At 65.2% G+C, this 44,067-nt stretch carries 31 protein-coding genes and 1 pseudogene (1 of these 32 running past the window's edge); 14 read left to right on the top strand and 18 right to left on the bottom strand.

Features of this window, described 5'->3' with window-relative positions:
* A protein-coding gene (locus PG883_RS01395) for an LrgB family protein (RefSeq protein ID WP_151027702.1) crosses the window boundary here: on the top strand, positions 1–250 show its final stretch. It extends 437 nt beyond the left edge of the window; 250 of the gene's 687 nt are visible here — the last part of the coding sequence; its start codon lies off the left edge, out of view; the stop codon is at positions 248–250.
* A 226-nt stretch (positions 251–476) separates the two neighbouring features.
* Positions 477–1,358 (top strand): cytidine deaminase, encoded by an 882-nt coding sequence (gene cdd, locus PG883_RS01400; protein ID WP_010674459.1) that lies wholly within the window; start codon positions 477–479, stop codon positions 1,356–1,358.
* A gap of 799 nt (positions 1,359–2,157) precedes the next feature.
* Here the strand turns inward: cdd and PG883_RS01405 are convergent.
* From PG883_RS01405 to PG883_RS01415, 3 genes are all read right to left on the bottom strand, one after another.
* A complete protein-coding gene (locus PG883_RS01405; protein ID WP_270806875.1) occupies positions 2,158–3,822 on the bottom strand; it encodes an AMP-binding protein in 1,665 nt (554 codons plus the stop codon).
* Positions 3,823–3,921: 99 nt separating this feature from the next.
* The gene (locus PG883_RS01410) at positions 3,922–4,200 is read right to left on the bottom strand and encodes a YfcL family protein (protein ID WP_010674457.1); all 279 of its coding nucleotides are present in this window, start codon (positions 4,198–4,200) and stop codon (positions 3,922–3,924) included.
* 107 nt (positions 4,201–4,307) lie between these two features.
* The gene (locus PG883_RS01415; RefSeq protein ID WP_042881832.1) at positions 4,308–5,423 is read right to left on the bottom strand and encodes an ATP-NAD kinase family protein; all 1,116 of its coding nucleotides are present in this window, start codon (positions 5,421–5,423) and stop codon (positions 4,308–4,310) included.
* A gap of 117 nt (positions 5,424–5,540) precedes the next feature.
* On the opposite strand from PG883_RS01415, the gene PG883_RS01420 reads away from it, so the two are divergent.
* Complete coding sequence (locus PG883_RS01420) at positions 5,541–6,263, top strand: TerC family protein (protein ID WP_010674455.1); 723 nt, start codon at positions 5,541–5,543, stop codon at positions 6,261–6,263.
* Positions 6,264–6,349: 86 nt separating this feature from the next.
* Here the strand turns inward: PG883_RS01420 and aroG are convergent, their stop codons facing one another.
* The 5 genes from aroG to PG883_RS01445 all read right to left on the bottom strand — a co-directional run bounded on the left by aroG (position 6,350) and on the right by PG883_RS01445 (position 12,149).
* A complete protein-coding gene (gene aroG, locus PG883_RS01425) occupies positions 6,350–7,405 on the bottom strand; it encodes a 3-deoxy-7-phosphoheptulonate synthase AroG (protein WP_041212942.1) in 1,056 nt (351 codons plus the stop codon).
* 197 nt (positions 7,406–7,602) lie between these two features.
* Entirely contained in the window at positions 7,603–8,883 is a 1,281-nt protein-coding gene (gene aroA, locus PG883_RS01430; RefSeq protein ID WP_042863731.1) for a 3-phosphoshikimate 1-carboxyvinyltransferase, read from the bottom strand.
* A 170-nt stretch (positions 8,884–9,053) separates the two neighbouring features.
* The gene (gene serC, locus PG883_RS01435; RefSeq protein ID WP_270806876.1) at positions 9,054–10,142 is read right to left on the bottom strand and encodes a 3-phosphoserine/phosphohydroxythreonine transaminase; all 1,089 of its coding nucleotides are present in this window, start codon (positions 10,140–10,142) and stop codon (positions 9,054–9,056) included.
* Between the two features lie 224 nt (positions 10,143–10,366).
* Positions 10,367–11,296 carry an electron transfer flavoprotein subunit alpha/FixB family protein gene (locus PG883_RS01440; RefSeq protein WP_270806877.1) on the bottom strand — a complete coding sequence of 310 codons (930 nt, stop codon included), beginning with the start codon at positions 11,294–11,296 and terminating at the stop codon, positions 10,367–10,369.
* A gap of 103 nt (positions 11,297–11,399) precedes the next feature.
* Positions 11,400–12,149, bottom strand: a complete 750-nt coding sequence (locus PG883_RS01445) for an electron transfer flavoprotein subunit beta/FixA family protein (RefSeq protein WP_180344810.1) — start codon at positions 12,147–12,149, stop codon at positions 11,400–11,402.
* Between the two features lie 126 nt (positions 12,150–12,275).
* Here PG883_RS01445 and PG883_RS01450 point away from each other — a divergent pair, with 126 nt between their 5' ends.
* The 3 genes from PG883_RS01450 (at position 12,276) to PG883_RS01460 (ending at position 15,888) form a co-directional block, all read left to right on the top strand.
* Positions 12,276–13,919, top strand: a complete 1,644-nt coding sequence (locus PG883_RS01450) for an electron transfer flavoprotein-ubiquinone oxidoreductase (protein WP_270806878.1) — start codon at positions 12,276–12,278, stop codon at positions 13,917–13,919.
* Positions 13,920–14,334: 415 nt separating this feature from the next.
* Positions 14,335–15,282: a magnesium/cobalt transporter CorA gene (gene corA, locus PG883_RS01455; protein ID WP_005301617.1), complete on the top strand. Its 948-nt coding sequence runs from the start codon at positions 14,335–14,337 to the stop codon at positions 15,280–15,282.
* A gap of 144 nt (positions 15,283–15,426) precedes the next feature.
* Positions 15,427–15,888 (top strand): DUF2919 domain-containing protein, encoded by a 462-nt coding sequence (locus PG883_RS01460; protein WP_045524977.1) that lies wholly within the window; start codon positions 15,427–15,429, stop codon positions 15,886–15,888.
* Between the two features lie 9 nt (positions 15,889–15,897).
* On the opposite strand, the gene PG883_RS01465 is transcribed toward PG883_RS01460, so the two are convergent.
* Positions 15,898–16,647, bottom strand: coding sequence for a hypothetical protein (locus PG883_RS01465; RefSeq protein ID WP_041212937.1), 750 nt, complete (start codon positions 16,645–16,647; stop codon positions 15,898–15,900).
* 215 nt (positions 16,648–16,862) lie between these two features.
* Between PG883_RS01465 and PG883_RS01470 the strand changes: the two genes are divergently transcribed.
* From PG883_RS01470 to PG883_RS01490, 5 genes are all read left to right on the top strand, one after another.
* Positions 16,863–18,098 carry an MFS transporter gene (locus tag PG883_RS01470; RefSeq protein ID WP_270806879.1) on the top strand — a complete coding sequence of 412 codons (1,236 nt, stop codon included), beginning with the start codon at positions 16,863–16,865 and terminating at the stop codon, positions 18,096–18,098.
* Between the two features lie 60 nt (positions 18,099–18,158).
* Positions 18,159–20,132 carry a siderophore amonabactin TonB-dependent receptor gene (locus tag PG883_RS01475; protein ID WP_270806880.1) on the top strand — a complete coding sequence of 658 codons (1,974 nt, stop codon included), beginning with the start codon at positions 18,159–18,161 and terminating at the stop codon, positions 20,130–20,132.
* A 78-nt stretch (positions 20,133–20,210) separates the two neighbouring features.
* Entirely contained in the window at positions 20,211–21,227 is a 1,017-nt protein-coding gene (locus PG883_RS01480) for an amonabactin ABC transporter permease subunit 2 (RefSeq protein WP_010674444.1), read from the top strand.
* A 12-nt stretch (positions 21,228–21,239) separates the two neighbouring features.
* Complete coding sequence (locus tag PG883_RS01485) at positions 21,240–22,289, top strand: amonabactin ABC transporter permease subunit 1 (RefSeq protein WP_043155877.1); 1,050 nt, start codon at positions 21,240–21,242, stop codon at positions 22,287–22,289.
* Between the two features lie 43 nt (positions 22,290–22,332).
* Positions 22,333–23,151 (top strand): amonabactin ABC transporter ATP-binding protein, encoded by an 819-nt coding sequence (locus PG883_RS01490; protein ID WP_010674442.1) that lies wholly within the window; start codon positions 22,333–22,335, stop codon positions 23,149–23,151.
* 90 nt (positions 23,152–23,241) lie between these two features.
* Here the strand turns inward: PG883_RS01490 and PG883_RS01495 are convergent, their stop codons facing one another.
* Positions 23,242–23,973, bottom strand: a complete 732-nt coding sequence (locus PG883_RS01495) for a 4'-phosphopantetheinyl transferase family protein (RefSeq protein WP_029314400.1) — start codon at positions 23,971–23,973, stop codon at positions 23,242–23,244.
* Positions 23,974–24,158: 185 nt separating this feature from the next.
* Between PG883_RS01495 and PG883_RS01500 the strand changes: the two genes are divergently transcribed.
* Positions 24,159–25,097, top strand: a complete 939-nt coding sequence (locus PG883_RS01500; protein WP_010674440.1) for an ABC transporter substrate-binding protein — start codon at positions 24,159–24,161, stop codon at positions 25,095–25,097.
* A gap of 205 nt (positions 25,098–25,302) precedes the next feature.
* Here the strand turns inward: PG883_RS01500 and amoH are convergent, their stop codons facing one another.
* The 7 genes and pseudogenes from amoH to PG883_RS01535 form a co-directional block, all read right to left on the bottom strand.
* Complete coding sequence (gene amoH, locus PG883_RS01505; protein ID WP_200163718.1) at positions 25,303–26,847, bottom strand: amonabactin biosynthesis glycine adenylation protein AmoH; 1,545 nt, start codon at positions 26,845–26,847, stop codon at positions 25,303–25,305.
* A complete protein-coding gene (gene amoG / locus PG883_RS01510; protein WP_257707166.1) occupies positions 26,844–33,125 on the bottom strand; it encodes an amonabactin biosynthesis non-ribosomal peptide synthetase AmoG in 6,282 nt (2,093 codons plus the stop codon). The genes amoH and amoG overlap by 4 nt, the downstream gene beginning before the upstream one ends.
* A gap of 14 nt (positions 33,126–33,139) precedes the next feature.
* Positions 33,140–33,889, bottom strand: coding sequence for an amonabactin biosynthesis protein AmoA (gene amoA, locus PG883_RS01515; protein ID WP_041212930.1), 750 nt, complete (start codon positions 33,887–33,889; stop codon positions 33,140–33,142).
* 20 nt (positions 33,890–33,909) lie between these two features.
* Positions 33,910–37,011, bottom strand: coding sequence for an amonabactin biosynthesis non-ribosomal peptide synthetase AmoF (gene amoF / locus PG883_RS01520; RefSeq protein WP_270806881.1), 3,102 nt, complete (start codon positions 37,009–37,011; stop codon positions 33,910–33,912).
* Positions 37,008–37,920 (bottom strand): annotated as a pseudogene (amoB, locus tag PG883_RS01525) (amonabactin biosynthesis bifunctional protein AmoB). Before amoB ends, amoF begins: the two are co-directional and overlap by 4 nt.
* 17 nt (positions 37,921–37,937) lie before the next feature.
* Entirely contained in the window at positions 37,938–39,602 is a 1,665-nt protein-coding gene (amoE, locus tag PG883_RS01530) for an amonabactin biosynthesis (2,3-dihydroxybenzoyl)adenylate synthase AmoE (protein ID WP_200164118.1), read from the bottom strand.
* Positions 39,603–39,678: 76 nt separating this feature from the next.
* Entirely contained in the window at positions 39,679–40,872 is a 1,194-nt protein-coding gene (locus tag PG883_RS01535) for an isochorismate synthase (protein WP_200164119.1), read from the bottom strand.
* Between the two features lie 320 nt (positions 40,873–41,192).
* Between PG883_RS01535 and PG883_RS01540 the strand changes: the two genes are divergently transcribed.
* Together PG883_RS01540 and PG883_RS01545 are read left to right on the top strand one after the other, a co-directional pair.
* A complete protein-coding gene (locus PG883_RS01540; RefSeq protein ID WP_039038906.1) occupies positions 41,193–41,744 on the top strand; it encodes a lipoprotein in 552 nt (183 codons plus the stop codon).
* A 146-nt stretch (positions 41,745–41,890) separates the two neighbouring features.
* Complete coding sequence (locus PG883_RS01545; protein ID WP_202007125.1) at positions 41,891–43,891, top strand: hypothetical protein; 2,001 nt, start codon at positions 41,891–41,893, stop codon at positions 43,889–43,891.
* Here PG883_RS01545 and PG883_RS01550 read toward each other — a convergent pair.
* Positions 43,878–44,067, bottom strand: a 190-nt coding sequence (locus PG883_RS01550) for a hypothetical protein (protein WP_270806882.1), incomplete at its 5' end; no start/stop codon positions are given. The two genes, PG883_RS01545 and PG883_RS01550, sit on opposite strands and share 14 nt — an antisense overlap.

Genomic DNA, 44,067 nt, shown 5'->3' on the forward strand with positions numbered 1-44,067 from the left:
CGCCGTGGTGGTGGTGGTGGGGATCCTGGGGGCCCTGGCGGGCTATCCCCTGCTCAAGCTGATGCGGGTCACCGACCCCGAGGCCCAGGGACTCGCCATGGGAGCCTGCGCCCACGCCATCGGCACCGCCGCCTCCGCCGAGCAGGGGGTGACCCAGGGCGCCTTCTCGTCGCTGGCCATGGTGGTGTGCGGCGTGCTGACCGCAGCCATCGCCCCCCTGCTGTTCGCCCTCTACCACTGGCTGACCTGATCCCCGTTGCCATGGCCGCCCCTGCGGCCATGGCCTCTGTGCCCTTTCACCGTTTCCATCCGATACCCTCACCTCCCTGATGCCGGGAGCTGGCGCACAGATTGCGAAAGACAAACGTTTCCTTTAACATCCTCGCCCCTTTGCCCATCAAGGCGTGAGCGCGCTCACACAATTCGCCGCGCTTGCTCCCTACAATGGCCCCCCAATTGGCCTTTGAGGACACAGTATGCATCCCCGCTTTGCCAAGCCATTCGAGACCCTTTCCGCCCCGCTCCAGGCCGCCCTGCTGCCCATGCTGGGGGACGATTTCCAGGCCCGTTTCACCCCGGACCAGGTCGCGACCCTGAAAGCCGCCACCGGGCTGGATGACAGGGCCCTGCGTCTGGCCTTGCTGCCGCTGGCGGCCGCCTGCTCGGTGGCCCCCATCTCCAGGTTCTTCGTCGGCGCCATCGCCTGCGGCCTGAGCGGCACCTGGTACTTTGGCGCCAACATGGAGTTCGCGGGCCAGGGGCTGTTCCACTCGGTCCACGCCGAGCAGTCCGCCATCTCCAACGCCTGGCTGGGTGGCGAGACCGGGATCTCCGAGATCACCGTGAACTACACCCCCTGCGGCCACTGCCGCCAGTTCATGAACGAGCTGAGCACCGCCAAGACCCTGAAGGTCTCCCTGCCGGACGATCTCAGCGAGCTGCAATCCTTCCTGCCCCACTCCTTCGGCCCCGCCGATCTCGAGATCACCGATGCCCTGATGAGCCCCCAGGCCCATGACGAGCTGGTGCTCGAGAGCGACGACCCCCTGTGGCAGGCTGCGCTCGCCGCCGCCCGCCAGAGCTATGCCCCCTACAGCCAGGGCTATGCCGCGGTGGCGCTGCAGTTCGAGGACGGGCGCATCTTCTGCGGCCGCTATGCCGAGAACGCCGCCTTCAACCCGAGCCTGCCGCCGATGCAGATGGCCTGCGCCCACGCGGTGCTGGGTGGCGAGGATCTCGCCACCGTGCGCCGCGCCGTGCTGCTGGAGAGCAAGGATGGCCAGATCAGCCAGCGGGACTCCGCCCAGTCCACCCTGAAGGCGCTGGGCTCCGTCGAGCTTGAGTACAAAGCCGTCTGACCCCGGCATCCGCCAACGGGAAGGGGAGCTGCGGCTCCCCTTCTTGCTCTCTGCGGCTCTCATCCTGCCCCTCACCCCCTCTCTCTGCGCCTCTGGCGCCGTGCATCAGATGCCCCCCTGCCCCATGTGAGGGCGGCCTCCCTCCGATGACCTTATTTGGCAGACCTCCTCTGCGGTGGCGGGAAGCCCAGGTTAAGGGGCCAATGCCTCCCACCCCGCCCCTTGCGGCCCCCGTGTGTGACCCCAAGATGCATTTGCCAAGCCACTGGGATCCCGCCTTTCCATGGTTTTTGCAAATACCTTCCCTGCTTGTTCCCTCGACGCAGGGCGGTATGGCGGCGGCGGGAAACGTCGGGGAAGGGGTCAATGCCCCGCCCCTTGCGGCCCCCGTGTGTGACCCCAAGATGCATTTGCCAAGCCACTGGGATCCCGCCTCTCCATGGATTTTGCAAATACCTTTCCCTGCCTGTTTCCTCGATGAGGGGCGGCATGGCGGCGGCGGGAAACGTCGGGGAAGGGGTCAATGCCCCTCCCTCGCCCCTGGCGGCCCCCGTGTGTGACCCCAAGATGCATTCGCCAAACCACTGGGATCCCGCCTTTCCATGGATTTTGCAAATGCCTTTCCCTGCCTGTTCCTTCGACGCGGGGCGGCATGGCGGCGGCGGGAAGCATCGGAGAAGGGGTCAATGCACCAGCCCCGCCCGTCCCCTGTCGGCTGCTTCCCCCTGAAATACAGCGGGGGAGCCACTGGCTCCCCCGACTGTCATTGATGTGGCCCATATGGCGGCACCAGCCCCTGTCAGGACTCCCACAGGATGCGCTGGCTGCCGGACCAGCGCTCGCCGATGTCCGCGTATTTTTGTTCCAGCAGGTGGCGGCGGATCTTCATGGTGGGGGTCAGCACCCCGTTCTCGATGTTCCAGGGGCTCTTGACCACCAGGATGCCCCGCAGGCGAGCGTGGGATTCCAGCTTGTCGTTGACCCGGTTGAGGGCAGCCTCCAGCTGGGCCTCCACCCCGGCCTTGTCCCCCTTCATGGCGCTCTCGGCGAGCTGCACCAGGGCGACCGGCTGCGGCATGCCGTAGCCGATGACGCAGAGCTGCTCGATGATAGGCTCCTGCCCGAGCATCCCCTCGATGGGCACCGGGGCCACGTACTTGCCCTTGGCGGTCTTGAAGACGTCCTTCATGCGGCCAGTGATGGTGAGGTAACCCTCCCTGTCCAGCTTGCCCATGTCACCGGTGTGCAGCCAGCCCTCGGCGTCGATGGCCTCTGCACTGTGCTCGGGATCCTTGTAGTAGCCCACCATCATGCCGTCGCAGCGACAGAGGATCTCCCCCTCGTCGGAGATCTTGATGGTCACCCCGGACCCGGCCTTGCCGACGGTGCCTATCTTGTCCGCCCGGAACGGGTAGTTGAGGGTGGAGTAGGCGTGGTTCTCGGTCATGCCCCAGGCCTCGGTGATATGGATGCCGATGCTGTGATACCACTCCAGCAGCGCCGGGGCCACCGGCGCAGAGCCGCAGCCCAGCACCCGCGCCTGATCCAGCCCCAGCCCCTTTTGCAGCTTGCTCTTGATGAGGCTGGAGACGAGGGGGATCTTGAGCAGCAGCGCCAGCTTTTTCTGGGGCAGCTTCTCGTGGATCTTGATGCGGAACATGGCCCAGAGCCGCGGCACCGAGATGAAGACGGTGGGACGGCAGCGCTTGACGTCCTCGATGAAGGTGTCGAGGGATTCGGGGAAGGCGATGGTGGCACCGCTGAACAGGCTGCCGCCGTAGATGTAGACCCGCTCGGTGATGTGGGCAAGGGGCAGGTAGGAGAAGCCGCGATCCTCGGCGGTGAGGGAGACCGCCTCCACCAGCTTCTCGCAGGACCAGGCGTAGCGCTCCACGCTCAGCATGGCCCCCTTGGGCTTGCCGGTGCTGCCGGAGGTGTAGACCAGGCTCAGCAGGGCATCCGGCGCCTGCACCGGGCTGTCCGGGATGGGGTCGTATTGCGCCAGCAGATCGTCCCACTGGTGGGTGGCCGGCATGGTGTCGTAAGGCAGGGCGATACGCAGCAGATCCCCGGGCACCCCCGCCTCCTGGCTCTTCCAGTCGTCCAGCTTGCCGACGAAGATCGCCCTGGTTTCGCTGTGGCGCAGCACGTATTCGATGGTGTCGACGTTGGCGGTGGGGTAGATGGGCACGCTCACGTATCCCCCCATCTGCATCGCCAGATCGGCGATGAACCACTGGGCGCAGTTCTTGGAGAGCAACGCCACCTTGTCACCGGGCACCAGGCCCAGGGCGCGCAGTGCCGACACCATGCGCCGCGCCTCGTCGGCGACCTCACCCCAGGTGAAGTCGACGTATTCGCGGTGGATGGTCTGACGCAGATAGATTCGGTCGGGACACTGCCGCTCCCAGTGATAGAGCATCTCGAGCGGCAGTCTGGTGGCAATGCGTGAGGTGGAGGCCATGGTTTAATCCCTGAAACAAAAGGCGAGCCTCATTATTAACCTTTTGATAACACTCAGGGAAGCAGATTACTTAAACTTGTGTTTGAACTGCGAATGGGATCAAGCTTCCGCCTGGGCCTGCAGACGCTTCCACATCTCCTGCACCAGCACCTCGTCCTGCTCGGAGAGCTCACCTTGCAAGATGGCCTCGTTCAGGCTGCGCAGCACATAGCTCTTGACGTCCCGCACCAGGGTCTTGCCCTCCAGCTCGGCGCGCGCCACCGCAAGGGAGATGTGCCCTCGCAGATAGCCACCCGCAAACAGCTCGTCTTCGCTGGCCGTGGCGACCATGGCGTCGATCAGTCCCAACAACTTGTGTTCAAAATCGTGAATCGTCATTTAACGCAGCCTCATTTCCGGGGTTGCCGGCAAAAAATTCGGGGAGTGGAACCGCGATCCGGTTGATCGCGGCTCTCTGGCGCCAGGCCAGCCGCATCCTTGATGTCCTATTCCGGGTTGGCCACCGGGTAGATGACCTGATCCTTGTATCCCGTGGTTATGCGCAGATAACCACTCAACGACCGGTTCAGTGCCGGATCGTCGGTGTCCACCAGCAGCGGACGGCCTTCTAGCGCCGCCAGCTTGGCTTTGGTGGCGAGCACCTGGATATGCTCGCGCCCGACGGCCCGGATCACGTCTGGACTCAATTGCTGATTTCCGCGCCCGAACAGATGTCCCTGACCGCCGATCAGGGTGATGATCAGACGGCAGCGACGGCCGCGGATCCGGGTCAGGATCTCGGCGGCGGACAGATCCTGCCCGATAAGCCGGCCATTTTCCACCAGATCCACACCGAGCAAGGTATTTTCCAGACCCAGCTCCCCCATGCAGGCGGCCACCGTGCTCCCCGACCCCATCAGGTAGAGGGTATCGGGCTCCATCTGCTCAACCACACCGGCGGCAAGATCGGCGAGCACCAGCTCCTCGGACTCCCGCCCCCCCTGCTTGACCGCCTGCACGTAGCGCAGATCCCCGGGCACCAGCAGCTGGCCGTAGTGGCGGGCGCGCACCTTGCCGGCGCGAAACGCCTCCTCGTCGATGTCCATCACCTCCGCATCCACCAGGCTCAGAAGCTCCCCTGCGATCATTCTGGCCGCCACCCGGCCGCTCGCCGCCGGCGTCACCCCGTAGACCCCGGAGTGGATTTTGCACCCCGCCGGGATGCCGAGCACATGGCAGGACTCCCCCACCGCCGCGCAGATGTCACGGGCGGTGCCATCGCCACCGGCGAAGAGCAGCAGATCCACCCCGGCATCGCGCAGGGCCAGGGCGGCAGCCCGGGTGTCCTCGGCGCTCGTCTGCGCCCCGGCAGGCCGATGGACGATGCGATGGGGCAGCCCCAGCTCGGCGGCGAGGTCGGCCCCCATCTCTTCGGCCACCGTCAGCAGCTCGAATGACGTGGTCAGCTCGCACAGGGGCAACAGGGCCTGGCGGGCCCGCTCCCGGGCCTTGGGGACGGCCCCGCGCGCCAGCGCCTCGGCGACCATGCCGTCACTGCCCTTGAGACCGACGGCCCCGCCGATGCCGGCGACGGGGTTGATGATGAGCCCTAATCGAAACATGTTTCCCTCCTGTTGGATCGCCGCCATTTTTATCTTTTCCCGCCACTGGGACAAGCCATGACCCCCTGCTAAAATGCGCGGCTTCTACCTCAATCACTGTTCAACCAAGGTTCAATCATGCTGGAATGGATTGCGGACCCCTCCGCCTGGGTCGCGCTCGCCACCCTGACCCTGCTCGAGATCGTGCTCGGCATCGACAACATCATTTTCATCTCCATCCTGGTGGGTCGCCTGCCGGAAGCCCAGCGCCAGAAAGCGCGCATCCTGGGGCTGGGGCTCGCCATGGGCACCCGCATTCTGCTGCTGCTCTCCCTGGCCTGGGTGATGCGCCTCACCGAGCCCCTCTTCACCGTGCTGGGGGAAGCCATCTCGGGACGGGATCTCATCCTGCTGGTGGGGGGTCTGTTCCTCATCGCCAAGAGCACCCACGAGATCCACCAGAGCCTGGAAGGGGCCGCCGAAGAGGCGGGTGTGGTGAGCAAGACCGCGGGCTTCCTGTCCACCCTGGTGCAGATCGCCATCCTCGACATCATCTTCAGCCTGGACTCCGTCATCACCGCCGTGGGCATGGCGGATCATGTCCCTGTCATGGTGCTGGCCATCATCATCGCCGTCGGCGTCATGATGTTTGCCGCCAAGGCCATCGGCGACTTCGTCGATACCCACCCCACCATCAAGATGCTGGCCCTCTCCTTCCTTATCCTGGTCGGGGTGGCGCTGATGGCCGAAGGGCTGGATCTGCACATTCCCAAGGGTTACATCTACTTCGCCATGGCCTTCTCGCTGGTGGTGGAGATGATCAACATCCGCCTGCGCGGCCACCAGGAGCGGGCCAAGTAAACCGCGACCTGCCGAGAGATGGCCAAACAAAAAGCGCGACCCAGGGTCGCGCTTTTTTATTGCCCCGCCAACGGGGCGCCTTGGGCTCAGAGGGCGTTGCGAGCGGCCACGGCGTCCGCCAGGTTGCGCAGCAGCACCTCGGTATCGGCCCAGCCGATGCAGGCGTCGGTGATGCTCTGGCCGAAGGTGAGCTCGCACCCGTCCACCAGATCCTGACGCCCTTCCACCAGGTGACTCTCCACCATGACGCCGAACACCGCCTTGCTGCCGGCACGCAGCTGACCGGCCACGTCCTCGGCCACCAGCATCTGGTTCTTGAACTGCTTGCTGCTGTTGGCGTGGCTGAAGTCGATCATCACTTTCTGGGGCAGACCGGCCTTGTCCAGACCACTCACCACCTCATCCACGTGACGGGCGCTGTAGTTGGGCTCGCGGCCACCGCGCAGGATGATGTGACAGTCCGGGTTGCCAGCGGTCGAGACGATGGCGGAATGGCCGTACTTGGTCACCGACAGGAAGTGGTGCGGGGCGCTGGCGGCGCCGATGGCGTCGATGGCCACCTTGATGGTGCCGTCGGTGCCGTTCTTGAAGCCCACCGGGCAGGAGAGACCGGAGGCCAGCTCGCGGTGTACCTGGGATTCGGTGGTACGGGCGCCGATGGCCCCCCAGCTCATCAGATCCGCCACGTATTGCGGGGTGATCATGTCGAGGAACTCGGAGGCGGTCGGCAGCCCCATGTCGTTGAGATCCAGCAAGAGCTTGCGACCAAGGCGCAGGCCGTCGTTGATCTGGCAGCTGTTGTCGAGGTAGGGGTCATTGATCAGCCCCTTCCAGCCCACTGTGGTACGGGGTTTTTCGAAGTAGACCCGCATCACGATCTCCAGCTGATCTTTCAGCTCGTCGCGCAGCACCTTGAGGCGTTTGCCGTATTCCAGGGCGGCGACCGGATCGTGGATGGAGCAGGGGCCGATCACCACCAGCAGGCGATCATCGTCGCCGGCCAGGATGTTGTGGATGGCCTGACGGGATTCAAACACGGTGGCCGAGGCGGTGTCGGTCGCCGGAAACTTCTCAAGCACCGCAACCGGGGGCAATAGCTCTTTGATTTCACTGATACGAACGTCGTCGGTTTGATGCTGCATGACCAAGTTTCCTGCTAGATGACTGCGATAAAGAGATCTCAATCTAGCCCTGTGCCGGGTCGGTGTAAATAGAAAATTACATTCTTCGACAAGGAATTTTATTATCGCACCTTGCAAGTTTGCATAATGCTGCTAGGAGGCATGAAAAAAGCGGGGGGCAGAGATGAAAAGGCCCGCACGAAGCGGGCCGAAAGGGCTCAGGCCTGACTGACGCTGGCCAGCTTGTCGAAGTAGTCCGGGAAGGTCTTGGAGGTGCAACCCGGATCATTGATGGTGACCGGCGTATCGGAGAGCGCCACCAGGGAGAAGCACATGGCGATGCGGTGATCGTTGTAGGTGTCGATGGCCGCGTGGGTCAGCTGTGCGGGCGGGATCACGGTGATGAAGTCGTGCCCCTCCTCCACTTCCACGCCCAGCTTGCGCAGCTCGGTCGCCATGGCGTGCAGGCGGTCGGTCTCCTTCACCCGCCAGTTGTAGATGTTGCGGATGGTGGTGGTGCCCTCGGCAAACAGCGCCGTGGTGGCGATGGTCATGGCCGCATCCGGGATGTGGTTCATGTCCATGTCGATGCCCTTGAGCGGCCCCTGCTCGGCCTCGATGAAGTCATCGCCCCAGGTGATGCGTGCCCCCATCTTCTCCAGTACGTCGGCGAAGTGGATGTCCCCCTGGATGCTGTGCTTGCCGATGCCGGTAACCCGTACCTTGCCCTTGATGGCGCCCGCCGCGAGGAAGTAGGAGGCGCTGGAGGCATCCCCTTCCACCAGGAAGTCCCCCGGGCTGACATAGGTCTGGTTGCCCTTGATGTAGAACACCTTGTAGTCGTCGTGCTCGATGACCACCCCGAACTGCTTCATGATGTGCAGGGTGATGTCGATGTAGGGCTTGGAGACCAGCTCCCCCTTGATGTGGATGCGGGTGTCGCCGGCCGCCATGGGGGCCGCCATCAAAAACGCCGTCAGGAACTGGCTGGAGACGGAGCCGTCGATGTGGACATCGCCACCCCAGAGCCCCTTGGCATCCACCACCAGGGGCGGATAGCCATCTTTCTTCAGGTACTGGATGTGGGCACCCGCTTCGCGCAGGGCATCCACCAGGTGGCCGATGGGGCGCTCTTCCATGCGCGGCTCGCCACCCAGGGTGTACTCGCCGGAGCCCAGGCACAGGGCGGCGCACAGGGGGCGCATGGCAGTACCGGCATTGCCGAGGAACAGGTTGACCGGTGCCGAGACCGCGAAGCTGCGACCCAGACCGTGCACGGTGCACTCGGTCTTGTCGGCGGAGAGCTTGTACTTGACGCCGAGCTGGGTCAGCGCCGCCAGCATGTGGCGGATGTCATCGCTGTCGAGCAGGTTGGTCAGCCGGGTGGTGCCCCGGGCCAGAGCCGCCAGCAGCAGGGCCCGGTTAGAGACACTCTTGGAGCCGGGCAGATTGACCACCCCGGCCACGCTAGAAATGGGTTCCAAACGCAACGAATTCATAGACTTCCTGTTCGATCTCAATTAAATCACCTGACCGGACGTTAACAGCCCGCGTCCCCCGCGGCAAGTTCGACAGTGGCACGACCGCGGGAGAGGGCGGCCTGGGTCAGGATGGGTCTGAAAAACAGACGCCGGGGAGTCCCCGGCGTCTGGCAATGGGGAGACACGCCTCAACCGTGGCGTTTGGCAAAGTCATCCATAAAGCTGACCAGGGCCTTGACCCCTTCCAGGGGCATGGCGTTGTAGAGGCTGGCGCGCATGCCACCGACGATGCGGTGTCCCTTTAGGGCCAGCAGACCGGCCGCTTCCGATTCCGCCAGGAACAGCTTGTCCAGAGCCTCGTTTTTCAGCTGGAAGGGCACGTTCATGCGGGAACGGCAGGCCACATCCACCTTGTTGCCATAGAAGCTCGACTGATCGAGGTAGCCGTAGAGGAAGTCGGCCTTCTCCTTGTTGCGTGCTTCCATCGCCGCCAGGCCACCCTGCTCCTTGAGCCACTCGAACACCAGACCGGCCAGGTACCAGGCGTAGGTGGGGGGCGTGTTGAACATGGAGTCGTTCTTGGCGGTGAGCTGGTAGTCGAAGATGGACGGCACATCGGCGCGGGCCTGGTTCAGCAGGTCGTCGCGCACGATGGCGATGGCCAGACCAGAGGGGCCGATGTTCTTCTGGGCACCGGCGTAGAGGATGCCGAAGCGGCTCACGTCGAGGGGACGGGAGAGGATGGTGGAGGAGAGATCCGCCACCAGGGGCACATCGCCGGTGGCCGGGATGTCGAACATCTCGATGCCATCGATGGTTTCGTTCGGGCAGTAGTGCACATAGGCGGCATCGGCGCGAAACGCCGGCGTCGGCAGCATGTGGGAGACCCCCTGCTCGTTCTTGGCCACCCCCTGGAAGGTCTGGATGTCACCGTATTTCTGGGCTTCATCCACGGCGCTCTGGGCCCAGACGCCGGTCACCAGGTAATCTGCCTTCTTGTTGGCGCCACCCAGCAGGTTCATGGGCACGGCGGAGAACTGGCCGCGGCCACCGCCGTGCATGAAGAGCACCTTGTAGTTGTCCGGCACCGCCAGCAGGTCGCGCAGGTCCGCTTCGGCCTTCTCGGCGACCGCCATATAGGGCTTGCCGCGATGGGAAAGCTCCATGACCGAGGCTCCCAGCCCCTGGAAATTACAAAATTCGCGCTGGGCGCGCTCCATGACTTCAACCGGCAACATGGCGGGGCCGGCGCAGAAGTTGTAAATCTGTTTGCTCATGACGCTTTCCGTGAATGGATGTGTGTGATCGGTGACTCGAACGTTTTTACACGACAGCCCCCCGTGGGGGCAAAGGCTTTTTGGGATCCAGCGCAACCTTTTGCCCCGGCGCCACCGGGCCCCCATCAGACAAAAGCCCTGAACGGGCCAGGGCTTGCAGAGAATATGCATGGAAACGGGGGCGAGACAGCACGGACGGCTTTCTTCGCCCCTTTGTGGCAAATTTACAGCTTGGCGGTGAGCTCCGGCAGCAGGGTGAAGAGATCCCCCACTAGACCGTAGTCCGCCACCTGGAAGATGGGGGCCTCCGCGTCCTTGTTGATGGCGACGATCACCTTGGACTCCTTCATCCCCGCCAGATGCTGGATGGCGCCCGAGATGCCCACCGCGATGTAGAGCTCGGGGGCCACCACCTTGCCGGTCTGCCCCACCTGCAGGTCGTTGGCGACAAAGCCCGCATCCACGGCGGCCCGCGATGCCCCGACGGCAGCCCCCAGCTTGTCCGCCAGGGCGTCGATGAGGGCAAAGTGCTCTTTCGAGCCGAGCGCCCGCCCGCCGGAGACCACCACCCGGGCCGCCCCGAGCTCGGGTCTGGCGGAACGCACCGCACGCCGCTCGATGAGCCGGGTACGGCAGCGCACCTCAGCCACCGGCAGCGATTCCATCGCGGCACGCTCCGCCCCGGACCCGGCCTTGGCGAACGCGGTGGGCCGCACGGTGAGCACCTTGACGGGGGCGCTGCTCGCCACCCGGGCGATGGCGTTGCCCGCATAGATGGGACGCAGGAAGGTGTCGGGCCCCTCGATGCCGGTCACCTCGGCGATCATCTCCACCCCGAGCCTGGCCGCCACTCGCGGCAGCAGATCCTTGCCTTGGCTGCTGGCCGCCATCAGGCAGTGCTGGTAGTCCCTGGCCACCTCGGCGAGCAGCCTGTCGACCCCGTCGTTGAGCCCCTCCGCCAGCATGGGATGTTCCGCCAGCAGCACCCGGTTTACCCCCGTGAGGGCGGCAGCCTGCTCCCCCGCCTCCGTCAGCCCCTGCCCCAGCAGCAAGAGGTGCACCTCGCCCCCCAGGCGCACCGCCGCCGTGACCAGCTGGGCCAGGTTGTCGGCGATCCGCCCCTGATGATGTTCCGCAATCACAAGTACGCTCATGGCAGCACCTTCATGTCATCCATTGATCCCTTGCTCCCCTGGGCCGCTGCCCCATGCATGGCGCTCACGCCTGCGGGAGGCATCCCTCTCATGCCCCTGCCCATCAGAGCACCCGGGCTTCGTGCTTGAGCTTGTCCAGCAGCTCGTCCACCGAGCCCACCCTGATGCCGGCGCTGCGCACCGGTGGCGCCATTACCCCGAGCTGCCGTGTCTGGTCGGCCGGCACTACCCCGAGGGCGGCGAACGGCTGGCTCTCCAGCGGCTTGCGCTTGGCCTTCATGATGTTGGGGAGGGAGGCGAAACGCGGCTCGTTGAGGCGCAGGTCCACGGTCACCACGGCGGGCAGCGCCATGCCGAGGGTCTCGAGGCCACCGTCTATCTCGCGGGTCACCTGCAATTCCCCCTCCACCAGCCTGATGGCGGAGGCGAAGGTGGCAAGTGGCCAGTCATTGAGGGCGGCGAGCATCTGCCCTACCTGATTGTTGTCGGAATCGATGGACTGTTTGCCGAGCAGCACCAGGTCGGGCTGCTCCTGCCCGCACACCGTTTGCAGGGCCCGGGCCACGGTGAGCGGGGTCAGGGTCTCGCCGGTAACATAGTGCAGCGCCCGATCCGCCCCCAGCGCCAGGGCATGGCGCAACTGCTCGGCCGCCGCCTCGGGACCGAAGGTCACCACCACCAGCTCGGATGCCACGCCGGCTTCCCGCAGCCTGACCCCCTCCTCCACCGCGATTTCACAAAACGGGTTGATGCCCATCTTCACATTGGCGAGCTCCACATCGGAGCCATCCCCCTTGACCCGGATCCTGACGTTGTAATCAACGACCCGTTTGACTGCGACCAGCAGCTTCATGGCGGTCATCCCTCATACCTGTTGTGTGGGTCCACCTTGTCGTCACTCACTTTTCTGCTGACAAAGTGGTTTACGTTTACGTAAACTACCAGCACTACCCTAGGCCAAGTCGAGCGCAGAGGCAAGATGGAACGCGAAGCAATGGAATTTGATGTCGTCATCGTCGGTGGCGGCCCGGCAGGCCTGAGCGCCGCCATCGCATTGAAGCAGCAGGCCCCGGCCCTCTCGGTCTGCCTGCTGGAGAAGGGGGCCGAGATCGGCGCCCACCTGATCTCCGGCGCCCTGCTCGATCCCGTCGCCCTCAGGGAGCTGCTGCCAGAGAGCTGGCAGGAGGCCCCCCTCGGCATGCCGGTGACGGATGATCAGGTCCATCTGCTGCAAAGCGACAGCCGCTCCCTGCAGCTGCCCCACTGGGCGGTGCCACCCCGCATGCACAACGACGGCAGCCACATCATCAGCCTCGGCACCCTCTGCCGCTGGCTCGGCAAGCAGGCCGAGGCCCTCGGTGTCGAGATCTACCCGGGCTTTGCGGCGAGCACCCTCATCGTGGAGGAGGGCCGGGTACGCGGGGTGGTGACCGGCGATCTGGGTCTCGACAAGGAGGGCAACCCCAAGCCGGATCACGTGCCCGGCATGGCCCTGTATGGCCGCTATACCCTGTTTGCCGAAGGGGCGCGCGGCCACCTCGGCAAACAGCTGATCGCCCGGTTCCATCTGGAAAATAACGCCCAGCCGCAGCATTACGCCATCGGCTTCAAGGAGGTGTGGCAGGTGCCTGCGGGACAATCCCATCCTGGGCGGGTGCTCCATGGCAGCGGCTGGCCCCTTGGTGAGGGAAAGGGCAACAAGAGTCAGGGGGGCTTCTATCTCTATCATCTGGCCCAGGATCAGGTGGCGGTCGGCCTTATCGTCGATCTCAACTACCAGAATCCCTGGCTCAGCCCCTTTGACGAATTCCAGCGTCTCAAGCACCACCCCCTCATCGCGGCAACGTTGCAGGGGGGCGAGCGCATCAGCTACGGCGCACGGGCCATCACCAAGGGGGGCTGGCACTCATTGCCGCGCATGCACTTTCCCGGCGGCCTGCTCATCGGCTGTGATGCGGGCACCCTGGACTTCTCCCGCATCAAGGGGATCCACACCGCCATGAAGTCCGGCATGGTGGCGGCCGCGACGGTCGCCATGGCACTGCGAGGAGGGGATGAAGGGGGACGGGATCTGGCCGAGTTTCAGGACGCGCTGCTGCAAAGCTGGCTGACCCGGGAACTGAAGAGGGCCCGCAACGTTGGGGCCGCACTGCACCGCTTCGGCCCCTGGCTCGGCGGCGCCTTCAACTGGCTGGAGCAGCGACTCTTTGCCTTGACCTCTCCTTTTACCCTGCTGGACAAGGAGCCGGATTACCGCCAGCTGCGCCTGGCCAGCCGTTGCCAGCCCATCGACTACCCCAAACCCGACGGCAAGCTCAGCTTCGACAAGCTCTCCTCCGTCTATCTGGCCAGCACCAGCCACGACGAGGATCAACCCTGTCACCTGACCCTTCAGGACGCGCGCATTCCGGTCGAGGTCAACCTGCCCACCTGGGCCGAACCCGCCCAGCGCTACTGCCCGGCGGGGGTGTTCGAGATCCTTGATGGGGATACCCGGCCCAGGCTGCAGATCAACGCCGCCAACTGCATTCACTGCAAAACCTGCGACATCAAGGATCCCAGCCAGAATATCGTCTGGACGCCGCCCCAGGGCGGCTCGGGCCCCAACTATCCCAATCTGTAACAGGCTTGCCCTCGCAAACCAGAGCAGATAACAAGGAGACGCAGCCCCGGAACACCGCACGGAGACCGTTTTCTGCGCTTGGCCGGGGGCTGTCGCAGGGCGACCAGCAACCCGTCATTCCCGCCGGTGAGCCCGGGCCCTCCTCCACTCCAGGGCGAACAAAGGAGGCGACGTCGGGATCGCCCGTTTCGAGGTCGGCGTGGCTGATCCGACCTCGCCGCTTTTTTGAGCGAACAGGCTGAACCCCCGATGAATAGGCCCTGACAAGCGGGTCCCGCCCCTGTATAGTTCGCCGCATTCAGGTTGTCCATCGGCCTCGTTATGCTATTTCATGGGATCGCTTTCCGTGCGATCTAAGGCCGCATGAACCTGTGCAACCATCCCTGATTACCCATGACTTCTTAAGGGGGGACAGATGATCACCGCCTACATTCTCAACAACAAGGTGCTGGACATAGTCACGCTCGGGCCGGATGACATCGTTCCCGACAACACCGTCTGGCTGGATGCCTACAAGCCGGACACAGCGGAGCGAGAATGGTTGACGGGCCTGTTCCTGGAAGAGGTGCCGGACAAGGAGGAGCTCGATGACATCGAGGCATCCGCCCGATTCTACTGGGACACCGACGGTCTGCACATCCACTCCCTGTTTCCCCAGCGCATCGGTCGCGACACCAAGGGTGTGCACGTCTCTTTTACCTTGCGCAACAACCTGTTGATCAGCATTCGCGAGGATGACATCGGCCTGGTGCGTCTGCTGCGCCACTACATGCGCCAGGACAGGCTGGAGGTCGAAGACGCCCTCGACATCCTGCTGGAGGTGCAAAACCTCAAGGTGGAGTATCTCTCGGATCTCATCGAGGATGGCTACAAGACCCTGGAGAACACCGCCGATCAGATCTTCGAGCCGGACCAGATCAACCCCATGCTCAAGGAGCTGATGGCCCAGGAAGAGGCCAACGGCCAGATCCGTCTCTCCCTGCACGATACCCGCCGCGCCCTGCGCTTCCTCAAACGCAGTCTGCGCCAGCGCATGACGGGGGAGCAGAACAAGTGGATCGACGAGATGCTGCACGACGTGGAATCCCTGCTGCCCCATACCCAGTTCCTGTTCGACAAGATCAACTTCCAGTTGGAGGCCTCCATGGGGGTGACCAATCTGGAGCAGAACAAGGTGATCAAGATCTTCTCGGTAGCCGCGGTGATCTTCCTTCCGCCGACCCTTATCGCCAGCATCTACGGCATGAACTTCGGCCGCATGCCGGAGCTCGCCTGGGAATACGGCTATCCCCTCTCCCTGGTGCTGATGGTGATGTCATCGCTGGGCACCGGTCTCTTCTTCAAGAGAAAAGGCTGGCTGTGACGCCGGAACCCGGCAACTAAAGACTGTGGATTGGGGGGGCTGGCCCCCCGATTAATTCCCGGCCGTTGCCGGCCTTGCAATGGCCTGCCCTGTGCCCCATATCCCCTTCATCACTCGCACTGCATGAATGGATACCGGGCCACCATGACCCTCTACCCCGAACACCGTTACGACGATCACGGCCAGTTGCGCCCCCCGCTCTGGTTCTGGCCCATCGCCCTCTTGCTGACCCGCTCGGTCTGGCTGTTTCTGATGGCGGGGGTCACCCGGGAGAGTGGCAGCGCCATCCTGACCCTCTTCTACCCGGACAAGCTCACCCTCTATGTCAGCCTGCTGACGGACGTGCCCGCCATGCTGGCGCTGCTCGCCTGCGGCGGCACCCATCGCCAGACCCACAGTGCCAGAGCCTGGCTCAGACGCCACAGCCGCGCTCTGCTGCTTTGCTCCACCGCGAGCGGCCTGGTGATGCAACTGCACAGCCTCAATCTGCAGCAGTGGTCGTTCAACTGGCCCACCGCCCTGGTGCTCATCGCCAGCCTCTGGGCGCTCTGGTATCTGCTAAGAAGCCGCCAGTTGCGGGATTACGCTCTGGATCAGCCCCACTGACAGGCTGGTTCACTGGCGCGTGACCCGGATCTGCAGAGTCTGGCGTTCGCTGCCGCTGGCTCCGCCCATGCCTGATGGATTGGCGATCGCGGCCTCCCGGCTGCCTTGGGTTGTGGAAAGCTCCCCCACCGTCAGCCACTGGCCCGGGGCGCCGCTCACCTCGGTGGCACTCTGGCCGGTGTGTATGTTGCCTCGCTCCACTCTTGCCTGTTCACTGCTGAGGGCCACCTGCACCCTGTCCCCTATCAGGGTCGCGGTGGCGTAGAGACCGTTCATCAGCGGCATCATGCCCACCACCCTTCCCCCCTGCCACTGGTAAAAGGTGACCGGCTGATAGGACCCCATCTGCAACAACACGGGCCGCCCGGAGAGGCCACGCACCTGCCAGTTGTCACTCTGGCTGCGTTCATAGTGCCGGGCATCCCCCTCCAGCAGCCACTGCCGTTTGGCATCCAGGCCCAGCCCCACTCCGGCCTGCTGACTGCTGGAGGCGCCATCCACCCGCCACTCGATGAGCAGGCTTTGGGGCGGCTGGTTCACTTGCGCCAGGGTACGCTCGGCCTCCTGCAACTGGGCGGGGGTTCCGCTCAGTACCAGCTGGTTGCCCATGGCGCTCACCCCGAGATCCGGGTAGATCTCCTTGAGCGTCTGCACCGCGGCATCCGCCTCGAATACCGGTATGACCTTCACTTCGGCCCTCAGGGGCAATGCCAGCAACAGGCAGCACCCCAGCCCCCAATACCCTGATCCAGCGCGCATCTTCTCCTCCCGGCGTTCACCGCCACCCTCTCGCTTCCTGCCATCATGGTCCATGGCGCCCCGATTGCAACGGGCCTGGTATGCAACCCCACACAGAGGCACCTGATAAAGACTCGTTAAGATACCAATCAATACAAATAAAAATGGTTATCATTTGTTGTCACAACAAAAACCCTCGGATACAATTCGGACTCATTTTTTCGAGTCAGCCTCTGATGAAGCCAGAATCCGTCGCATACACCCCTGCCGCCATCCACCTGGCGCTGCTCATCAACATGCTCTCCATGGGCTGCATGATGATGGTGATGCCCCTTGGCCCGGAACTGGTAACCCACCTGGGGATGCTGCCGGAGCAGACAGGTTACTTCAGCGGTGGCGCCACTCTGGGAGCCGCCCTGCTGGGCCTCCTGGCCGCCCCCTGGCTCGATCGGGTCAACCGCAAACCCGCCCTGCTGGTACTGCTGGTCCTGCGCTTCCTGCTCTTGATGGCTTGCGCCCTGGCCGAGGATAGCCAGACCCTGCTGCTGATCTTTATCCTGTCCGGCTGCGTGGCCGGCCCCCTTGGGGCCATCCTGATGGCGGCGGTGCTGGATCTGGTACCGCCCGCCGAGCGGGGCCGCCGTCTCGCCTACGTGGGCATGGCGTTTTCCCTGGCCGCCATTCTGATCGTGCCCGCGGCCCTCGTGCTGGCCCAGTGGTCTGGCTGGCAGAGCCCCTTCCTCTTGTTTGGTGCTGGCGGCCTGCTGCTGGCCCTGCTGTGTGCCATCTGGCTGCCGTCCCTGCCGGTCAACCGGGCCCCGGCAGGCCAGGGGATGCGCCAGTTGCTGGGGTCACCGCTCTGCCAGGGAGCCCTCTTCATCCTCTGCCTGCAGATGTTCGGCCACTTCCTGCTCATTCCGCACTTTGCCAACTACTTCCAGTTCAACCTGGGTTTCCCGCGCGAGCAGATCGCCAGCCTCTATCTGTGCGGCGGCCTTGCCAGCATGGCCACCATGCGCCTGTGCGGCGGCTGGATCGATCAGGGCCGCGCCCAGGGCGCCATCCTGCTCACCAGCCTGGCCCTGGCCCTGATCACCCTGGTGGGCTTTGCCTTGCCGGCAGGCCTGCCTCTCTATCTGCTGTTCACCCTCTTCATGGCCCTGAGCTCCGCCCGTGCCAGCACCACCCTCGCGGTCACGGCGGCCATTCCAGCCCCCCATCAGCGCGCCGCCTTCATGTCTTTCCAGGGCTCGGTCACCAATGTGGCGGCGGGCCTCGGCAGCCTGTTCTCCGCCAGATATCTGGTCTCCGACGAGGGGGGCGCCCTGCACGGTTTCCCCACCCTGGCCTGGATCAACATTGCGTGCACCCTGGTGGCCTGCGCCGGTGTCTGGTTCCTCATCCGGGGCCTGAAGCGCACAAGAGATAACAATAATCCTGCCTCTGGCACCGCCAGACAAGGAAGTCAGTGAGCACCGGTTCAGAAGAATCCGGACCCCATAACCTCAGTTATATCCATGGAGTTTTTGACAATGCAGTTGCAGCACGGCCTCTTTAAACTGAACCCCATTCTGCTCTCCCTTGGTCTGCTGGCCGTACCGGGCCTGGCCCAGGCCGAGTCCGTCAAGGTCAACGAGACGGTGGTGGTCACCGCCACCCAGACCAAGCACACCGAGCTGACCGCCCCGGCCAGCGTCTCCGTGGTCACCCGCGCCGATCTGGACAAGATGAACGTCAACAACATCGGCGATGCCCTCAAGCACGTGCCCGGTGTCAACATCATCGGCACCAACCCCACGGGTCGCAACGAGATCAAGATCCGCGGCATGGGCGGTGACTACACCCTGCTGCTGGTCAACGGCAAGCGGGTCAACGCCCGCGAGACCCTGGGCAGCTCCTTTGGCAACGACTTCGACTTAAGCTCCATCCCCATGGCCGCCATCGAGCGCATCGAAGTGATCCGCGGTCCCGTCTCCTCCCTGTACGGGGCCGATGCCCTCGGCGGCGTGGTCAACGTGATCCTGCGCCAGGCCAAGGAGAACACCGAAGCGGCCGTCGGCTACACCCACACCATGCCCACCAAGGGGGATGGCGGGGATGCCAACCAGGGTAGCGCCTTCGTCTCCGGCGCCCTGATCGACAACAAGCTGCTGGGCAGCGTGGTGGTGGAAGGCTATCAGCGGGATCGCTGGAAGAGCGAGCAGTCCAACAACCCGGATGCCGACGCCCTGGAAAAACGGGAAGTGGTCAACGTGCTCTCCAGCCTGAAGTGGCTGGTGGCCGACAACCAGGACATCGACTTCGATCTGGGTTACAACCAGAACGACATGGACAGCTACTTCAACAACGTGCCCCGTGCCCCGACCGCACCGGCCACTCCCCACAACGTGCAGAAACTCGATCGCCTGAGCCTGGGGCTGACCCACAACGGCCGTTGGGAACACTTCGACAGCCGCGCTCGTTACTACTTCGAGCAGACCGATCTGATGGATGACTCCCAGCTCAACGGTGGCGCCGCCGACATCACCCAGACCAACAACACGGTGGATGGCCAGTTGAGCGGCTACCTCGGGGATCACCTGCTGACCTCGGGTGCAGAGTTCCGCAAGACCGAGCTGGAGCACAGCCGCAGCATCCAGAACGGCAGCGTGGATGCGAGCCAGAGCGCTCTCTACCTGCAAGACGAGTTCGGCTTTGGGGATCTGGCCCTGACGCTCTCCGGCCGTCTGGATCACCACGAGACCTATGGCAACGAGTTCAGCCCCCGTGCCTACGCCCTCTACTCCCTGAGTGACGAGTGGGTGATCAAGGGCGGCGCCGGCAAGGCGTTCAAGGCCCCGACCCTGGCCCAGTCCAGCGAAGGGTTCGCCACCACCGCCTGCCGCGGCGCCTGCAAGGTGATAGGCAACCCGGATCTGAAGCCGGAAACCTCCGTCAGCTACGAGCTTGGCACCGCCTACAACGCCGATCGCTTCGGCGCAGGGGTGACCGGCTTCCACAACGAGATCGAGGATCTGATCCAGAGCGATCAGTGGGGCCCGGGCTACCGTCCGACCGTCATGACCTACCTCAACGTCAAGAAGGCCCGCATCAAGGGGCTGGAGCTGACCGGCTGGTTCGACGTGCTGGACAACGTGCAGCTGACCGGCAACCTGACCCTGCTGGACTCCGAAGACAAGAGCACGGGTGACGATCTGGCCAAGACCCCGGATCACACCGGCAACATCGGCCTGGACTGGAAGGCGAGCGACGTGGTCAGCGCCAACCTGGCCTGGCAGTATGTCGGCAGCCAGGTGATCAAGGTGCCGGCCCGCAACGCCCAGGCATTCACCTCCAAGCACTACCAGACCCTGGACGTGAACACCAAGTGGACCGTCACGCCGGCCCTGGACTTCAAGCTCGGCATCACCAACCTCACCAACACCCAGCGTGACGAGGTGGCGACCGACGCCGACTTCATCCTGGAAGGTCGCACCGTCTACGCAGGGGTCGATTACAAGCTGTAATCCATCCTGTATGCGGGAGCCCCGGTCGCGGGGCTCCCTTTTTGCGTTTCTGCCTCCCCGAATTCAAGGAGTCATTGAGTGCTCAGATACCAAGCTCGGCTGTTCTGGCTCGGCGTGCTGCTCCTCTTCCTGCTGATTTGTCTGTCACTGGCCACCGGGGCCGGTGTCTATGGTGGCCGCGAGGTCGCCGGTTTCCTGATGGGCGATCCCGCCTTCGTGGCCGATGAAAAGCTCGCCATGATAGTCCATACCCTGCGCCTGCCCCGTACCCTGGCAGCCCTGGTGGTGGGGGCGTCACTCTCCCTGGCGGCTTCCATGCTGCAAAGTGCCACCCGCAACCCTCTGGCCGAACCCGGCCTGCTCGGGGTCAATGCCGGCGCCGTCTTTGCTCTGGTGATCGGCCTCACCTGGTTTGGCGTCGAATCCGCCTACGGGTATCTGCTCTGGTCCGGCATGGGGGCCCTGCTCGGCAACCTCATCGTGCTGGGCCTCGGCCTCATGGTGGGGCGCTCCAACCCCCTCAAGCTCATCCTGGTAGGCGTCGCCCTCTCCGCCACCTTCGGCGGTCTTTCCAACTTCCTGCTGCTCTCCAACCGGGTGGTGCTGGAGCAGTTCCGCTTCTGGAACTTAGGGTCCCTTGCCGCCTCCAGTCTGGAAGCGGTACTCACCGTGGTCCCCTTCGCCCTGGCCGCCCTGCTGCTGACCCTGGCGCTCTGTCGCCCTCTCACCCTGATGCAGATGGGGGATCACCAGTCCAGGGCCCTCGGCATCCGCCCCACCCGGGTGCGGATCGGCGTGCTCTTGGCCGCAACGCTCTTCACCGCCTGCGCCATCGCCATCGCCGGTCCCATCGGCTTTGTCGGCTTCCTCGCCGCCTACTGCGCCCGCCTGGTGGAGCCGGTTCGCCTCGCCATCCAGGTACGCTTCTCCGCCCTGTTCGGGGTGCTCTTTCTGCTCGGTGCCGATGTGCTGGCCCGCTGGCTGATCCAGCCCTACGAGCTGCCCAACGGCGTCATTCTGGCGCTCATCGGGGCGCCTGTGCTCATCCTGGTGGTGCGCAGCGGCGGCTTCCGCTCCCTGCTGGCCGTCAAATAAGGTGCCACGCCCATGAAGAACTCTCTCTCACTCCCGAGCGGCACCCTCTGCCTTCGCCTTGGCAGCCACACCCTGTTGCTGCACCGCCGCGCCTGGCTCATCACCCTGGGGCTCCTGGTCGCCCTCACTCTGCTCTCCCTGCTGGCCCTCACCCTGGGTTCCGGCAAGATCACCATGATGGGGGTGATCCAGACCCTGCTCGGGGAGGGAAGCCGACTCGATCAGGTAACCGTCTTCAAGATCCGACTGCCGCGCCTGTTGGCGGTGCTGGTGGCCGGCGCCGCCATGGGACTCTCGGGCTGCCTGGTGCAGACCCTGGTGCGAAACCGCCTCGCCACCCCGGACATGATAGGGGTCAACGAGGGGGCATCCCTTGCCATCATCATCTTCTCCCTCTATCTGACGCTGGGCACCTGGCCCTGGTGGGCCGCCCCCTTCGGCGCCCTGTTTGCCGCCGCCGTGCTCTATGCCCTGTGCAACAAGCCCGGGGAGCAGGGCTACCTGTTCGTGGTGATCGGCATCGGGGTCTCCGAGCTGATGAACGCCCTCGGCCAGTTCGTCATGTCCACCCAGTCCCTGGTGCACCTCACCAGCCTCTATCTGTGGAACATGGGCAACTTCGTCGGTCAGGGCTATGGCACCCTGCTACCGGTGAGCCTGCTGCTCCTGCTCATCTGTCCCTGGACCGTCTGTCTCTCCCGCTCCCTCGGCGTGCTGCGCCTGGGACCGGTGACGGCCAGCACCCTCGGGGTCAACGTGAACCGGGTCCAGCTCGGGGTGCTGGCCCAGGCCATCATCGTCGCAGCCCTTGGCACCGCCATCGGCGGCCCCGTGGTCTTCATTGCCATGGCGGCCCCCATCCTTGCCTCCTGGCTCAGCCGGGATCGCATCGTGCCGCTCTGGATTGCCGCCCTGTGCGGCGCCCTGATGCTGCTCGCCAGCGACACCCTGGTGCGGGTGCTGGCCAGCCCCCACGAGGTGGCCACCGGCATCATGACCCGCATTCTCGGCGGCCTGCTGCTGCTCTTCATCCTGCTCAAAGATCGCCAGAAGGCCGACTGACCATGGCATTCATCCATTTTCAATACAGACCGAGGGCCGCCCGATGACGCTCACCGTGAACCGACTCCAGTTCGGCTACCCGCAAAAGACCATCTTCAAGGAGATATCCTTCTCCCTCCCCCGGGGCAAACTGGTGGGGATCGTCGGCCCCAACGGCGGCGGCAAATCCACGCTGCTCAAGCTCCTTGCGGGACAGGAGCAGCCCCGGTCCGGGGAGATCCTGCTCAAGGAGAAGCCACTCGGTGCCTATGGCGCCAAAGCCCTGGCTCGGGAACTCGCCTATCTGCCCCAACGTCCCCTGGTCCCCCCCGGTATCCTGGTGGAGCAGCTGGTGCAATATGGCCGCCATCCCCATCAGGGCTGGTTCAATCAGTGGAGCGAGGAAGATGCCCGCATGGTGGACTGGGCCCGGGAGCGGATGCAGCTCGATGCCATCTGGCACCAGAGCGCCAGTTCGCTGTCCGGCGGCCAGGCCCAGCGGGTGTGGCTCGCCATGGTGCTGGCACAGGATGCGGACATCATCTTGCTGGACGAGCCCACCAGCGCGCTGGACATCGGCCACCAGACCGAGGTGATGGAGGCCATCCATCGGGTCGCCGCCGAGGGCAAGACGGTGCTTATCGTCATCCACGATCTCGCCACCGCCGCCCGCTACTGCGACGAGCTGATTGCCCTGGGGGATGGCGCCATCCAGGCCATGGGCCCAGCCCGGGAGGTGGTGACCAAGCCCCTCATCGATCGCCTCTACCAGACCGATGTGGACATACTGCACGCCCCCGGCGACGGGGCCCCTGTCATCGTGCCCCGCCGACGCGCTGACGAAGTGCCTCGCCTGCGCGCCGACCATGGCGTGTCGGCCTGAGCCATACCCTGTGCCAGAGAAAGAACCCGCCTGATGGCGGTTTCTTTCTCTGGGCTTTGCGTTGGCGTTATCCGGGCGCTGGCATCGTGCTCACAGCAGCAAGACGGTGAGCACGCCCCCCGGCAGGGCTTGCCAGTGCAGGGTGCAGCGCCAGCCAGCTGGCAGGGTCGGTGTCAGCGGGCATTTGAGCTCCAGGGTGAGAGTCTGCGCCGTCATGGCGAGCCAGCGGGCATCGAGAAAGTCAAAGTAGCGCCCCACCCGGGAATAGAGCCCCTTGAAGAGGCTTTCCTTGGCGGAAAACACCAGGGTCAGTCCCTCTGCCAGGCTCAGCTGGGCGTCGTGAACCCCCGCCTCCAGCCGCCCCCACTCCTCCCCATCCATGATGCCGGGCCAGAGCTGCGCCCCTTGGTCGCCATCGAGCCAGGCCTCCAGATCCAGCCCGATTCCCTCCTGGCCCGGACGCACCGCACACAGGGCCACCCCCTCTCCCGCCAGCCGGCTGTGGCTGATGCTCCCCTCCACCCCTTCAGGCCAGAGTGGCTCCCGGGCAGCGCCGATGGCCACGCTGCATCCTGCAAGACCGAAGGGTCGCAGGGCCTCACGGGCTGCGAGACGCCCTGCCAGAAACTCCCCGAGGCGCCTGGGGGCAGCCCCCTGCAATGAAGCAGGCAGGATGATGCCCTGCGCCCCAAAGCACTCCGGCGAGAAGGCGGCGGGATCAAAACAGACCCGATGAAGAGGCAGCGTCTCAAGACCCGGCAGGCACAAGGTATCGAATTGACGGACAAAGGGTCCATCGAGTGAGGGACAACGAGGCAACATGAAAGGCTCCTGACAGGGGCCTGCGATGGTACCAAAGCAAGCCGAGGTCATGCCACAAATACAAATGACAACGCTTCTCACTTGCTTTGTGGTAGCATGTCCCCGCCCATTCGGGGCTGGCCGGGCGGCTCTCAGGCACTTTTCACAGACTCCGGCCCACCGATTTCACCCATAAGGATGTCACCATGAAGATCTTCTCCCCGCTGGCCACCTTGCTCATGCTGGCCAGCCTGACGGGCTTCCAGGCCCAGGCGGGCAGCCGCCAGGTCATCGATGCCAACGGCCAGTCCCAGAGCGTCCCCGATGCGCCCCGGCGGGTCGTCGTGTTGAGCGAACTCGATCTCGACAGCGCCCTGACTCTGGGGGTGCAGCCGGTAGGCACCGTCAATGGACGCGGCCAGTCCACCCTGCCCCGCTATCTGCTGGACAAGGCGGGCAAGGAGATCGCCGTGGTCGGGGATCTGGACAACCCCAATCTGGAGACCCTCATCGATCTGGAGCCGGACCTCATCCTCACCGGCCAGACCAAGCCCGAGCTCCTGGCCCTGCTCAAGGAGATCGCCCCTACCGTCGTCACCGGCAACTGGGGCGAGCCCTGGAAAACCGTGTTCGGTCGCAGCGCCGACGCGATGAACCGGGGGGCCGAGGCCAAGGCGTTCCTCACCCGGTATGAGGCCCGCCTGGCAGAGGCCCGCAGCAAGCTCGCCAAGCATCAGGGGGAGCAGATGAGCATAGTGCGCTGGAACCCCAAGGGGCCGAGCTACATGCACGGCGGCACCTTTGCCAGCAGCGTGGTCACCGAGATGGGGCTCACCCGACCGTCCCACCAGATTGGCGACAAGAGCCCCCACTCCCCGGCCCTGAGCCTCGAATCCCTCAACCTGCTGGACGGTGACTGGCTGGTGATCGGCACCCTCAGCACCAGCGGGGATGCGGTGGATGCCATGAAGCAGGCCGAGCAGACCCCGGCCTTCCAGCAGCTCGGCGCCATCAAGGGCAAGCGCTTCGGCGCCGTGGACGGGTCTCTCTGGACCTCCACCGGCGGCCCCCAGGCGGCCCTCAAGGTGATCGACGACGTCGAGCGCCTGCTCACCAAACCGGATGCCGCCCCCATCGCTCACTAAGCCCCCTCGGTTTACAGCCAACAAGAAGCCCGCATGATGCGGGCTTCTTTTTATCCATCGCTCTTACCATCCGGCAAGACAGCTTACTCATGCAAAGGCAACGCCTTTCTGTCGAGCTTGCCACTGCCGGTCTTGGGCAGGGCATCCAGCAAGAGGATCCGTGCCAGCACCCTGTTATTGAGGCATCGAACCTGCAAGCCCTTTGTCACCCCGGTAATGGCAGCGCCTTTCTGTCGAGCTTGCCGCTGCCGGTCTTGGGCAGGGCATCCAGCAGGATGAGCCGTGCCGGCACCATGTAGTGCGGCAGCGTCGCCTGCAGCCCCTTGCGCAGGGCGAGGCGATTGAGAGTCACCCCGCTTTTCGCCTCCACGTAGCCCACCAGCATGGCATCGTCCCCCTCACCCACCAGACGCACCGCCGCCTCCTGCACCCCGGCCTGGCGGCGCAGCCCCGCCTCCACCTCCCCGAGCTCGATGCGAAAGCCCCGCAGCTTGACCTGATCGTCGCGCCGTCCCAGATAGAGGAAGCGGTCCGCCCCAAGGAGGCGCACCCGATCGCCGGTGCGATAGAGGCGGTGGGTGGCAAGGCGCAGGAAGGCCGCGCTGGTCAAGGCAGGCTTGCGCCAGTACCCCTCGCACAGGGCCGGGCTCTCGATGCAGAGCTCGCCGCACTCCCCCTCTGCCACCGGCTGCACCGCCTCGTCCAGCACCCAGTGACGATAGCCGGGCAGGCTGTGGCTGATGGTGATCTGCCCGCCAACCGGCGGCCAGCGCACCTCGCTCACCAGCGACCAGACGGTGGCCTCGGTCGGCCCGTAGCAGTTCCACAGCCGCCGGGTGCGGGCACAGAGCTGCTCGGCCAACCCTGAGTCCAGCGCCTCGCCACCGCACAGGGCGGTGAGGGTATTGCGCCCCTGCCAGCCCGCCTTGAGCAGCATGCGCCAGCAGGCCGGGGTGGCCTGCAGCCAGTTGATGGAGGGGTCGGCCTCGAGCAGGGCCAGCATCCCCAGGGGATCCTTGTTGTGCTCACCGCCGGCCACCGTCAGCCGGCCACCGCCCCAGAGCGGCCCCAGCATCTCCAGCAGCGAGATGTCGAAGGCCGGGGTGGTGATGAAGAGCCAGTGGCAGCCAGGTGAAAGCCCGAGCCGCTCGCGGATCCCGTCGAGGAAGCAGAGCAGGGCCCGCCGGCTGATGACCACCCCCTTGGGCTCGCCGGTGGAACCCGAGGTAAACATCATGTAGGCAGCCAGGGCGTCATCCACCTGGGGCCAGGAGACGGGCCCTGCCGCTGCCGGGCCATCGAGGGTACGCAGCGGACAGCCGAAGGCGGGAGCCGGCCTGTCGCCGTCGCAGATCACCGCCGACAGGCGCGCCTGGCGTGCGATCCCCTGCAGCCGCTCCACCGGAAAGTCCGGCTCAAGGGGTACGAAGGTGAGACCGAGCCGCAGGCAGGCCAGCAGGCTGGCCACCAGATCGGGGCTGCGGGAGAGATAGAGGCCGACCCGCTCCCCCACCGCCAGCCCCTGCAATCGGGCGGCAATCTCGCCGACCCTGACATTGAGCGCGCCGTAGCTGAGCCACTGCTCATCTGATCCGCCCTCACTGATGCCCTCCCCGCCCATACGGATGGCGGGGGCCAGCGGACTGGCGGCCAGACAGGCGGCCAGCCGCGCACCCAGGTTGGCCGCCCCCTCACGGGGGGCGGGCCGGGTTTGCACGAGTTGAGCCTTATGCTTGATGGTCACCGTCATAGTGCGGCCTCCGTTTGGCGCACCAGCCAGTGCCGATAGAGCCGGCTGGGGGATGGATGGGCCTTGAGGGTCTGCAGGCTGAGCGGCGCCCGCTCCTGGCCAAACGCCTCGTTGAGGGCCGCCAGCAGGGCGAGCTGCTGCACCGAATCCACCCCGAGTTCACACAAGGTCTGCTGCCAGATGCCGGGCACGCCACACTGGCGCTCCCACAGAGCCACCAGCACGCGGGCCTCGGCCGGCGGCTGAGCCAGACCGGGCTCCGTCCTGGTGGCGACCACCTGCGGCATCACCGGGGGCAGTGCCGTCGCCACCACACTGGCCGGTTGGCTCAGATCCGCCTGCGCCAGCCAGCCGAGCTCGACCAGCCAGTCAGCCAGCACCGCCTCTGCCCGTGCCTCGGGGATCTGCTCGCCATCGAACTCGAGGCGCAGCTGGAGCGTCTCACCCCGGCTGCTGACCACCAAGGAGAGCGGCAGCTCCACCTTCTCCACCACGGTGCCAAAGCGCGGCACTAGCTGGTGAGGTTCGGGGGCGGCAGGGGTTGCCGGCATGGGATAGTTCTCGAACACGAACAGGCTCTGGAACAGACGTGCCCGGCCTTTGGTCAGTGCCGCCAGCGACTGGGTGCCGTGCTCATTGAGCGCCATCAGGTCGGTCTGCAACCGGGCGATATGCTCGGCCAGGGTCAGCTCGGTGCACCACTCAAGCGCCAACGGCAGGCTGTTGATGTAGAGCCCGACGCTCGCGGTGATCCCCTCGATGGGATAGTCCCGGCCCGGGGTCACGTTGCCCACCAGGGTGACGGCATCGCCAGAGCGGCGTGCCAGCAGACGGTGCCAGACATATTGGGCCAACAGGCCCGCAGTCACGCCCAGGTCGCGGGCACGGCGCGCAAGCTGAGCTGCCACTTCGGCCGGCAGCGCCGTGGCGCACACCGCCGGTCGCTGCTGGGTATGGCGCCCGCTTGAGCCCGCGTCCAGCGTCACCCCGAACAGGCAGGCGAGATCGTTAGGCTTTGTTAGCAGCTCGCCACGCCCCTGCCAGTAAGCGTCGGCGCTGCGGGCTTGGCTGGCGATATGGCCACCAAATTCGAGCCAGGCGGTATCCGGCTCGGCTTGTGGCAGCAGGCCGTTCATCAGCGCCTGATAGGCGCGATGCAGGGAGCCCAGCAACACGGGACCGCTCCAGCCATCCAGCACGCCGTGATGGGCGCTGAAGATCACCTTGTGGTGATCGGGGGCCAATTTGAAACAGGCAAGGCGCAGCAGGGGGGCCTGCTCCAGCGGGATCGGGCGGGCCAGATCCTGCTCGCGGTATGCCTGGACCCGTGTCTCTGCATTTCCCACCTCGGACAAGTCCTCATAGTGGAATGGCAACTCGGCGTGCTTGAGAATGCGCTGCAGCGCCACCCCGTCCGCCAGTACCAGTTCGCTGCGAAGGGCCGGCCAGCGGGCAATCTGCCCCTGCCAGGCCTGACGGTAGACCGCCACGTCCAGCGGCTGGTGATAGTCGATTTCGGTCTGCAGGTGATAGGCGTGATCCCGGGGCAGCAGCGCCCTGTGATGGAACATGCTCTGCTGAAGCGAGGTCATGGGCAGCAGGGTCTCCACCTCGCGCCCTGCCAGCACCCGATCGAGCCCAGCTTGCGAGAGGTCAAGCCCCGGGAAGTCGCTCGGGGTATGGCGCGGCGCCTTCAGGTTGCAGCAGTGCTCCACCAGCGCCGTCAGGTTGTCCGCCAGCCGCGCCATCAGAGCGTCGCTCCCTTGCTGGTTGAGGGCGCCGACCTGGCGCAGGGTGAGGCGGCCATCAAACACGCCCCCATGCAGACTGACCAGTTCCCGCGGCAGGTTGTCAGGGGACGTAGGTGCCCCCGGCGCCAGCGGCAGGGGCTGCCAGGGCTGAGCGGCCTCGCCCTGATGGCTGACCCCCAGGTAGTTGAAGACGATCAGGGCTTCGGGCAGTGCCCAACCACGGGGGTGGTGCAGTCGCAGGGCGTTGAAGCCCACCCCCTTGTCCGGCACGGCGCGCAGCTGTTCCTTGGTGGCGCACACCAGCGCATCCCACTCCTTGGCATCCGCCAGCGCCAGCGGGTAGGTGCTGGTAAACCAGCCGAGGGTACGGCTCACGTCCAGTTCAGCATCGATGGCCTCGCGGCCGTGTCCTTCCAGCATCACGCAGTGACGGCTGCCGTAACCCAGCTCGCTCAGGGTACGGGTCAGGGCCGCCAGCAGCAGGTCGGGCACCCGGGTAAAGTAGGCCTGGTTGGCGGCGTCGATAAGACGAGCCGTGGTCTCCTGACTCAGTTGCAGCAGGCTGGCGGCGGCGCGGCCATCGGTGGCGCGCGCCGCTTCCAGCAGGTGACCCTCGCTGCCTTCCCCCTGAGCCAGCCAGAAGCCAAGCTGATCCTCTTCCCGTTTGGCGTAGGCCGCGAGCCCCTCACCCCACTGGCGATAGCTGCTGCCCTTGGCGGGCAGCGGCTCGCCCCTGCTCACCCGGGCCAGATCCTCGGCCAGGATGCGCCAGGAGACCGCATCGATCACCAGGTGATGGAAGGCGAGGAAGAGCCCTTCCACCGTCTCGCGATCGCCCTCCCGCTCACCTTCCAGAGAGAGATTGCGCAGGCGGGCCCAGGCCAAAGTGTGGCCGCTGGCAGGGTCGAGCTCTCCCTGCAGCTCGGTCAGGCGGGCCTGCAGCTCGACCTCATCGAGATTGGCGGCATCCAGGGTCGGCAGCGGCGGCAATGGCAGTTCGGCCAGGTAGCGCTGGCCGGTCGGGGTTACCGCCAGACGCAGGGCATCGTGGTGCTGGCGCAACGCATTCAGCCAGCCGCGCAGGGCCTCATCGTCCACCCCGGCCGGCAGGCGCAGGATCACCCCCTGGTTCCAGTGACCGGATTTGGCAAAGCCCTGCTCGAAGAACCAGTGCTGGATGGGGTGGAGCGGGAACTCGCCCGTCAGGCTGCCCTGCTCGCTCCTGTGGCTGACCGCCTGCTGCTGGCCGAGCTGGCGGCAGAGGCGGCGCACCGTCTTGGCTTCGAACACGTCCTTCACGCTGCAGTGCAATCCCGCATCCCGCAACCGGGTGGTGAGCTGGATGCTGAGGATGGAGTCACCGCCCAACAGGAAGAAATCATCCTCCACCCCGAGGGGCTGCTTGAGCACCCCTTGCCAGATGGCGAGCACGGTCTGCTCCAGTTCGTTTTGTGGCTCGCCCTTGCTCTGCTGCCAGACGATGGCGGGCAGTCGGCGCAAGTCCAGCTTGCCGTTGGGGGTGAGTGGCATCTCGGGCAGCCAGCAGAGGCGCGCCGGCACCATGTATTCGGGCAGGCACTCGCCGGCCCGCTGCAGCAGGGCATCGCCGTCGGGCTCCCTTGCCCCGGCCTGCAAACAGGCGTAAGCGAGCAGGCGCCCCTCCTGCACCACCACCTTGATCTGGCGGATGACCGGGCACAATTCGGCAAGCCGGGTCTCGATCTCCCCCGGCTCGATGCGATAACCGCGCAGCTTGATCTGCTCGTCTATCCGACCCAGATACTGGATGTTGCCGTCGCGGCGCAGCAGGGCCCGATCGCCGGTGTGATAGAGGCGATGGGTACGTTCCTCATTCGTTGCATCAAAGGCCAGCTCGATAAAGGCCTCCTGGGTACGCTCCGGTAGATTGAGGTAGCCGCGGGCCAGCCCCAGCCCCGCCAGGCAGAGCTCGCCGGGCACCCCCACCGGGCAGAGGTTGCCCGCCTCGTCCAGGATCAGCGCCTTCAGGTTGTTGACGGGTCGACCAATGGTGATGGGCGCCCCCGGGGTGAGCCGCGCGCAGAGCGCGGTGACGGTGCACTCGGTCGGGCCGTACATGTTGAACAGCGCCACCCGCTCCCCCCAGCGCTCCACCAGGCTGCTCGGGCACGCCTCGCCGCCAAAGCCGATGGCCTTGAGGGAGCCGAGATCCGCCGGGGGCAATAGATTCGCCAACAGCGCCGTGGGCAGGATCATATGGCTGGCACCGCAAGCGATCGCGGCACCGATCACCCCCTCGCCCGGCTCGCCGAAGTGCAGGGCCGCGCCGCAGTAGAGCGGCAGCAGGGTGGTCATGTTGCCTGCATCGAACGAGAGGGACATGCAGTTGAACATGGCGCCATTCTGATCAAGGGCGATGCGCTCGCCGTGATCCGCCATCAGGTTGACCAGGCTGCCCTGCTCCACCATGACCCCCTTGGGCAGGCCGGTGCTGCCGGAGGTGTAGATGATCTGGGCCAGCATGGCGGCGTCCCGAGGCAGTGCGGGCGTGCTGGTTGGCATCTTGTCCAGCACCAGCCCTTGCAGATCGTGATATTCGGCCGTCGTGCCCGCCAGCGCCTCGCCAAGCCGCGGATCCGGCACGCCACCCAGCACCAGGCTGATGGATGCATCGCCAAGGATATGGGCCAGCCGCTCGGCGGGATAGGCAGGATCGAGCGGTACATAGGCCGCCCCCGCCTTCCAGCAGGCGAGCAGGGCGATGACGAAGGCCACATCGCGCCTGGCCTGGATGCCGATGGCGGCGCCCGGGGTGACGCCCTGAGCCTGCAGCCAGTGGGCCAGCCGGTTGGCTAGCACCTCCAGCTCGCCATAGGTCAACGATTGCACACCGTCGCTCACCGCCAACGCGTCCGAGCACTTCCCAACGCGCCGCTCGATATGACAGAGCAGGGTGTCGCGACTCGGGTAATCCGGCGGCAGGTCTGCAAGCTCGGCGGCCAGCGCTGCCTGGTCGGTGCCCGCCTCCAGCGGCAACTGCCAGATGTCGGTCTCGGGGGCCGCCACCACGGCGCGCATCAGGTGCAGCAGGCGATCGGCATAAGCCTGGATGGTCTCTCGCTCGAACAGGGCGGTGGCGAACAGCCAGTCCACTCTGACCGAATCCATCAGCTCGGTCACCTTGACCGAGATGTCGGTCTTGGCCGGCAGCACAGGCGAGGTCTCCTCCACCAGCTGGCAGCCGGGGATGAGATCGTTGAAGTCCACCTTGGCCTGATAGACCAGCATGATCTGGAAGATGGGGTTGATGGCGGTGGTGCGATCGGCGCCGATGGCCTCGGCCAGCGCCTCGAAACGGTAGAGCTGGTGATCGAAGGCCGCCAGATCCTCCTCCCGGCACTGCTGCAGATAGTCGACAAAGCTGGGCTTGCCGCTGAGTTGAGTGCGCAGCACCAGGGTATTGACGAAAAAGCCCACCAGCGACTCGATCTCGTGGCGCTCGCGATAGGCGAGCGGGGTGCCGATCACCACCTCCTTCTCACCGCTCTGGCGCACCATCAGCAAGGCAAACAGGGCGTGCAGGCCGATGAAGTTGGAGGTGCTGTGCCGTTGGCAGAGGCGCTTGAAGCTCTCCCACAGGTCGCTCTCGATGGTGGAGAAGACCAGCTCGCCGCCGCTGTCCTGATGGGCCGGGCGCGGCTTGTCGAGCGGCAGACCGTGCACCTCGGGGCTGCCACCGAGCCGGTCGACCCAGAACGGCTTGAACTCGGCGTGATAATCGAGAAAACGCGGTGAGTTGAACCAGCGGGCATAGTCGATGTAGGTGAGCGGCAGCTCGCTCACCTGCAGAGGCTCGCGGTTCTGGTGGGCAAGAAAGGCGCGCTTGAGATCCGCGAACATGTTCTTGACCGACCAGCCGTCGGAGATGATGTGGTGCTGAGTGATTAGCAGCACGTGCTCGCGGCTGCCCAGCCGAATAAGATGCACCCGGCTGAGCTCCCCCTGGGTCAGGGAGAAGGGGCGCCCGATCTCCTCGCGTACCCGCCTGGCCACATAGGCTTCGCGCTCGGCAGCGGGCTCTGTGCTCACGTCCTCTATCTGCAGCTTGAAGGGCGTGTGGGGCAGGATCTCCTGGGCCCCCCTGCCCGCCTCGTCCTTGATGAAGCGGGTACGCATGCTGGGGTGGCGGGCAAACAGGTGGTCGAAGGCAAACTCCAGTGCCACCGTGTCCAGCTCTCCCTTGACGCGAAAATAGACCGGCATGTTGTAGAGGTGGGAGGCCTCCTCGTACTGCTCGATAAACCAGAGCCCGCTCTGGGACGAGGAGAGCGGCCCCTGCCGGGCGCCCTCGGCGGCGATAGGTTCTTCGAAGGCGGCACGGGCCGCCAGGCAGCGCACCAGCTCATCCTTGTGGGCCTTGATGGTGGCACCGATGGCCGGCGTCACCGCCTCCTTGCTCGACTGGGAGATAAGCTGGCCCTTGTCGTTCAGCGCCAGCTTCACTCCCTGCCGTTCCAGCTGTTTCAACAGCAAAATCATATTGTTCATCTGTTTCTCAAGCCTCAGGCACTCAGGGTGGCGCCGCCGTCGACGACCAGATCCTGCAGCGTGATGTGGCTGGCCAGATCCGAGGCCAGGAAGAGGACGGTATGGGCGATCTCCGCCGGGGTGGCGACCTTGCGCAGGGGGATACCGAGCTTGAACTGCTCCGGCAACCCGGCAATGGTGCGGGCCATGGCCTCCTCGCTTGGCAGCATGCCGCGCAGCATGGGGGTATCCGTCGAGCCCGGCGACACCAGGTTGGCGCGCACGCCGAAGGGGGCCAGCTCCAGCCCCACCGTCTGGGTCAGGCTGGTGACCGCCGCCTTGGAGGCGCAGTAGGCCGCCATCTGCATGCGCGGCACATGGGCGGCGTTGGAACCGATGGTGACGATGGCGCCGCGCCGCTGCTCCTTGAAGTGGGGCACCAGGGCCCGCAGCAGATAGAAGACGCCGCTGGCGTTGACCGTCATGCAGTCGTGCCAGTCGTCATCGCTCAGAGTCTCGGTGGAGCCGAGGCGCAAGACCCCGGCCCCGTTCACCAGCACATCGAGCCCGCCGTCCGCCAGCAGCGCTGCGCAGCAGGCGTTGACCGCCTTCGAATCGCCGATATCGAGCAGCCGGGTGGCATAGGGGTAGTCGGCTTCGGGAAACGCCAGATCCAGCCCCACCACGATTGCTCCGGCCGCCACGAACTGCGTCGCCACCTTGCGGCCGATGCCGCGCCCGGCCCCGGTCACCCAGACCCGCTTGCCAGTGAAATCAAAGGCCATTGCTTGTTGCTCCTTATCCATCACCACACCATCTCCACGCTCTCTTCGTCCTCGGAAAGCAGGCCGTCAAGGAAACGGCAGAAATCATCGAGGCGCGGGTGATCGAACACGTCGGAGACCTTGACCTGCACCCCGAACTCGGCGCCGAGCCGGTTGACGATCTGGATGGTCTGCAGGGACTGGCCCCCCAGTTCGAAGAAGTTGTCGGCAGGCGCCATGGTGGCGAGCCCCAGGATCTGTTGCCAGATGGCGCCGACCCGGTTCTCGGTCTCGCTGCCCAGGGTCAGGGCTTCGCCGCCCGCCTGGTAGGCGGCCAGCAGGGTCTTGCGATCCAGCTTGTTGGAGCCGGTGCGGGGCAGCTGGTCATAGTGGCGATAGTCGGTGGGGATCATGGCGGCAGGCAGCACCCTGGCCAGCTGCGCCTTGATGACCCGGCTGTCGCGCTCCGACCCCGCCACGAAGGCCACCAGTCGGCGCACGCTGCCGATGCTCACCCCCTGCACGCACGCCTCGTCCACCCCGGGCAGGGCCAGCAACTGGGCCTCCACTTCGCCGGGCTGGATGCGATAGCCGCTTATCTTGAATTCGTTGTCGCGCCGGCCGAGGTAGACCAGCCGGCCGGACACCAGGCGCACCCGATCGCCGGTGCGATAGACGGGCATCAGCTCCGCGCCAACCCGCAAGGTATCGAAGCTGCCTTGTACGCCCCCCACATAGCCGTTGGCCAGCTGCGGGCCGAGCAGTACCAGCTCGCCTTCCTCGGCGGGTTGCTCCCCCGCCCCCAGAATGAGCGCCTGCATGCCGGGCAGCGGCAGACCGATGGGCAACTGGGCCTGGCTCGGGTCTTCCTGTTGCAGCTCCTGAGTGGTCACCACCACGGTCGTTTCGGTGGGACCGTAGGTGTTGAACAGGCGCACATCGGAGCGACCCTGGCGCTGCCACTGGGCCAGCTGCTCGGGGTAGACCGCCTCGCCGCCGATGATGACGGTGGTAAGCCCGGCAGGAATGTGGGCCTGACCCGCCGTCAATGCCACCACCCACTCGTTCCAGAACGCGGTGGGCAGGTCGAGGTGGGTGATCCCCATCTGCTCCACCCCGGCCGCAAAGGCGGGCATGGATTCGAGCAGGGCGTCGGTGCGCAGTACCAGGGTGGCGCCGGCGCTCAGGGTGGCGAACACCTCCTCGATGCTGGCGTCGAAGTTGAAGGGGGCGAATTGCAACATCCGCGCCTCTTCATTCAGGTGATAACGGCAGCGGGCGGCGGCGGCGAAGTGATCCAGCGCGCCGTGGCTCACCGCCACCCCCTTGGGCAGGCCGGTCGAGCCCGAGGTGAACATCAGGTAGGCGACGGCGCGGCCGGCTGTCGGCTGGTTGAGCCGATCATCGCTCACCAGATCCCCCGCCAGCAGGGTGCGCCCCTCAAACAGGCTGGCCAGCTTGTGGCGGTACTCGGCCTGGGTGATCAGGGTCTTGACCTCCCCCAGTCGCAGGATATGGCCCTGGCGCTCCAGCGGCTGCTCGGGATCGAGGGGCACATAGACGGCGCCCGCCAGCAGCACAGCCAGCTGGGCGAAGATGGCCTGGGGGGTGCGGGCCAGCATGACCCCCACCTTGTCGCCGGGGGCGACGCCTGCGGCCTGCAGGGCAGCCGCCATCTGTTCGGATCTGGCCAGCAGCGCCTCGTAGCTGAAGCGGGCCTCTCCCTGCGCCGTGCTCTGAATCAAGGCAATCTTGTCCGGTGTCTGGGCGGCGAAGTGGCAGATCGCCTCCAGCACAGGCCGTGCCTTGATCACTTCATGGGAGGGGCCGGCGATCAGGGCCCTGGCTCGCTGCTCGGCCAGCCAGTCGGCCTTGAGCGTTCCCAGGGTCTGAGCAGGCTCGGCCAGCCAGCGGCCCAGCAGGACAAACAGGGTATCGGCGATGACCGCCAGCTCTCCCTGCTGGTAGCAGCCGGGGTTGGCGTCCAGATCCAGTCTGGGCTGGCCATCGACGCCGACCTGCACTTCGATGGTGAGATCCTCCACCGGGCCGGCGCTGATGTTGAGAATATGGGCAGATAGCGGCCCGAAGCGGCGAGCGTGATCGAAGGGCATGATGTTGACCAGCGGGCCGAACAGGCGTTTGTCGCCCCCCACCAGGCCAAGGTCGCGGCGCAACAGCTCGTAGCGGTAGTGCTGGTGTTTGCGCACCCCGCGCTTGGCCTTGGCCACGGCGCCGGCGGCCCCCGCCAGACTCAACCCCTCTTCGAGTTCCAGAGCAAGGGGGGTGATGTTCATCTGCATGCAGGGCACGGTCAGCGACGCCGAGCCGATGCGGTTCATCATCATCAGGCCGAGCAGGGTCTTATCCTGGCCGCTCGACAGCGACAGCTGGGCAGAGATACCGGCCAGCAGCAGATCGGGCCAGCCCAGTTTGTGCTCGTCGGCAAAGCCGGTCAGGGATTGCCAGAGCGCCGCCGGCAGTGGGCGGCTCTCGCGGATAAATTCGGCCGCGATGGGTGCGCGGGTCTCGCCAAAGGACTTCACCTCGGGCCAGCCTTGCAGCTGCTCCTGCCAGAAGGCGCGGGCGGCGTCGTTCTTGCCGCTCTGCTCGCGGCTCGCCTCTTCTGCCAGCACTTCAGCCAACGAGCCGAAGGGGGATGGGGAGTTCATCTCACCGGCCAGCCCCTCTGCATACAGTTCGGCGATGCGCTGGAACAGCAAGGTGGTGCCAAAGCCGTCGAGGGCGATGTGGTGCACGCAGCTGTAGAGATAATCGCGGCCGGGGCCGCGCAGCAGGGCGAAACGGCAGGGTGCCTCTTGGGTCAACTCGAACGGGCGGCGCAGATCGGCCCAGGCCCAGGCGCGGGCCAGCGTCTCGTCATCGTGCTCGAGGGAGATTTCTTCATAGGCCAGGGGCAGCTCATGCGAGACGAAGCAGACCGCCTCCTTATCGTCTTCGAAGTGGCCCTTGAGCGCCTCGCACTCCCCCACCGCCTTGGCAAGGGCCGCGACCAGCACGGCCGCCTCGACCTTGCCGTCGAAGGCGATGCACTCGGCGGTGTTGAACATCGCCTTGTCGTCATTGAGCAGATGTCCGGACCAGAGCCCCTGCTGGGGGATGGTCAAGGGGAAGCGGTTCATGGGGTCACCTCCAGCGCCTGGGCTGCCAGCCTGGCCTCGATGAGGCGCCACCAGCCGTTGAGGGTCGGCAGCTTGGCGAGATCCACGAAGCCGAGCTCCACCCCGGCGGCGCGCCACTCGGTGAGCAGGGCCATGATCCGTACCGAATCCAGACCGTAGTCGATGAGGTTCTCATCGGGGTCAAACTCATCTTCGTCCTCGTCGATATGACTCAGCAGCCGCGCCTTGAGCCCCTCATACGTCAGCAACGGATTGCTCTGGACGGCAGAAGCGGCAACCGGCGCAAGGGCCAGCACCTCCTCGCAGCGGATCACCTTGCCGCAGCGGGTTGCCACATACATAGTCGAGCGCCATCTGGTGGTCGGCCAGGGAGAAGTCCGCCACCCCGTCCGCCAGGAAGAAGGGCTGGATGTCGCGCATGAAGGCGTCGCAGGCGGTCATCATGCAGCCAATATGGCCGTAGATGCCGCCGATGATCAGCTGATCCCGCCCCAGCGCTTTGAGCATCTGCTCGAGCTCGGAGCGCTGGAAGGCGCTGTAACGCCACTTGACCAGCACAGTGTCGTCCCGCTCTGGGCGCAGGGCTGCCACCACCTGCTGCTGCTCGGGCCGCTTGTTGAGACCCGGGCCCCACATGTCATTGAGCAGGGCGCGATCTTCAGGGGATTGATCCTTGGGCTGGGCGGTGTAGAAGACCGGGATGCCGAGGGCCTTGCACTGCTTGCGCACGGCGGCCAGCTGCTCGGTGAGCGCCGCGATCAGCGGGCTGTTTTCGCCATAGAAGGCGGTGAAGTACTCCTGCATGTCGTGGATCAGCAGGGCGGCGCGTTTGGGATCCAGAGACCAGTTGACCTTGTTGGCCTTCCACTGGCTGGGCATGGCGTAATTGTTCAGGGTTGGGATAGCCATAACGTCATGATTCCTTACTAGTTTTTATGCTGTAGAGGCTGGTTGGCGGCGATGGCGTGCGCAATGCGCGCCCGCAGCCCCTGCTTGTCAATCTTGCCCACCGCCGTCATGGGCAGGGCGTCCAGAGTTTCGAAACGGTCGGGCAGCTTGAAGTCCGCCACCCCGCGCTCGCGCAGAAACTTGCGCAAGGCCAGCGGCTTCAAGGCGGGATCCGTGCTGACGATGAAGGCACAGCTCTTCTCCCCCATGGCGCTGTCGGGCATGGAGACCAGGGCCGCATGGGTGATGGCCGGATGGTGCAGCAGCTGGTTTTCCACCTCTTCCGCCGCGATCTTCTCGCCGCCCCGGTTGATCTGATCCTTCTGCCGCCCCACCACGGTGAGGTAACCATCGGCATCCTGTACCACCAGATCGCCGGAGCAGTAGAAGCCATCGGCATCGAACACCCGGGCGTTGTGGGCCGGGCTCTGGTAGTAGCCGCGGAAGGTATAGGGGCCGCGGGTGTGCAGGGCGCCAGGCTCGCCGGGGGCAACCGGATTGCCCGCCTCATCGAGGATGCGCACCTCGTCGTCCGGGCTCATGGGACGGCCCTGGGTGTGAATGACCTTCTCGTCGGGATCAGAGAGCCGGGTGTAGTTGACCAGCCCTTCCGCCATGCCGAACACCTGCTGCAGCCGGCAGCCGAGCAGCGGCCCAATCTTGCTGGCCACCGCCTCCCCCAGCTTGGCGCCGCCCACTTGCAGCAAGTCGAGGCTCTCGAGCTGAGTGCGCGCTGTGGAATCCGCTTCCGCTGCCTGCAGCCAGAGCGAGACCGCCGGCGGCACCAGCGAGGTGAGATTGACCCGGTGGCGGGCGATCAGCGGGAAGCAGCTGATGGGGCTGGGATCCGGCGCCAGCACCACGGCGCCACCCGCCTCGAACAACCCCAGGGCGCCAGGGGAGCTCAGGGGGAAGTTGTGGGGCGCCGGCAGGGCGCACAGATAGCGGGTATGGGGGCCGAGGCCGCAAATTTCGTTGCTGCGGCGCACGCTGTACAGGTAGTCATCGTGGGTGCGGGGGATGAGCTTGGGGGTGCCGGTGCTGCCACCGGAGAGCTGGAAGAAGGCCACCTCGTTCGCCGGGGTCGGGCCATATTTCACTGGCTCACTCTCATCCCCCTTCGTCAACCAGCGGGTCAGCCCCAGCTCCCCACCATCGCCATCCAGCAGCACCAGCTCAGTGCCGATGGTTGTCAGCAGCTCGCTCTCGCGCTCCTTGCTCGCAAACAGCGGATGGGCCAGCGAGCCGACAAAGAGGCGCGGAGTGATCTGTTCGGCATAAGAGAGGAGCTCCAGCCGGTTGTGGCTAAAGAGCGCGTTGACCGGCGCGATGCCGGCCTTGAGCAGGGCGAAGAACACCAGATAGAACTCGGCCACGTTGGGGAGTTGCACCAGTGCGGTATCCCCCACCCCCAGGCCGTGGCGGGCCAGATTGGCGGCCAGCCGGCTCGAGGCGGCGTCCAGCTCGCCATAGCTGAAGCGACGCTCACCGCAGAGGATCGCCTCGACGTCAGGGGCCAGCTCGCACTGACGCGCCAGCATGGCGGTCAGCGGCTCGCCGCGCCAATAACCCTTGGCGCGGTAACGCTGGGCCAATTCGTCGGGCCAGCGGGTATAGGGCAGGAAGCGGTTGAATTGGCTCATTGCGCCACCTCCAGGCTCAGGCCCAGGACTTTCAGATTCGGCTGCCCGCTCGGCCAGCCCAGGTATTGACGTTGGCTCATTGCGCCACCTCCAAATCCAGGCCCAGTGCCTTGAGCATGGTGCCCAGCTTGGTGCCGGTCTCGGCCCACTCCATGGCGGGATCCGAGCCCGCGACGATACCGGCGCCAGCAAACAGCTCCACCTGATGGCCATCGAGCACCCCGCAGCGGATCACCACGGCCCACTCGCCGTTGCCCTGGCTGTCGCACCAACCGACGATGCCGCTGAACAGGGCGCGCCGGAAGGGCTCCTGCTCGCGGATGAACTGGCGGGCCAGATCAGTGGGATAGCCGCACAGGGCCGGGGTGGGATGCAGCTGGCAGGCAAGTGACAGTACCGATGCCTCGCCGCCATTGAGCCGCCCGGCGATGGGGGTGCCCAGATGCCAGAGGGTATCCGTGCTCATCAGCGAGGGATGAGCGGGGATCGCCAGCTCGCGGCAGTGGGGGGTCAGCACCCGGCGGATCTCGTCGATCACGAGGCGGTGTTCATGCTGATCCTTGCGAGAGGCCAGCAGATCCCGAGCCACCATCTCGTCTTGCGCCGGCTCGCTCGCCCGTCTGGCGGAGCCCGCCAGCGGGTGGGTGAACACCTCTCCCCCGCTGACCCGCAGCAGCAGCTCGGGGCTTGCGCCCAGCAGGCGGCGGCCCTGGCCGAGCGGCAGGGAGAAGTGGAAGGCGTGGGGATTCTGGGCCATCAAACGGGCCATCACCTGCTTAGGGTCTGCAGGCTGGTGCAGGGTAAGGGTGAGTTTGCGCGACAACACCACCTTGGCGAGCCGACCTTGTGCAAACGCATCCAGCGCCGCACTGACCGAGGCCTGGAATTCGCTGGCCGGCGGGGTGCTCTGCACCGAGATGACCCGGTTGGCCTCGGGGGCTTGCTCTACCATCGCCTCTGTCATCGGAGCCTGTTCCGCCAGCGTGGTTCGCTCGCCCCACTTATAACGGCCGGGCACATAGAGACAGGAGGCCTCCGCCGGGTCGAACGCAAAAGCACCGATCAGCAGAGGATTGCTCTGGCCGGCGGCGCTGGCCGCGGCTAAGGCGCTGGCAATCTGTTGTTCCAGCAGGGGCCATTCACAGGCGGGGGTGGTGATGGGTTGCCCCAGGTCAGTGGCACTGATCGTGCCCTGACCCGAGGTAAACAAGAAATCAGGCGACATCTTAGCCTCGGCAGGTGTGCCATTGTCCATTACTCGAGTCTTCACGTAACACACTCAAAGAAGATTCAAAATGATAATGATTATCAATTTGACTTTGTGCGGCGGTAAAATACTCGCTTTGAAATCGCGGGGTCAATGGGATTTTGCATCGTTAAAACAGGAGCTTGTCTGTGGGTACTTCAGAGATGACGCCAGGGCGGGCCTGCTGGCGGTGAAGGGAAACAGCTACTCGAATGAAAACGGATTGCCATCCCCATATGGGGGATGCGACAGAAACCGGTCATAGAGGCCCCACTGGCGGCCAACCCGCTTTGCCTCTAAGATGGCGCCACCTCTTGTGACAGCCCCGAAAATGGAACCCTCCCATGTTGAAACACCTGCTTCTGCTTCCCTTCGCCCTGCTGCTGGCGGCCTGCTCGCTGACCCAGTACAGCGTCAGCGAAGGGGAGATCAACCAGTACCTCAAGGAGCGAGTCGCCTTCGAGAAACAGCTGGGGATCCCCGGCATCATGTCGAGCAAGATCCGACTCGATGACATGCAAAGCCGCATCGGCCGCAGCCAGGCCGACAAGGTCGAGCTGGATGCCGCCGGCGAGCTGCAGGTGGCGAGCCCCCTTGGCAGCCAGCAGATGAAGATCCGCCTCTCCCTGCGGGCACGCCCGGACTATGTGGCCGAGCAGGGCGCCATCTATCTGCGCGATCTCGAATTGCTCTCCGTCAAGACCGAGCCGGCGGACGTGGGCACCGCCCTCTCCCCGCTCTTGCCCACCTTCAACCAGTCCCTCTCCCTGTTCCTCTCCCAGACCCCCGTCTACCGGCTCGATGGCAGCCGCCAGAACGAGGCGCGGATCAAGGAGAAGGTCGAAGCCCTCAAGGTGGAGCCGGGCCGACTGGTCATCCCCTTCAAACTGATGTGACACCTGCCGCCGCGCCCCTCCTCTTCACCCCACCGGGGCGCGGTTTTTTTCTTCTCAAGCCCCGCCCTTTGCCCCATAATGCACACCATTCTCATTTAGATTCATGAGAAGCGTCATAATAAAATCAACAATATGGTGAGAAGGACATGAGAAAAACCGTACTGGTGCAGGCGATCGCCTGCGCACTCCTCAGCAGCGCCGCACAGGCTGCCGTCAAGGTGGAGGACAAGACGTTCAACACCGCCGCCAACATGTTGGCCTACACCGAATTCGAGCTCTCCGGCGAGCCGCTGGCCGAGGCCCTTGGTCTGGATCTGGATGTGCTGGACGCCAACCGCGCCGACGAGCCGACCCCGTTCGACTTCGCCGCCGGCATCGAATCCTATGAATACTCCGAAGAGGCGATGTACGCCCTCAACTACCAGTCCGGCATGGGCCCCCATCTGGTAAACGGGCCGCAAAACCAGGCCCGTGGCGGCACCCTGGCCGACCTGGGCAAACGGGTACTGGCCATGGCCGAGGCCGTCGGCTTCCCCGCCGATGAAATTCCCCAGGGCATGTATCCCCTCTCCCTGCCCTACGCCTCCGCCAACCCGGAGTTCGCCCAGGCCGTGAACGCCACCCCGGTCAACGGTGACCAGATCACCATCAAGACCGCCAAGGGCAACGAGAAGAGCGTCAAGACCCAGGTCCCCGCCTACTTCCGCGACTACGCCACCCTGCGCTGGAGCGGCAGTGACAACCTGCTGGTCCCGGCCGCCGTGGGCGGCATCCTGCTCAAGGAAGTGATGTGGTCCCAGGACTTCCTGGGCGGCATGCACGTAGCCGAGACCGATGAAGAGGTGGAAGCCGCGTCCGCCACCATGGATCAGGACGGCAAGCACAAGCTGGGGGTTTCTGCCGCCGACGGCTTCAACGGCATGATGCTGACCGAGCAGTCCATCGACAAGCTGGCCATCCTGCAGGGTCAGCTCGGCTTTGACGGCAAGACCCTGGGCGCCAAAATCACCCCGCAGTACGATCCGGCCAAGGGGGTTGTCTACTTCCCTCATCAGGTGAAAGTGACCGAGACCAGCAAGAACGACGCCGGTGCCATCGGCAAGCTGGAGGTCGTGGACGGCTCCGCCCAGTTGCGCGACGCCTGGATGCTGCTGTGGCCCCTCTCCGAGTTCTACGCCTTCAGCGATCAGCGCACGGCCAACACCAATCAGAACCCGGCCTTCCACGCCGTGTTTGATGGTGCCCCGTTCGCCGCCGCTCCGGCTGCCAACCAGACCAACGATCTGGGCAAGGCGGTGGCGGGCAGCGATGCCTTCTCCCTGGCCCTGAACCTCTCCAACCTCACCTTCAAGAACCTGCTGGCCCTGCACTTCGAGCCCAAGGCTGGCACCCTGGTCGACAGCTGGCAGGCTGGCAAACAGGCCGGGCACGTCACCACCTTCGACGCCGCCTACGCCCTAGTCGCCCTACAGATCTTCCAGCGCGCCCAGGATGCGCTACCGGTGGGTTACGCCGCCGGTGACAATGGCGAGCTGAACCTCAAGACCCCACAGGGTGAGCAGGCGATCGCACTGGTCCGCAAGCAGGCCGATTTCATCCTCGCCAACCTAAAGGGCAAGAACGGCCTGGTCCATGACGGTCTGACCCTGGGCGGCAAGCTTGACGCCGGTCAGTCCATCGACGCGCAGTTCGCCGCCATCCGCGGCCTGACCGCCGCCTTCCTGGCCACCTCGGATGCCAAGTACCGCACCGCGGCTCGCGAGCTCTTCATCGCCGCCGACAAGGCCTACTTCAATGCCAAGGCCGGTACCTGGCTCGCCGGCAAGCAGGGTGAATACACCCCCTGGACCCAGGCCGCTATCTCCGGCGCCCTGCGCTCTGCCATGCTGAACCTGCGCAACGAAGGGGCCGAGAAGGCACCCGAGCTTGAACTGGCCCAGCTGACCCAGCGCTACGTGAGCTGGTTCCGCGGCACCGTCAACGGCGGCATGCAGATGGCCGAGTGGATCGGCGACTCCGGCGAGAACGTCATCGAGGGGGCCGGCAGCGACACCGACGAAGATGGCGTCCCGCAAGTGACCGCTGCCGGTGGCAAGCATGGCACCGCCATGGTGATGGCCGGCAAGGCCCTGGTCAGCGAGAAATAAATCGACCACCAATAGAAAGGGAGCCCAGGGCTCCCTTTTTTTGGGTTCTTCGCGGGATCCTGGGAAAGTGGAAGTTGACAGACAGGGTGCTGGTAAACTGGCTGTCTCCAAACACACCACCACCATCACCCTGCTGTCGCCGTGCATCATATTGATATTGCCTCCTTCTGGCCAGG

The sequence above is a fragment of the Aeromonas sp. QDB25 genome (assembly GCF_027707725.1).
GTDB lineage: Bacteria > Pseudomonadota > Gammaproteobacteria > Enterobacterales > Aeromonadaceae > Aeromonas > Aeromonas caviae.

Coding starts and splice junctions, on each gene's coding strand:
- cdd (WP_010674459.1), top strand. CDS start 477: ATGCATCCCCGCTTTGCCAAGCCATTCGAGACCCTTTCCGCCCCGCTC.
- PG883_RS01405 (WP_270806875.1), bottom strand. CDS start 3,822: ATGGCCTCCACCTCACGCATTGCCACCAGACTGCCGCTCGAGATGCTC.
- PG883_RS01410 (WP_010674457.1), bottom strand. CDS start 4,200: ATGACGATTCACGATTTTGAACACAAGTTGTTGGGACTGATCGACGCC.
- PG883_RS01415 (WP_042881832.1), bottom strand. CDS start 5,423: ATGTTTCGATTAGGGCTCATCATCAACCCCGTCGCCGGCATCGGCGGG.
- PG883_RS01420 (WP_010674455.1), top strand. CDS start 5,541: ATGCTGGAATGGATTGCGGACCCCTCCGCCTGGGTCGCGCTCGCCACC.
- aroG (WP_041212942.1), bottom strand. CDS start 7,405: ATGCAGCATCAAACCGACGACGTTCGTATCAGTGAAATCAAAGAGCTA.
- aroA (WP_042863731.1), bottom strand. CDS start 8,883: ATGAATTCGTTGCGTTTGGAACCCATTTCTAGCGTGGCCGGGGTGGTC.
- serC (WP_270806876.1), bottom strand. CDS start 10,142: ATGAGCAAACAGATTTACAACTTCTGCGCCGGCCCCGCCATGTTGCCG.
- PG883_RS01440 (WP_270806877.1), bottom strand. CDS start 11,296: ATGAGCGTACTTGTGATTGCGGAACATCATCAGGGGCGGATCGCCGAC.
- PG883_RS01445 (WP_180344810.1), bottom strand. CDS start 12,149: ATGAAGCTGCTGGTCGCAGTCAAACGGGTCGTTGATTACAACGTCAGG.
- PG883_RS01450 (WP_270806878.1), top strand. CDS start 12,276: ATGGAACGCGAAGCAATGGAATTTGATGTCGTCATCGTCGGTGGCGGC.
- corA (WP_005301617.1), top strand. CDS start 14,335: ATGATCACCGCCTACATTCTCAACAACAAGGTGCTGGACATAGTCACG.
- PG883_RS01460 (WP_045524977.1), top strand. CDS start 15,427: ATGACCCTCTACCCCGAACACCGTTACGACGATCACGGCCAGTTGCGC.
- PG883_RS01465 (WP_041212937.1), bottom strand. CDS start 16,647: ATGCGCGCTGGATCAGGGTATTGGGGGCTGGGGTGCTGCCTGTTGCTG.
- PG883_RS01470 (WP_270806879.1), top strand. CDS start 16,863: ATGAAGCCAGAATCCGTCGCATACACCCCTGCCGCCATCCACCTGGCG.
- PG883_RS01475 (WP_270806880.1), top strand. CDS start 18,159: ATGCAGTTGCAGCACGGCCTCTTTAAACTGAACCCCATTCTGCTCTCC.
- PG883_RS01485 (WP_043155877.1), top strand. CDS start 21,240: ATGAAGAACTCTCTCTCACTCCCGAGCGGCACCCTCTGCCTTCGCCTT.
- PG883_RS01490 (WP_010674442.1), top strand. CDS start 22,333: ATGACGCTCACCGTGAACCGACTCCAGTTCGGCTACCCGCAAAAGACC.
- PG883_RS01495 (WP_029314400.1), bottom strand. CDS start 23,973: ATGTTGCCTCGTTGTCCCTCACTCGATGGACCCTTTGTCCGTCAATTC.
- PG883_RS01500 (WP_010674440.1), top strand. CDS start 24,159: ATGAAGATCTTCTCCCCGCTGGCCACCTTGCTCATGCTGGCCAGCCTG.
- amoH (WP_200163718.1), bottom strand. CDS start 26,847: ATGACGGTGACCATCAAGCATAAGGCTCAACTCGTGCAAACCCGGCCC.
- amoG (WP_257707166.1), bottom strand. CDS start 33,125: ATGAACAATATGATTTTGCTGTTGAAACAGCTGGAACGGCAGGGAGTG.
- amoA (WP_041212930.1), bottom strand. CDS start 33,889: ATGGCCTTTGATTTCACTGGCAAGCGGGTCTGGGTGACCGGGGCCGGG.
- amoF (WP_270806881.1), bottom strand. CDS start 37,011: ATGAACCGCTTCCCCTTGACCATCCCCCAGCAGGGGCTCTGGTCCGGA.
- amoE (WP_200164118.1), bottom strand. CDS start 39,602: ATGAGCCAATTCAACCGCTTCCTGCCCTATACCCGCTGGCCCGACGAA.
- PG883_RS01540 (WP_039038906.1), top strand. CDS start 41,193: ATGTTGAAACACCTGCTTCTGCTTCCCTTCGCCCTGCTGCTGGCGGCC.
- PG883_RS01545 (WP_202007125.1), top strand. CDS start 41,891: ATGAGAAAAACCGTACTGGTGCAGGCGATCGCCTGCGCACTCCTCAGC.